The sequence below is a fragment of the Cognatishimia sp. 1_MG-2023 genome, assembly GCF_030548175.1.
Taxonomy (GTDB): Bacteria; Pseudomonadota; Alphaproteobacteria; order Rhodobacterales; family Rhodobacteraceae; genus Cognatishimia.
Window position 1 is genome coordinate 1 of record NZ_JAUORX010000011.1, and the last position, 56,364, is coordinate 56,364.

A 56,364-nucleotide genomic window follows, 5' to 3' on the forward strand; every position below is an offset into this window, starting at 1 on the left:
CCGACATCACAAAACGCGAATAACGTCTTTGTCGATCCCCAACATATAACCGCGCCGGGCGACGTTCTTTACAAGCAACTCACTGACAATCTGATTGCCCAGACTATCACGCAATCGCTTAATCCGCGTTGCGCCAGCCGCTTCTTCGCAATCTGCTTCCAGCTTGCCTGAAATCATGGCCTCAATCGCTACACCTGACAAAACGTCATCATCCATACGGGCCTCAGCCAGAACTGACATCGTTTCCATCGCCGCATCTGTCAGCTTGAAACCCATGTCATTCAGATAGACCTTCTTTTCATCGCGACTGATCAGCAATGAATTCACCTGAATGCCGGATCGTTCAATCTGTGCCATGCGGCGGTTCATCGTGATCAGCATCACCAAAAACACCAATGCCGCGATCATCATGCCGGTCGCAAAGATCAGCAGCACAAAAATCACCATCCGGTAACTGGATAAAATCTCAGCAAAGGACGTGCCCGACTGCGCCAAAATCTCCAACAGCTTTAGATCGGCTTGCCGGGTCAGATCATCATTCTCAACGAACAACTGCTCCACACGAGCATTAAACGCATTCGCGTCTGGCAGCGTGAACAACAACAACGCCCCCGCGCCCAGCAAAATGGCCACGATGGCGATAATCCCAAGCGTGACCACACGGCTGCCAATTTGGCGCGCTTCAATAGCGGAGGTAGAATTGTCCAGCATCAGCTTTCCTTTGGTCGAGACCAGATGAATCAAAGACTGACAGAACATTCAGCAAAACCCAACCACCTGACCGTAGTCGCGGCGTCAATTCGCCTTGGGCATTGGATTTGCTGCATTCGCCCTGAACCTGCGCAACACCGTAGTGCAAGCGTAAGGGGTCATTCTGTTTGGCTTTGTAATCTGCATAGCAATCTTGCGCCATGGCCGCTGTAGCAAACGACAACGCAAGTGCGGAAAGCGATATGATGAGTGCGTTTTTCATAAGGCCACTCTGATGTGATCGACTTAGATATTCAATAACAACAGGGCTTTCCGGCGTTGATATTCGATAACAATGGGCCGTTATTGCCTGACTTTCGGGGCTGGGGGCAAGCTGATCTCATCAACTCGCTCTTCACTGCGAACCCACAGAATCGCTTGCACCCGAAAGAAAGGCATACCCCATGTCCCGTAAATTCATCGCATCCATCTTGATCGCGGCAGTCACCGTTACTGGGCTGTCCCTCTCGGCAGCGCCAGCCAAAGCTGGCAATGACGATTTGGCTAAATTGCTCTTTGGCGCTACCGCGCTGGTGATCATTGGCAAGGCGGTCTCTGATCGCAATCGTCATTCAACAGCACCTGCTGAAACCACTCGCCACGATGATTATCGTCGAGAAGAGGAACGTCGTAAGCGCCGCGAAGCGCGCCGTAACTTTAGACAACTACCTGCCTCATGTTTGCGTCAGCACCGCACGCGCGACGGTCGTGTCCGCATGATGAGCACGTATTGCTTAGAACGTAACTACAACCACGTCAGCCGTTTGCCGCATGATTGCAAAATTCGTGTCCGCACAAGCGATGGTCCGCGTCGTGGTTACCAGATGCGCTGCTTGCGCGACCGTGGGTTCAAACTGGCATCTAACTAACAGTTGAGCACAGGGGCAGCACCCGCATCCCCAAGCTGCCCTGAAAAACCGGCGCCAGGCAACTGGCGCCGGTTTTTTCTTGCGACCCAGTCAAATCTGCGCTTTCACCATCGGATGACCCAGCCTGATTACACACTCGAAGAATCGGCGCTCCTACGCGGGGCAACCTTAATCTGTGGCGTTGACGAAGTCGGGCGTGGGCCATTGGCAGGCCCGGTCATGGCGGCCGCTGTGATCTTGGATCCAAACAACATCCCAGCGGGCCTGAACGATTCTAAAAAGCTCACTGCCAAACGGCGTGAGCTGCTCTACGATCAGATACTTGCTGCCGCCATAGTGGGGGTCGGCGAGGCATCGGTGCAGGAAATTGACGAGATCAACATCTTACAGGCCAGCCACCTTGCTATGGTGCGCGCCGTTCAAAACCTGTCCCAGCAGCCAGATTACGCTCTGATTGACGGGAACCTTCTGCCCAAAGATCTAAGTGTGCCAGCCGAAGCTGTGATTAAGGGTGACGCAAAAAGTGTTTCTATTTCAGCGGCTTCGATTGTGGCAAAAACAAGGCGCGATCGCCTCATGTTGTCATTGGCGCAACAGTTCCCGGGATATGGGTGGGAAAAAAACCAAGGCTACCCAACGCAGCAACATCGCGATTCTATCCACAAGCTGGGGATAACCCCACACCATAGACGTTCGTTTAAGCCAATACACAACATCTTGTATCAAGCTAAAAACCTAACATCTTGATTCAAAAAGGAATTGACCTCGATTCCAGTTTAGTCGATCCTGTGGATAACCATAGAGCACACAAGTGCCGGTTAAATAGAGCGCAAAAGCGCCGAGCATACTGAGGCAGTAAAAATGACGAATAAACCAAAGAAAAAGGGCTCGACAGAGCTCCCTCTAAACACGATTCTTGCTGGTGACTGCATCGAAATGATGAACAGTTTGCCTGAGGAATCCGTTGACCTGATCTTTGCGGATCCCCCCTATAACCTACAGCTCAAGGGTGATCTTCACCGCCCAGACAATTCCAAAGTCGATGCTGTGGATGATGAGTGGGACCAGTTCTCGTCTTTTGCAGCCTATGACAAATTCACACGCGAATGGCTAAAGGCGGCGCGCCGTTTGCTAAAGCCAAATGGCGCAATCTGGATGATCGGCAGCTACCACAACGTATTCCGTATGGGCGCCGAGCTTCAGAACCAAGGTTTCTGGATTTTGAACGATGTGGTTTGGCGCAAGTCGAACCCAATGCCAAACTTCCGTGGCAAGCGCTTCACCAACGCACATGAAACAATGATTTGGGCCTCTAAGTCAGAAGGCAGCAAATACACATTCAACTATGAAGCTTTGAAAGCGTTGAACGAAGGCGTTCAAATGCGCAGCGATTGGGTTCTGCCAATCTGCACCGGCCACGAGCGTCTGAAGAACGACGAAGGCACCAAAGCACACCCAACGCAAAAGCCAGAATCCCTGCTGCATCGCGTGTTGATCGGCTCAACCAATCCAGGTGACGTTGTTCTGGATCCATTCTTTGGTACAGGCACAACCGGCGCCGTCGCGAAAATGCTTGGGCGTGAGTTCATCGGCATCGAGCGCGAGGAAGAATACCGCAAAGTGGCTGAAAAACGCATTGCTGGTATCAAGAAATACGACCGCGAAGCTCTCGAAGTGTCCACATCAAAGCGGGCGCAACCACGCGTCCCTTTCGGTCAACTCGTCGAGCGCGGCATGCTGCGTCCCGGCACCGAACTGTCGTCTATGAACGGCCGTTACAAAGCCAAGGTTCGCGCAGATGGCACGCTGGTCGGCAAAGATGTAAAAGGCTCAATCCACCAGGTTGGCGCCGCCTATGAAGGCGCACCAAGCTGTAACGGTTGGACATATTGGACGTATAAGAAAGAGGGCAAACAAGTGCCGATCGATCTGCTGCGCCAAGAAATCCGCGCCGAGATGGAAACACGCCCGAACTAAGTACTCAGTTTCACAAGAATACCTTGGGTCTGCCATTCGTCGCAGACCTAATACCGAGGTACCGCCGGTGCCTGTGGACTGACTACACATGGCACCTTGACTTGCCCCGCCTTTGGCGGGGCTTTTTTTTGGCATGGGTGGGGGCGCTGCCCCCGTCTTTGAAACAGGTTTCAAAGACTCCCCCGAGGTATTTTAGGTCAAGAAAAAACTAGCGGGGTTTTGGATTGAGCGCCTTGTTATAGGGGTGCCAGTCTTCGATCTCTGGATAGTAGGTTTTCCGCCAAGCCCGCACACGCGGGTTCATAAAGCGGCGCCAAATTGGCGGTACCATCGCCGCCATGGTCATGACTGGATAGCCATATGGTAACTGTGGCGCTTCGCTTTCGTCATAGTTTTGCAGCAGCGGAAAACGGCGGTCGGGTTTGTAGTGGTGATCCGAGTGGCGCTGTAGATTGATCAGTAACCAATTGGTCGCCTTATGTGCTGCATTCCAGCTGTGATGCGGTTTGACGTGTTCGTATTTACCGTCACCCAAATGCGCGCGGGTCAGGCCATAATGTTCGACATAGTTCACAAGCTCCAACTGCCAAATCGCAACACCAGCTTGCAGCAGAAACAATCCAACGCCAGCCCAGCTACCAATCAGGGCGGCCAAAAGCAGCATGAAACCCTGCAGGAGCCAATACCGAAAGAATGGGTTCTTGCGGTCTGTCCACAGCCGGTCTTTGCGCGCGAGTAGAGACTGTTCCGCCCGAAACGCGCTTAATAGAGACTGTTTTAGAACCCGTGGAAAGAACCGATGGAACCCTTCGTTATAGCGCGCTGTCACCGGATCGCGCGGCGTGCCGACATAACGATGATGCACCAACAGATGTTCGCTGCGGAAATGCGAATAAAGCACCATTGCGAGTAGAATATCGCCAAACCACCGTTCCAGATTATTGCGTTGATGCATCAGTTCATGGCTGAAGTTGATACCAACCGTGCCGGTAATCACGCCAACGCCAAAGAACAAAACAATCCGTTCGGTACGCCCCAAATGCTCTGCGTCTAGCACATAAGCCATCAGCCCAAACAATGTGACAAACTGCAAGGCAGGCCAAACCAGCGTGACCAGTCGATACCAAAACAGCGCATCATCTGGCGTTTGTGGATCGTTATTCGCCAGGTTCAGCCCGGCTGCCGCATCCAAAATGGAAAACAAATACCAAGCGACCAATGGTGCGCTGATCACCCACCATCCGCCTTGGATTGCACTGAACCAAATCAGTGGCACCAATAGCAATGGCAACCAATAGGGCAGGGCGTTTCTAAGATTGGCCACTTGTGTGGTCTCTGACATGGCGAGGCTCCGATTTGCTCGATCGCGCGCGTTTGCCCGCATAATGGGCGGCACAGCGCAAAGGATCAATCCGCGTCGCTGCCTTTCGTAAGGTCAAAGGCTTTTCGCATCACAGTCGGCAGGTCAGAAGGCCGGAAATCATCGACCTCTTTGAACTCACCCACCTTGGGCGCGCGATCCATTGGCACCAATGCGGTCATGACTTTCAGACGCAAATGAAAATGGGTGAACGTATGGCGGGCCTCTGTGTTCAGCGTTTTCCACTCGGCTTTAATGGGCATGTCATGATGGGGGGGATCATCCTCTACCCATTCCGAACCAGGCCAACCCAGCATGCCACCCAGCAGACCCTTGTCAGGGCGTGTTTCCAACAAAAACGCCCCATCCACGCGCCGCGCGATATAGGCCGTACCGTATCGAATCGGCTTTGGCTTCTTCGGTGTTTTTTTCGGCAATTCCGCAGCCGTGCCTGCCAGTCGCGCTTTGCATGGCGCACGCCACGGGCAAATCCCACAGGCTGGATTTTTCGGGGTGCATATCGTAGCACCCAAATCCATCACCGCCTGCGCATAGTCGCCGGGCCGTTCGCTAGGCGTCAACGCTGCAGCGCGTTCTGTCAGCTCTGGCTTTGCCGTGGGTAGTGGCGTGTGAATGTCAAACAGCCGTGACATCACACGCTCGACGTTCCCATCCACCACAACGGACGCTTGATCATAGGCAATCGCGCTAACCGCACCCGCCGTATAGGGGCCAACACCCGGTAATTTCAGCAATTCATCATAGGTGCCGGGAAATTCACCGTCGCATTCATCCACAACATACCGCGCGCATTTCAATAGGTTACGCGCGCGTGCGTAATAGCCAAGACCGGCCCATGCGCCCATCACATCTGCATCTTCAGCTGCGGCTAGATCGCTCACAGTTGGCCAGCGCTTTGTAAACCTCAGGAAATAATCTTTTACCGCCGCAACCGTTGTTTGCTGCAACATGATCTCTGACATCCAAATGCGGTAAGGGTCCGGCATGACACCAGCGGCTCGATCCGCGGGCCCAATGCGCCATGGCATCTTGCGCGCATGCACATCATACCATTCCAGCAAATCAAAGGCTTTCGGCTGGTCACGCAAGTGTTATATCCTTTAAGCTAATCTGGCACTGGTCACGGCGCTGTCTCACTCTAAGATAACGTCGAACGAAAGGATGCAAGGCCCCTCATGCGCAGACCGTCCTATAAAGGCTTTCAACGCACGTCCACCCTGTTGCGCGACAAGATTCGCAAGGCAGGCGAGACGCGTGGCTTTGCCGTGACGCGCGTGTTGACCCATTGGGCAGAAATCGTTGGCCAAGAAACTGCGGCCATCTGCAAGCCCGTTGATGTGAAATATGGCCGCCAAGGCTTTGGCGCGACATTGACGATCCTGACCACGGGTGCGCAGGCCCCCATGCTTGAAATGCAAAAAGAACGACTGCGGGAAAAAGTGAACGCGGCCTATGGCTATAATGCCATTACCAAGATGCGGATCACTCAAACCGCCCCGACCGGATTTGCCGAGGGACAGGCGCAATTTGCCCCAGCGCCCAAGGCAGCCAAACCGCCACCTGATCCAAAAGTTCAAAAAGAAGCGCACACCATGGCAGCCCCTGTCCAAGATGACGGACTTCGCCAAGCGCTGGAACAGCTGGCCAATAACGTTTTATCCAAATCTAAGAACTGAGGAAGGTTTCAGAAATGAACCGTATTATTCCAATTATCATCGCGATTGTGATCGGTGTCGCCGGCGGCGCATATTACCTGTCACAAAGCGGTGGCAATTCCGCGACGGCGCAAACCACAATCGACACGCCACAGGCCAGCGATGTTGATACATCCGGTATTCAAGACATGATCCTTGGCGATGCAGACGCGCCGATCACAGTCATTGAATATGCTTCGTTCACCTGCCCACATTGCGCTAGCTTTCACGCGACCACCTATCCAAAGCTAAAGGCTGATTACATCGACACCGGCAAAGTTAAATTCGTCTTCCGCGAAGTTTACTTTGATCGCTTCGGCCTTTGGGCATCTTTGATCGCACGTTGCGGTGGCCAAGAGCGTTTCTTTGGCATCACCGACCTTCTGTTCAAAGGCCAATCTGATTGGTCCCGCGCAGGTGATCCAGTCGCGATTGCTGATTCCATCCGTAAGGTTGGTCGTTTGGCTGGCCTCGGTGACGAGCAGCTACAGTCCTGCTTGCAAAACGAAGACGAAGCAAAGGCGTTGGTGGCTTGGTACCAAAACAATGCAGCCAAAGATAACGTAACCGGCACGCCGTCTTTCGTAATCAACGGCGAAAAATTCAGCAACATGAGCTACGCTGACTTCAAGAAAACACTCGACGGCATGCTTTAAGCAAACCTCGATTTCCAAGGAAAACGCCCGCCCTAACCGGTGGGCGTTTTGCGTTTTAGCTATGCCCCTAACAACCGATCCAAGACCGCATCAACCGCAGTCCAATCCTCGATCTCTAGTCGCACGGGCAGGGTTAGAACGCGCTGCCGATAGGTCTTGGGCAGGCGCACAGCGTCTTTCTCTGTTGTGACCAACTGGGCGCCAAGTCGCTGCGCATCCGCATCCAATCGCGCCAATAAGCTTTTGCTAAGGGGTTGGTGATCATCCAGCGCATGAGTTTGCAGCAATGTCGCGCCAAGCTCACGCAATGTGTTGAAAAACTTCTCTGGATACCCGATCCCGGCAAAGGCCAAAAACGGCGTGTCTTCCCAATCCATACCGGTCTGCAAAGGCGACACATGGCCAGTTACATGCGGTAAACCGATCACAGGTCCCCAAACCTCCGAAAACCGCTTTTGCGCAGGGTTAGAGCCTATTGAAAGCACCAAATCAGCCCGCGCAAGCCCCGCCTCAACGGGTTCCCGCAGTGGTCCAGCTGGGATGCAACGACCATTCCCAAACCCACGCTGTGCGTCCACCACAATGATCGAGGCATCTTTGACCAACGACGGATTCTGAAACCCATCATCCATCAAGATAATCTTTGCCCCCGCATCCTGCGCAGCCTTCGCACCAGCCGCACGATCCTTAGAAACCCACGTCGGCGCAAAGGCCGCCAGCAACAGTGGCTCGTCGCCTACCTCATCCGCTGAATGCGTACGCTCGTTAACCTGCACAGGTCCGTCTAGTGATCCGCCATACCCACGCGATACAACATGCGCTGTCACACCGCGCGCTTGAAGCCGTTGAAGTACCGCAATTGCAGTCGGCGTTTTTCCCGTACCACCAGCATTCAAATTGCCAATGCACAGCACAGGCACATCCGCTTTAAATCCATCTCCCTTGGCCACACGTCGCGCCGTCGCGCCGGCGTAAATTGCACCCAAAGGCGCCAACAATCGCGCCTTCCAACTTGGCCGATCCGCAGGGGTGTTCCAATAATCCGGCGCGCGCATCACTTGGCGTCCTTCTGGTCTAGGGTCTCGTTGATCTGTTCTAGGATATGATCCGTGACCATGGCACCTTCGGAAACAGTTTCCCATCCAGCATGAACCATTTTCGCAACCTTATCCGGCGCCATCAGGCTGGCCAGGGCCGCAGATAAAGACTCCACATCCTTCACAATCCGCGCCGCACCCGCCCGTGCTAGCCGCGAATACGCCTGAAGATGCTGCCGAACTCCCGGCCCATATAAGACTGCAGACCCCAAAGCCGCAGGTTCAAACGGGTTCCGCCCGCCATGCCCGCTGACCAACGAACTGCCCAGTAGTGTGATTGGCGCCACGCGGTAAAACAAACCCAACTCTTCGGCGTTTTCTGCCAACAGGATTTGCGTCCGCTCCTCTGGCATCTCGGCATCATCCCAATGGCTGACGCGCCATTTCTGTGCCTCGCATTCCGTACGAATGGCTGCGGCCTGTTCAGGTCGATCAGGCACAATCATCAACAGCAACCGTGGCGACAGCCTCATTGTCGCCCGCTGAGCCGTTAATACGATATTCAATTCTTCTGGCTGAATGCGCGCGGCCAACCAAACAGGCCGCGCCGTTAAGCTATCACTCAGGTCATCCAGATCACTTTCCGAGCAATTCAGCGCTGGGCTATCTTCCAATAGTGGCCCGCTGTCTTCAACCTGCGCCTCCATGCCCAACATCCGCCGCAAGCGAAACCCACTCGCCGAGTCGTGCGCGTAAATCTTGGTAAAAAGCTGCAACGTTGGCTTCAGCGAATCCGGCAGCCACCGCCAATTGCGATGCTCAAGATCGAGCTCATCAGCGTCGATCAAAAACGAAGGGATACCGCGCTCATGTGCACCACTGATCAACGCAGGCCGCACTGCAGGGCCTTTCCATAACAGCACATCAGGTTCCCAGTGATGAAAGAAACGGCTGACATCCGCGGGGTTCTCGCTTGGCAATTCGACAAATTGCACACAGTCAGGCACCCCCAAGGGGCGCTCTTTTACGGCTGACACTGTCAGAATGACATGCCCGTCGTCACGTTGTGTCGCCAGCTTTCTACCCAGCTGCACCATAGCAATGGCATCACTCGCCACAGCGCAATGCACCCAGATCAATGTTCCATCCGGGCGCAGCCGATCCGGTTGTTGCCAATGCGACGACTCGCGCCGTGCAAAGGCCAGATAGGCGGTCAGGGAAAGCGATGGAGCCATAAAGTGTGCGCGCTTTGATCCGGGCCGACAATCGGCGTTAAAGGTCTTGGCAAATTAGGCGCATCGCCCCCTAGCGACAAGGGACATAACGCCCCTTTGGTTGACCTCCTTTGCCGGATCGGGCAACCATTTCGCTAAAGTCTGCCTTGAAAGCCACTTGATGAAACCTTTTCTGATTTTACAACTGCGCCCGGAAGCCGAGGCAAGTGACAATGAATTCCAAGCGATATTAAGCAAATCCGGTCTGACCGAGGCGGAAACCCATCGCTTGCAGTTGAACAAAGACGATATTCCAGCGGAACTCTCTCTGGACGATTATGCCGGTGTGATCGTCGGTGGTGGCCCCGGCTGCGTCAGCGATGCCCCAGAGGATAAATCCGAAGTCGAAGCCAAGATCGAAACCGAAATTCTTAGCCTTCTTCCAGAAATCACAAAACGTGATTTTCCGTTTATGGGCTGCTGCTATGGCATCGGCGTTTTGGGGCACCACCTTGGCCGCGTGGTAAACAAAGATAACTACGGCGAAGCTGCAGGCACCGCTGATTGCCGACTGACAGAGGCCGGCAAATCAGACCCTGTTCTTGCGGGAATGCCCGACCAATTCGACGCCTTTGTTGGCCACAAAGAAGCCATGCAACGCCTACCCGAAGGCTGCACGCATCTGGTCGAATCCCCCACCTGCCCATTCCAAATGATCCGCTTTGGTCAGAACGTTTATGCGACTCAATTCCACCCCGAAGCAGACGCAGCCGGGTTTGAAGTGCGCATCGGGGTCTACAAAAACAAAGGGTATTTTCCACCAGAAGAAGCGGACGCTTTAATCGCTATGTGCCATGCAGCGGATGTGCACGCACCAGAAAAGATTTTGCGCAATTTCGTGGACGTTTACCGCGGTTGATCCCGCGCGGATGCGGGGCTTTGCCCCTCAAACTCCCCAAAGTATTTAGACCAAGAAAAAACTAATAGACCAGCGCGTCCGAGATGCTTTGGTGCAGGGTGGCATTGGCGCCAATCATGCCTGCCAAGCGGGGGTCTTTGTTGTTAAAGACTAAGGGCGCGCCATGACGGTCTGATGTGATCGCGCCAGCTTCTTGAAGGATCAAATCACCTGCTGCCACGTCCCATTCCCAAGTGGGTCTGAAGGTGAACATCGCGTCAAACTTTCCTTCGGCCACCAATGACAAGCGGTATGCAAGCGAGGGGCGGTGATTGCGTTTCACATCCGGAAGCGCGTGCCAGTTTTTCGCATCCATCGCTGGTTTAGTTGCCAGTATATCTGCGCCGGTCAGATCTGGTCGGCGCCCAACAGCGATTACATCCCCGTTCAAATGCGCCCCTTGCCCAAGCTCGGCTGTATAAAGTTTGTCTCGCAATGGCAGGTAAACAACGGCCGCCGTCACTTTACCCTTTTCAGCAATCGCCAGTGAATGTGCCCAGGTTGAATCGCCCGCAATGAAACTGCGAGTGCCATCAATGGGGTCGATGATAAACACGCGCTCGTCGTTCAGGCGTGCATCATCCTGCGGCGATTCTTCGGACAGCCATCCATAGTCAGGCCGCGCCGCGCGCAGCTCTGCGTCAAGCATCCGGTTCACCGCCAGATCAGCCTCGGTCACGGGGCCTGCGCCATCCGCCTTGTCCCAGACCTCTGGGTTTTTACCAGCAAAGCCACAGGCAATTCGGCCCGCTTCTTGGGCGGCGTCAATCAGTAGGGAAAGGTCACTGCCCGGCAAGGGTCATTCCTTCGACCAACAGCGACGGCACGACGCGGGTCAGATGGGCACGCGCGTCGTTGGCTGGCACAATGCTGCGCAACATGTCACGCAGGTTGCCCGCAATTGTACATTCATTCACCGCATGGGTGATCTCGCCATTTTCGACCCAAAGACCAGCCGCACCGCGCGAATAGTCGCCGTTGTTCGGGTTGATGGTGGACCCAATCATAGAGGTCACAATCAGGCCAGTGCCCATATCGCGGATCAGATCAGCGCGGCTTTTGTCGCCCTGCGTCAGCGCGATGTTCCATGTACTTGGTGACGGCGGGCCACCCACACCACGTGCCGCGTTACCAGTGCTTTCAAGGCCCAGTTTGCGCGCATTGGCTAAATCCAGCGTCCAACTGGTCAGCACGCCGTTATCAACAATCGCCCGCTTTTGCGTTGGCAAACCTTCGGCATCAAACGGACGCGAGCCAGAGGCGCGCGCGCGATGTGGGTCTTCGATGATCGACAGATCGGTTGGCAAAACTTCTTGTTCCAAAGCATCCAGCAACCACGATGAGCCACGTGCAATCGCTGCCCCATTGATCGCACCCAAAAGGTGCCCAATCAAAGAGCTGGAAATCCGTTCATCAAACAATACCGGAAAGGCGCCGGTTGGTGGCTGTTTCGCATCGCGACGCGCCAAGGCGCGTTCCGCAGCGCTGCGACCAATGTCTTTTGCATCGCGTAGGTCCGCTTGGAAAATGCGGCTATCGCCGTCGTAATCCCGCTCCATATCAGCGCCGGTGCCCGCAATCGCGACACAGGATAGCCCGCGATCCGTACGGGCATAACCGCCAGAAAATCCGTTGCTAGCTGCCAAATGCACCTGCGTGGCACCATAGCCCGCAGAGGTTGCTTGAACCTGCGAAATCCCGTCTACAGCCAGTGCACTTGCCTCAGCTTCTGCTGCATCGGCTTGTAACTCTTCGGGGGCAGGTTCCGCAGAAGGATCACACAGCTCTAGCGCATCAATGTCCCAAGATTGCACCAGCTGATCCGCGCGTGCCAAACCGATATGGGGGTCTTCGGGTGCTTCTTTTGCCATGGCAACAGCACGTTCAGCCATCATCGCAATCGTCGCATCGCTGATATCAGACGCAGACACATTCGCCTGTCGTTGGCCTATGAAAACCCGCAGGCCAATATCGGTTCCTTCGGAGCGTTCCGCATGTTCCAGCGCGCCGCCGCGTACATCAATTGAAACCGAGGTGCCCTGCACCGCCATCGCATCGGCGCCATCGGCCCCGGCTTTTTGCGCTGCGTCCAGCAATTGCTGGGTCAGCTCTTGCAAAGTTTTGCTCATCCTGCCTCCGCGGAGTTGTTCTCTTCAGGTAGACCGGGATGCCCCGCAAGGCAAGCCTATCCCCAATAAAATAGGCCGCCCAGAGTGTGTCTGGGCGGCCTGCATTTCACGCATTTTGCGTTATTTGATGCGCTGACCGTTTGCCAGAACGTGACCGTCTTCGTTCACTTCGATGGTCGAGTTCAGCTCGTCCTCGGCTGGACCAGGGGTCGTGAACAGACCCATCATCATCCGCGCGCCCATCGCGTCTTGTTCTTGAACGATGCCCATTTGGATCAGCTTATCCAGCAGGCCATTGCCGCCCAACAGACGAAAGTTCGCCTCGCCCAATGGGCGCGGCATGCCATCAAAGCTTTGGGTGTCGGTATTGTCGAAGGTGAAATCACCTTTACCAGTCAGCTCCGCGCCACCAATTTCAATCACCAGATCGCTTAGGGTTAATGCTGTCAACTCACCCGGAAACTCGTCAGAATCTTCGATGGTTGGGTCCATCAGGTCCATCAACAGACGGGTTTTGCCTTCTAGGTCAAAGCTTAGCGTCGCTGGATCACGAGGCAAAACTGCCGTTGGATCAAAGATGCTCCACAACAAATCAGGCACAGCCAAACCGCCCAGCGTCAGGCCAAAGGCAAAGTCCTGCTCTTCATCTGCAGCCATCAATGGCATCAACAGTTCATAACCCGCTTCGGCCATTTCGAAAGAAACCGGGAACGGAATATCGCTACCTGCAACGTTTACAGTGATGTCAGAACCGCCACCTGCATATGCAAAACCAGCCTCGTCCATCGCCATTTCCAGCTCGCCAGAACCAGCAGAGGTTTCGACGTTAAAGGCATCGCCATCCGCAGTGCCTTTTAGCTGCATCTGCGAACCACCTTGGGAAAACGTACCAGTGAAGCCAAAGCCCGCTTTGAACAGCGCGGTTGGATCTTCAACGTCATAGTCTGATGGAACGACGGCCTCGCCCTCAAAGCTTAGGTTATCAACCGAACCCGTCGCGACAACATCTGCGCTTTCTGCTTCGTCAACGACACGCAGCTCATATGTGACCTGATCAGCGCTAAACTTTTGCGCCACATCGCGCATATCGCCAACTTTCATCGTCGACTGACCAATCACGTTGTTGATGACCATTTCAAATGTCAGCTCGTCTGGCGCGTCGCCATCCACAACAAATTCGGTCAAAGCCATTTTTAGGCTTGCAGCAGTATAGCTATAGGCCAGATCGTCAGGGTCACCCGAAACGATGGTCGACATGCCGGTCATGTCCAACGCGACAGTTGCGTTCAGCGCTTCGCCTTCCGCAGGGTCGACATCAATTTTCAGCGTCGATGTGGATGGCATACCAACAGCAACAGAGCCATCACCTTGATCGGTAAAACTCATTTCCGGCATGGACATGACAAAGGTGCCTTCGTCTTCCGGCAAGTCCCAAACCATGGACAAGTTCGTAATGGTTAATGTGTCACCAGAACGGCTTTCATCACCCGTCACCACATAACCAAAATCGGTCATATAGGTCCGCCAGTCATTCCAGACGTCTTGGCCAGTAACATCTGCCATCGCGGCAGAAGATGTAAATGCGCAGGCCAACGCTGTGGCCCCAGTTAATTGAGTCCAACGAGACATAACGAACCCTTCCCAAATAAAATTCCCTAATAACTTCGGGTCTTGCATGCCGATGGTCAAGGGGCAAGGGCTGGACCAGAAGCCTCTGGATGGCTACCAATTGGATCAAATCGCAAATGAGGGCCCGCGAATGTCTAATATGCAAGGAAAGACCGTTCTAATCACCGGCGCTAGCCGCGGCATCGGTGCCAGTGCCGCGCGGGTTTTCGCCGATGCAGGTGCAAATGTTGCTTTGGTCGCGCGCAGCGAAGACGCCATCGCCGACCTGACCGCTGAACTTGGCAAAAACGCCATCGCGATTCCATGCGATGTGAGTCGCTATTGGGAGGTCGAAAAGGCAGTGCAAGCTTGCGTTGAGACCTTTGGCGGTATCGACGTGCTGGTGAACAACGCGGGCGTAATTGAACCTGTCTCGCATTTGTCAGACGCTGACCCAGAGGCATGGGGCCACGTGATCGACATTAATTTAAAGGGCGTATTCAACGGGATGCGCGCCGCCATGCCAGTGATGATCGATAATGGCGGTGGCACGCTTTTGACCATCGGCTCAGGTGCTGCCCATGGTCCGGTCGAAGGATGGAGCCATTATTGCAGCTCCAAAGCCGCCGCATTGATGCTGACCCGGATGGCAGACAAAGAAGCCGCCGACAAAGGCATCCGTGCCATCAGCCTGTCCCCCGGAACCGTCGCCACGCAAATGCAACGCGAAATCAAAGCCAGCGGCGTGAACCCCGTCAGCCAGTTGGATTGGGAGGTGCACATCCCACCAGAATGGCCTGCGAAAACCCTGCTGTGGATGTGTGGTGCTGACGCGGATGAATTCCTTGGCAGTGAAATATCACTCCGCGATGAAACAATCCGAAAGAAAGTGGGCCTGATTTGATCCAACTAAGCAAAGAGCCAACAGGCCTCTGGATCGTTACCATCAATCGCCCGGAAAAGGCCAACTCCCTGACCGAGGCCATGCTGACCGAGCTGGCCGACATCATGGAAACGGCCCAAGACGCTCGTGCTGTGATCATCACAGGCAACGGTAAAGTCTTTTCCGCAGGCGCTGATCTGGACGAGGCCCGCGCGGGCCTCGCAACCAGCCCAGTGTGGGAGCGCCTTTCCGGCGCGGTCGCTGCTTTACCCGGCTTGACCATCGCAGCACTGAACGGCACCTTGGCCGGGGGCGCAAACGGCATGGCACTGGCCTGCGACATCCGCATTGCAGTGCCAACCGCCAAGTTCTTTTATCCTGTTATGAAGCTTGGGTTTCTCCCGCAACCTTCAGACCCCAAACGCATGGCTGCACTGATCGGACCCGCCCGCACCAAACTGGTGCTGATGGGGGGCCAAAAGCTGACGGCAGAAGAGGCATTTAACTTTGGCCTAATCGACCGCATCGTTGATCCTGCGGAGTTGATGGAAACCGCAAGAGTGCTTGTCGCAGATACGCTAGGGGCCAAACCAGAGATCGTGACCGGTATTAAAGCGCTTTGTACCTAAAGAATGGGGGCTTTGCCCCCAAACCCCCAAGGTATTTGGATCAAGAAAAATGGCATGCTAGGGCTGAGGCAACCTTGCGGAAATTCCCATCGTTTTTCTTGAGCTTTCTGTCATGAACAGGCAATAGATTAAGGCGCAGCGCACAGGGGCAGGGCATGGAACAACAACCAGAAATCATTCAACAGGCACTGGGCTTTGCCCAACAAGGCTGGGACATTGCAGAAGGCTGGCTACTTAGTCCTGCTGCCTGGTCCCAATTTGCCATATTGGTTGTCGCGTTTTTGATTGCCTTATGGGTTACGCGTAAACTGCGACCCATCCTGACTAAGCTGCTGACGCCAGCCGAAGACCAAAACGGCTATCTGGCACAAGCTCGCCGCTTTGTGTTGCAGTTCGTACCACTTTTGTTGCCGCTGATTGCCTACGGGCTGACCGGCGTTGGTGAAAACGTCACGCGCAGTGTGTTTGGCTCTGGCGCTGTGATCGCCTTTGGCAATCGGTTGATCCTGTTCTTGGCCGTCCGAATTCTGGTCAAAGAAGTCATCCAAGACAGTTTCCTTAAGGTTCTTGGCAAATACATCCTAATCCCTGTCGCCGCACTGCATGCGCTGGGCCTTTTGGCGCTTGTCACGGCCAAGCTTGACGCAACTGTTGTGCCCTTGGGCAACCTTAGCTTTTCACTGCTGTTCCTCGTGCGCTTTGCCATCGTAGGCGGCGCGATCTTCTGGTTGGGGCGCTGGTCAAACGCCCAATCGACAGCCTTAATCCAAAGCCAAAAAGAAATGCGCCCAGCCATGCGAGAGCTGGCCACCAAAGCTGCTGAAATCGCGATATTTGGCATCGCCTTTTTGCTGTTGATGAACATCATGGGCATCTCGCTGACCTCGCTTGCGGTCTTGGGTGGTGCAATTGGTGTCGGCCTTGGTTTTGGTCTGCAAAAGATCGCCTCGAACTTTATTTCGGGCGTTATCCTGTTGCTCGAAGGGCAGGCAACCGTTGGCGATTATGTCGAACTGGATGGCGGCGAAGCAGGCACCATCGTGAAAATGACCGCCCGTGCCGCCATCCTTGAAACCTTTGATGGCCGCTGGATCGTGGTCCCGAATGAGGATTTCATCACCACTCGCGTCGTGAATTATTCTGACAGCGGATCGGCCAACCGCTACGAAGCCCCGTTTTCAGTGAGCTATGACACCGACATCAACAAAATCCCCGCAATCATCGAAGCCGCTGTCGCCAAGTTGGACTTCGTGCTAGAGGACCCAGACGGCCCCGATTGCGAATTGCGCGGCTTCGGCGATTCCGGCGTCGATTTCGCAGTGGAATTCTGGGTCAACGGGATCGACGACGGTAAGAACAAATTCACGCCCAAGGTGCTGTTCGCCATTTGGAACGCGCTCAAAGACAACAACATTGAAATCCCCTATCCGCATCGCATGGTCGAGCTGAAGGGCGAATTGGTAACGCGTTCAGAATGAAAACAGCACTTATTATCGGCGGCGGTCCCGCAGGGCTGATGGCAGCAGATGTCTTGTCAGCAGCAGGGCGCAAAGTTGTCGTCGCCGATGCCAAACCAACGGTTGCCCGCAAATTCTTGATGGCGGGGAAGTCTGGCTTGAACCTAACCAAGGACGAGGCCCCTGAACCCTTTTTGGCGGCCTACACCGAAGCGCGTCCAGCCATAGAGCCGATGCTTGCAGCCTTTGGCCCAGCCGAGGTCACAGCATGGGCGCAAAGCCACGGCCAAGAGACCTTTACCGGCTCTACCGGTCGCGTGTTTCCTAAATCCATGAAGGCCTCACCGCTATTGCGCAGTTGGTTGGCCCGCCTTGCAACCCAAGGCGTCGACATCAAAACACGTCACCATTGGGTCGGCACAAAAGACGGCTATGTCTTTGATACACCCGACGGTCAAGTCACCCTAACAGCAGACTGCTGCGTCCTTGCTTGCGGTGGCGCAAGCTGGGCGCGTTTGGGATCAGATGGCGCGTGGGTCGATCACGTCGACGCCCCGGTCACGCCGTTCCAGCCTGCGAACATGGGTTTTCTCGTGGATTGGTCACCGCATATGGCCAAACATTTCGGCCAACCCGTCAAAGGCGTTGCCCTGCACGCTGGTTCAGAAAAAGGCCGTGGCGAGTTCATCATTTCCGCGCAAGGCATCGAAGGCGGCGGCATCTATGCGCTGTCCCGCGCCATGCGCGAAGGCGCCACGCTTTCCGTGGACCTACTTCCTGATCTAGATGTGGACACCATTCGCAAACGGCTTGCGAAACCACGCGGGAAAATGAGCCAATCGAATTTCCTACGCAAAGCGCTGAAACTCGATCCCGCGAAACAGGCGCTGCTGATGGAATTTGGTCGCCCGCTTCCGGACGACCTTGCACCTTTGCTCAAATCCCTTCCGATCCCACACAATGGCCCGCGCCCATTGGACCAGGCGATCTCGACCGCTGGCGGCTTGCAGTTTGATGCGCTGACCGACGGTCTGATGATCAAATCCCACCCCGGTATTTTTGCCGCTGGTGAAATGCTGGATTGGGAGGCCCCAACCGGCGGCTACCTGATCACTGCATGCCTTGCGACAGGTCGATGGGCCGGGCAACACGCAGCAAAATATCTCGCGTCCTGACAGAGATTGTCAGTGGGGCATGCTACGTGATCCCCAGTGATTTAGTTTGAAAGGATGATTTATGTCTGCGACCGGAGGGTGCCTTTGCGGCGCCGTGACCTACACCGTTTCCGATAAGCCGACCAAGACCGGTGCCTGCCACTGCGAGATGTGCCGCAGGTGGTCTGGCGGTGTTTATATGGCCATCCACTACAAAGAGGACGAGGTCACGATCAAAGGTGGCGAGCATATCAGCCGCTACAAAAGCTCTGACTGGGCAGAGCGGTGTTTCTGCAATATCTGCGGCAGCAATCTGTTTTACCACGTGACATTGGATGGGCCGTATAAGGGCAATCATCACATTGGGTTTGGCACGCTGGATGACCCCAAAGGTATCCCGCTGACCAGCGAAATTTACGTTGATAAACGACCGGACGGATATGCGTTTGCAGGTGAGTTAGAGACGATGACAGAGGCAGAAGTCATCGCGCTATTCGGATCGCCGGAATAGACGCAGTCGTCGGATTTTTTTGAGTATTTTTGGAAAGATGAAGAGGGGGCCAAGCGCCCCTTTTTTAACGTCGGGCGAGCATTGCCAAACGAAGAAGCGCGCGTTCGACCAAAGCCATCGCAGGCGCGTTTTGCCCGGCACTCCGCAATTGCAGATCGGTGTCTGTCAGGATTGTAAGCGCTTGTTCTAGCTTTGCCGCACCCCAACCCTGTGCTTGGCGCAACATCCGGTCACGGCGCGGGCCAAAGATTGGCGGGCGCATGCGTGAAATACCTTGGGCCGCCCCACCGGGATCAGAGGCCGCCGTGTAAAGCGCCCGAAAATGGCGTGTCGCACCGATGCATAGCCCGACAGGCTGCGTGCCTTGGGCCTGTAATTTCACCATAATGGGACCAATCTGGCCTGCATGCCCTTCGGCCACAATGTTCAACACATCGTCCAACGCCGCCTCGGTCGAGGTTGGCGCGCAGGCAATCACATCCTCAGATGTCGTGGGCGACGCATCCCCATGTTTGTATAGCGATAGCTTTTCGATGGTTTGGCGAAAGTCACCGGGGTCGAGTTCTTTGGACAGGTTGGTCAGGTCAGTCATCGCCTCGCGGTCAACCTGTGTCAGACCTGCTTTGTTCAGCTCGGCCTCAATCTCTTCACGGCTGGGCGGGTCATTGTAAATCGCAGCGGCATAGGCGCTGTCATGCCCTTCAAAGGCTTTGCGAATCTTAGATGAGGCTTTCAACTGCCCCGCAGAGACGACCAATTGGGCATCCCCCGGCGCCCAATCTTGCAAGGCTGCCAAAATCGCAGGCGCCGCTGTGTCATTAGCATCCTCGACAAAAGCCACCCGCGGACCGGGGAAGAACGACACCGCCTTTAGCGCGTCAATCAACTGTGCAGGATCTTTGCGCAGGCTGGCCCCGGGAATACGGGTCAGGCGCATTTCCTCTTCGCCTTGCGGTCCGATCAAGGCCGCAATCACTTCTTGCCGCTTCAACGCAATCCGCATCGCATCCGGCCCATAGATCAAGATCCCTGTGCGGGCCGGATCGGGCTTGGCGAAATAGCGGTTGGCGTCGCGCGGCGATAGCTTCATGCGGGCAAAGTGTCCGCTTTGGCGACAAGGCGTAGGGTGATTTGATCGGCAAGAATGGTCATCAACCGCTCCCGCGCATCACGTTCCGCCGCCAATTGCGCAACGGTTGAACCGGTTGTGGAATAACCGGTAAAGCTATCGACCTTACCGCTGATCAACACTTCTTTGCTGTCCAGATCACGCAACGCATAGGTCGCCTCGCCAATCACTTCGATCCGCGTGGTGCGGTTGTCACGGGTCAGCGCGACACCTTCTTCGCGTGTTTCCAAAGCAACGGACAAGCCATAGCGCGCCTGATCTGCACGGCCCAAGCGGTGCTCTAACTGACGAGTCAGCACAAAACCATCGCTGGTGTTCGGTTCATCCACCAAAACTGTGCCCCGCAATTGGCGCGCGGCGCTGTCTGGCCCGTACACCGGGGTAAAGCCGCAGCCCGCCATCACCAGCGGGCCAGCAGCCAAAGTTAAAAACGTACGACGGTTAAATGACGACATTTACAATCCGACCAGGGACAACAATCAATTTTTTGGGTTGGGCCCCATCCAACGCCTTGGTCACAGCATCATGCGCCAGAACGATTTTTTCAATCTCTTCCTTTGGCAAATCTGCAGCAACATTGATTTCCCCACGGCGTTTGCCGTTGATTTGGATCGGCAAGGTCACTGACGCTTCAACCAACATGGCCTCGTCGGCCACAGGCCAAGGCGCGTCCACAATCAGACCCTCGCCACCCAGCAATTGCCAGATGTCTTCGGCCAAGTGTGGCGTCATAGGGGACATCAATTGCGCCAGAACCTTCGCCGCCTCGCGCTTGGTGTCCGCACCCGCCTTGGACTTCGCCAAGGTGTTGGTGAAACCGTACAGCTTTGCGATGGAGGCGTTAAAGCCAAAGCTTTCCACACCCAAAGTCACATCGCGGATCGCTTTGTGCGTTTCGCGCAGCAGGTCTTCGTCGCCTTTGCCCTCACCGGTCGCCGCCGCAGCCTCTGCCGCAATGCGGTAAACGCGGGTTAGGTGCTTATACGCTGCCTCGGCACCGGATGCTGTCCATTCCACATCCCGCTCTGGAGGGGAATCAGACAACACGAACCAACGCGCCGTATCCGCGCCATAGGCCGAAATAATCGCCAGCGGATCAACAACGTTGTTCTTAGACTTCGACATTTTCGCCGACGGGATCACTTTGATCTTTTCGCCGGTTTCTTTGACGACAGTCTCGCCATCGCGCTCTTCGACTTCGTTCGGATAGTGGTAAACCGCCCGGCCATTGTCATCCGTCCGCTCTGCGTTCTTGTAAATCGCATGTGTCACCATGCCCTGTGTGAACAGCGCATCAAACGGCTCTTTGGATTTGTCCGGCAAATGCCCCGTGATGTTCATCGCCCGCGCAAAGAAGCGCGAATACAGCAGGTGCAAGATCGCGTGTTCAATCCCGCCGATATACTGATCGACGTTCATCCAGTATTCAGCATCCGCCATATCGGTTGGCGTGTCAGCACGCGGCGCCGTAAAGCGCGCGAAATACCATGACGAATCCACAAAGGTATCCATCGTGTCAGTTTCACGCTGCGCAGGCTTGCCACAAGACGGGCAAGAACAATCACGCCACGTTGGATGACGGTCCAGCGGATTGCCCGGAACAGAAAAATCAATCGGCTTGCCGCCCTCATCATAAGGCAACTCAACCGGCAGGTTCTCTTTCTTTTCAGGTACCACGCCGCAGTCATCACAATGCACAACCGGAATCGGGCAACCCCAATACCGCTGACGGGAAAGCCCCCAGTCACGCAGACGATACTTGGTCACGCCTTCGCCCCAGCCAGCAGCTTCAGCCGCATCAACCGATGCATTCACCGCGTCTTCGCCAGTGGTCTCGCCATCAACGCCAAAGCCTTTGACGTAACGCACCATGTCCGTTTTGCCCGGAACATATGCACCTTTGACGGCATCGCCGTTCACCGGTTCAAACACCGGGACAATCGGCAGCTCGTACTTTGTTGCGAATTCGAAATCACGATCATCATGCGCCGGGCAGGCGAAAATCGCACCCGTGCCGTAATCCATCAGGATAAAGTTCGCGATCCAAACCGGCAGTTCCCAATCGGGGTTCAGCGGATGCTTGACCTTGATGCCTGTGTCAAAGCCCAGCTTCTCAGCGGTTTCAATCGCTTCTTCTGTCGTGCCACCCTTGCGGCATTCAGCCACAAAGGCCGCCACATCAGGGTTTTCCGCTTCCAACTGCTTCGCAATCGGGTGATCCGGTGAAATACCGACGAAAGACGCGCCATGCAGCGTATCCGGGCGAGTGGTATAAACCTCAATCGCCTCTTCGCCATCCACACGCTCGAAACCAAACTGCAAACCACGTGACTTGCCGATCCAGTTTTCCTGCATCAGGCGCACTTTCGCAGGCCAGTTTTCCAGATCATCCAAAGACGCCAACAGCTCTTCGGACATATCCGAGATTTTAAAGAACCACTGCGTCAGCTCACGACGTTCCACCAACGCACCAGAGCGCCAGCCACGTCCGCCTTCGACCTGCTCGTTCGCCAGAACGGTCATATCAACCGGGTCCCAGTTCACGACCGCGTTCTTGCGGTACACCAGACCCTTGTCCAGCATATCCAAGAACAGCGCCTGCTGCTGGCCGTAATATTCCACATCACATGTCGCAAACATGCGCGACCAATCCAACGACAAGCCCAATGGCTTCATTTGCTCGACCATCGTGTCGATGTTGGAATAGGTCCAATCCTTCGGGTGACCGCCCGACGCCATCGCCGCGTTTTCCGCAGGCATGCCGAATGCATCAAACCCCATTGGGTGCAAAACGTTGTGGCCCGTAGACATCTTATAACGGGCAATCACGTCACCCATTGTATAGTTGCGCACGTGGCCCATGTGCAGCTTGCCCGACGGATACGGGAACATTTCCAACACGTAATACTTTGGCTTGTTCGGGTCTCGAACAGCCTTGAACGTATCAGCCTTATCCCAGGCCTCTTGCCACTTCGCTTCGATTTCCGCGGGGGTATAGCGCGTCATGCGGGAAATCCCTTTCAATTCTATATCTCACCCATCCAAGGGCACAGTCGCAGAGGTGATAGGCCGCACAGGCCCCGTGGTCCAGTGCTGCTTGAAAAAAATGCGGTTTCCTGCGGGATTCAGACCAGTCTATAACCAAAGCAATCCATTTTCAGGCAGGCCTAAATGAATATTCTTTTCATTCACCAAAACTTTCCGGGGCAATATAAAAACCTCGCCCCCGCTTTGGCGGCACAGGGGCACAAATGCGTTGCCCTGACATTACGTGTCAAAGAGCCGACCAATTGGCGCGGCGTTCGTGTCTTGCCCTACGCCATTAAACGCGACCAACAAAGCGCTCATCCATGGCTGCGTGACCTCGACACCAAGGTGATCCGGGGCGAAGCCTGCATGATGGCCGCTCGTGACCTAAAGGCACGCGGCTTTTCCCCTGACGTGATTGTGGCCCACCCCGGTTGGGGTGAGGCTATGTTCCTACGCGATGTTTGGCCCGAGGCGCGGATCGGCCTCTATTACGAACTCTTTTATGAAGAAGAGGCCGGGGATGTCGGCTTTGATCCCGAGTTCCCAAAATCCGGTGGCCAAAACGACGCCATGCGTCTGCGCATGAAAAACCTTAACAACGCGCTGCACTTCCCACTTGGCGATATGGGCCTTAGCCCCACGCAATATCAGGCCAGCACCTTCCCGCAGAAATACCAAGACCGCATCAGCGTCATTCACGACGGCATCGACACCGCCCAAGCCGCGCCGAATCCCAAGGCCTCGCTCAAAGTTGGCGACGATACCCTGACGCGCGACGACGAAGTCATCACCTTCGTAAACCGCAACCTAGAACCCTATCGCGGCTACCACATCTTTATGCGCGCCCTGCCGCGCCTCCTAAAAACCCGCCCCAATGCCCGCGTCCTAATTGTCGGCGGCGATGGCCAATCCTACGGCCCCGCCCCAACCAACGGCAAAACGTGGAAGCAAACCTACATCGACGAGGTGCGCGGCCAAATCTCGACCCCCAACTGGGATCGCGTGCATTTCTTGGGTAAGATTCCCTACGACCAATTCCTGTCCCTGCTGCAAATCTCTCGCGCACACGTCTACCTGACCTACCCCTTCGTTCTCAGCTGGTCCCTGCTAGAGGCCATGAGCTGCGGCGCCAGCATCATCGCCAGCGACACCGCCCCCGTCCGCGAAGTCATCACCCACAACCAAACCGGCCGCCTCGTGGATTTCTTCGACAAAGACGCGCTTGTCGATCAAGTTAACGATGTCCTTAACGACGCCGACGCCCGCCATTCCATGGGCCAAAACGCCCGCGAATTGATCAAATCTGATTATGATTTGAAAACGGTCTGTCTGCCCAAGCAACTGGATTGGGTGAATCGGCTGTACAACGCCAAGGCTGGCGGGACAGAGATTTAGGTCCGCGATCGGATCAAAGATGGGTTTTACGGTGGTCCCGTCTGGAACAAGGACACGGAACCCATCGTTATGCCCATGATTGCATATTGCGAAGCGGAATTAACCGAAACGACCCCGGGGTTTGAAACATTTCACGGGCAAAGCTCACTTTAATTACTCATTATTTAGGTAAGTTATTTGAAACAGTTATTTGCACTCATCACATCCCTCGCGCTCTTGGCGCTCCCATTTCAAACAACGGCACAAGAAAGCGGCCCGTTCATCAACCTGCTAAAATGCCTCAACGATACGCCCTATTCAAAAAACGCGGAGTATCGAAGCGATGCCATGGCGACCTGCGTTCAGCCCATTCTCGAACAATGTCTCAAGCTTGATTACAAAACAGTCACCCCAGAAATCGCACGCGCGGGATATTCATGCCTGTCTAACATGTCTTCTGAATTGCAAAGTCAGATGCACAATGACCTGCACGCCAAGTTCCCAGACAAAAAATCGATGGCCCACCAGTTGCGCAAATTGCCCATGGATCACGGCCTGGCAACAGCAGAGCTAGGGTGCGAATACGTCCGGACCTTTGCAAACCTCCGATTCAAACCTTGGCTAAATGACGTGGCGCCAGAGGATTCCTATCCCTCAGATGTCGCAAAAGCGCATTGCTTGCTGCAAGAGCACGCAGAGCTTTATTGGTACATTTTCGTGCATGATCACATGGAATAACGGTCTAAACACTCCCGGTCTTCTCAATCACCAACACCCGAGCCATTATTAACGTGCCACTTATACGGCGCATCCGTCCAGGACCGAGTCGCTCGCCTGGAAAACAACGGAACCAATTTCATGTACCACGCAGCAACCTAATCCAAAGCTGCATCTCACACGTCGTACTGCGCCATATGCCCAAGCCCTAAGAATCAAAAAGGGCCCCGCAAAGGGCCCATCAATCTCAGCAATGTATCAGGCCTTAGAAGCGCCCGTCACGAATCCGCAGCTGACGCGCCCGTGCCAGAATGGCGTCCTCGACCGCTCGCACCGTGCTACCAGACACCGCCCGACCACCACGCGTTTGCAACGCAACGTGCAAAGACCGCGCATCCAAAGATGGATCACGCACCAAAACAGTTGCACGATAAGACTGCCCACCATTCGGCGGTGTACCAAATCCGGTCACAATCACGCCAGAGAAAGGATCAACAGATTCGACTGGCAAGAAATCCAAAATCTCCAAAGACGCCGCCCAAATGTACTTATTCACCTTAACGGTGACGTCACTGTTATCTTTCTTAAAGATATCCCAAATCGTCGTTTCCCGTTCCTGAACAGGAACCGCCCGGTTGGTGGCATCAGCGCTCGAGGTATTTGTGCCGTAACTATCCGCATCGCCACCACCGCGACGCAAACTACCACATGAAACCAGCGCGCTCAGCGCAACCGTGGCAATCGCCAGTTTAGCAAAGGATGTGAATGTCATGGTCCTGCCCAATCTGCTCAGTTCTGTAACGTCCTATCCAAGCAAAAGGCCTAGAGCAAGGATTTTCCCTATTCTGTATATATGGGCGTACGGGGGGCGCAACCGCATGACTATGCCGAGAGTGGGGCATTGGTGCACCGCAAGTGTGACAAACATGCATCAACTTAATCGCACATTCAGGGGGCCATGTTTCCGAAGCTTGCAATGTGACCCCGAAAAGAGAGAAACACTCATTCATACCCACTCCGGATTCTCCGGCTGGGGCAGAAATTTGGAAATCCGAGGGAAACACAATGAAAAATGTTCTTCTTGCTTCTACCGCGCTGGTTCTGACCGCCGGTATCGCATCCGCAGACATCGCCGTAACTGGTGAAGCGAACATGGGTCTGAAGTACAACGGTACTACAACTACTGTTCACAACGAAATCGACTTCAACATTGTTGGCACAGGCGAAACTGACGGCGGCGTTGCATTCGGTGCATCTGTTGACCTAGACGCGTCTTCTGACAACTCTGCAAACAATGCTGCTGGCGCAACTAGCGACATTGCTGATCCAGAAGTATTCGTATCTTACAACGGTCTGAAATTGACTGTTGGTGACATCGGTGAAGCAAACGACCGTGGTGGTGTTGCTGATCTAGGTTACGACGGTATCGGTGTCGATAACGTTGCAGAAATCAACGCTTACGGTTCCCACGATGTTCGTGTAGACTATGCATTTGGTGATATCGCTGTTGCAGCATCTGTTGACTCTTCCAACAATGACTGGGCAATCGGCGCATCTGCTTCTTTCGACGCATTCTCCGTTGACCTTGGTTACGGTGAAACTGCTGGTGCAGAGCAAGTAAACCTGACTTTGGGTTACTCTGCTGGCGCATTTGGTGCGAAAGTATTCTACGCAGACAACGCGACTGCTGACTCTCTGGGCCTAGAAGGTTCTTACACAACTGGTGACGTTACTGTTACTGCAGTATACGCTGAGTCCGGCGCATCTGAAGGTTACGGCATCGGTGTTGCATACGACCTCGGCGGCGCGACTCTTGCGGGTGGCATTGGCGAAGTTAACAACACAACTGTTGCTGACCTAGGTATCTCCTTCTCCTTCTAATTCTTAGAAGCAGAAGTACCTAATTTAGGGCAGGTCCTCGGACCTGCCCTTTTCTTTTGCCCGCTTTTGGTGTTCTGTGCCCGCCAAAGGCAAATTAGAGGCAATCCAGATGTCGCTATCTGAAATTCAGGCACGTATTCACAAAGCAGAAACCAACGCTGGCCGTGACCAAGGCAGCACTCAGCTGATCGCTGTGTCCAAGGTGCAGCCCAACGAGCGCGTGCAAGAGGTTCTTGAGCAAGGCCACACTCTGTTTGGTGAAAACAAAGTCCAGGAAGTTGCAGGCAAATGGCCTGCCTTCCGTGAGACGTTCCCGGACACACAGGTTCATCTGCTCGGCCCGTTGCAAACCAACAAAGCCCGCCAAGCGATGGAGTTGTTTCAAGCCATCCATTCCCTAGACCGTCCAAAGCTCGCCAATACAATTGCCCGCCTCGCCCAAGAGTTGGGTCATTGCCCCGATCTTTTCATTCAGGTGAACACCGGTGAAGAAGAGCAAAAGGCCGGCGTCCTTCCGGCAGAGGCAGATAGCTTCATCGCTGAATGCCGTGCGCTTGATCTGCCCATCGTTGGCCTGATGTGCATTCCGCCTGCCGATGAAGAGGCCAGTCTTCATTTCTCACTCTTACGCAAAATCGCCGCGCGGAATGATGTCGCTGGATTGTCGATGGGGATGAGTGGTGATTTCGAAAAAGCTGTCGCCCTAGGTGCTACCCATGTTCGGGTTGGCTCTGCCATTTTTGGCGCACGCGATTACGGCTAAATCGAATCGTACGTTTGGTGGCTTGAAACGTACGAATTTCCACATTTATAAGCGGTAAACCAACCGGCCGTTGCGTCTAAAAGCTTGGCACAATTACGCGTGTTCCGATGGAAATACGCTCTGCAATCCAACGCAGATGATCACGCCGGAACGCGATGCAGCCCTCTGTCGGATAACCCTTACGCCGGTATTGATGCAGAAAAATGGCTGACCCTTTGCCAGCAGTCGCATTTGGCCAATTCCAATCTGTAATGAAAACAAGATCATACAGCGGATCGGCTCGACGGAGGCACTCGTGACTAGGCCCATAAGGCGCGCGTACTAGATTGTTGTACTGCGGATCATCGCTGGCATCGGACCATAGATCATTGATCCCGATAGGGCGCGCCCAAGGCTGTGGCGCGGTCATGCGATCTGGGCGATAAAACATGCCAACAATTCGATGCGTTCCAACCGGAGTCGCACCGTCACCTTCTTGTTTTAAAACAGAAATTCCGCCCTTCCCAATGGTGCACGGAAACCGGCGACCGGCAAACCGTACCCCCGTTGGAGTCAAAATCAGATCGTTCACAGCAAATGCCCTGACTTCGAAGCTTTCGTCGCAAGATAGGCTTCGTTATGACGATTCTTGCCAACCTTAAGCTCCACACGCTCTGCGACCGAAACCCCGGTGTCTTCCATCATTTTGATTTTCTTCGGGTTGTTCGTCAGAAGGCGAACAGAAGAAAATCCAAGCTTTTTCAGGATATTAGCCCCAATTCGAAAGTCGCGTTCGTCATCTTCGAACCCTAGGCGATGGTTGGCTTCAACGGTATCAAACCCCTGATCCTGCAACGAATAGGCCCGCATTTTATTGGCAAGTCCAATCCCGCGCCCCTCTTGATTGAGGTATAGCAAAACCCCTTCGCCTTCATCACCCATCTGCGCCAATGCGCCATTCAACTGCGGACCGCAATCGCATTTCAACGAACCCAAAACATCACCGGTAAAACAGGCTGAATGCAGTCGCGCCAAAACGGGCTTGTCCCGAGAAGGTCGTCCAATTTCAATGGCATAGTGCTCTTCGTTGCCATCCTCGGGGCGGAAAATATGTAACCTTCCAGCCTCGGCCGCAGTCATTGGTAGCCGTGCGTGAATCACCGAATTCATCGGGCTAGAAGCAAGAAAATGCGGCTCTGCCACGCTCTTGGGGATCACCGTCAAACCGTAATTCATCGCAAATTCACCGGCGTTTTCAAGCAAAGTGATCACAACAGCTGGCAAAAGCTGCGCCGATTTCACGATGTCCAATGCCAAACGGTGTAATGAAACATCTCCACCGCGGAATGTTTTGAAAGGCCCCTTGAACGGCATTTTTAGATCATCTGCCGGGTCAGCAACACATCTGACCCAATCTGTTGTTGCATCCTTTGGTAGAATGATCCGCGCCAAATCTTGATCATAAGCGCGGGCTTTTAACGTCTCTGCACGCCGTGCCGTGACGACAAGACCAACCGGCTGCCCAAGCATCTGAACATCCATAAGTCGCTCGTTTTCAAGCGTTTCTGCGGATAAAACCAAAAAGGCTTTTCCGGCGTCTGTCAGCACAATTGGAACGCCCATGCGCAAATCTGCGCGGGCGCGGGCCAGTCGTTCAATGATATTCGGAGCGAAACTCATGCAGGCCTCTTGTTGGTTTGGCCCGTCAGATGTAGCGATTTTTGAAAGATTGTGAAACATTTCCACACGCATTTACACGACGGCGTGAAATTATTGCAGCATACCTTGAGAAACTGCCCAAGAGCGCGCAACTCTTTGGAAACACAATACGGAGACCCTCAATGGGACAGCTCAAGAAAATTCTACTCGTCGACGATGATGACGATCTGCGCGAAGCTCTGTCAGAGCAATTGGTGATGACCGAAGATTTTGATGTCTTTGAGGCCGCAAACGGCACCGAAGCTATGGGTCGTGTCAAGGAGGGTCTATATGACCTCGTAATCCTTGATGTAGGATTGCCAGACACTGACGGCCGCGAGCTTTGCCGCCTGATGCGCAAGCAGGGTGTTAAGAGCCCTATCTTGATGCTGACAGGCCATGACACAGACGCTGATACCATTCTTGGTTTGGATGCCGGCGCGAATGACTACGTGTCTAAGCCATTTAAATTCCCGGTTCTTTTGGCGCGCATTCGCGCACAATTGCGTCAGCACGAACAAAGCGAAGACGCTGTATTCACCCTAGGGCCGTATACGTTCAAACCCGCAATGAAGGTTCTTGTAACCGAGGATGATCGCAAAATCCGTCTGACGGAAAAAGAAACCAACATTCTAAAGTTCCTCTACCGCAGCACAGATGGTGTCGTGGCACGTGATGTTTTGTTGCACGAAGTCTGGGGCTACAACGCGGGCGTAACCACCCACACGTTGGAAACACACATCTACCGATTGCGTCAAAAAATCGAGCCTGATCCAAGCAATGCTCGTCTTTTGGTTACGGAATCTGGCGGATATCGTTTGGTTGCCTAACAACTCATGGGTGAGTTCCCCCTGCAACAGGTGCATTTGAAACTTTTTTGGATCAGTTGACTTGGCAGGGCTCACCATGACACCCATGTAGGTAAGACAAGAGTTCCCGCGCATATCCGGGTTATGGTATGTACCTCCCTGTTGGACTGGTCCGGACAAACGTCCGGACCTTTTTTTTATGCGTAATTTCGATTGAGGTGGCATGTTGGCCGGCCTTTGATTAGGTTGGCACAAATCGTGAACTTTCGGAGCGCGCCATGTCTTTTACACTTGCCACTTGGAATATTAACTCTGTGCGTCTGCGCGAACCAATTGTTTTAAAACTGTTGGAAGAAGAAGCGCCTGATGTCCTTTGTTTGCAGGAATGTAAAAGCCCGGTTGAGTTGATCCCAACCGAAGGCTTTGAGGCCCTTGGATACCGCTATATGGTTGCACGTGGCCAAAAGGGCTACAACGGTGTGGCGATCCTGTCGAAAATCCCAATGGTTGAATCCAGCGCACAGGATTTTGCGAACCTAGGCCATGCTCGCCATATCGCGGGGACCTTGGAAAACGGTGTGACCGTCCACAATTTTTATGTGCCTGCGGGTGGCGATGTTCCTGATCGTGAGAAGAACGAAAAATTCGGTCAGAAGTTGGATTACCTAACAGACATGCGCGATTGGTTCCGTGCGGAGAAACCACAGAAATCAATTCTAGTAGGCGATTTGAACATCGCACCGCGTGAAGATGACGTGTGGGACCACAAAAAGCTTTTGAAAATTGTGAGTCATACGCCCATCGAAGTGGAGCATCTTGCAGAAACGCAAGAGGCTGGTGATTGGGTCGATGTGACGCGCAAAGATATACCAGACGGAAAGCTGTACAGCTGGTGGAGCTACCGCGCCAAAGATTGGGACGCAGCCGACAAAGGACGCCGTCTGGATCACGTTTGGGCGACATCTGATATTGCATCCTCTGGCCACTCCAGTCGCGTTCTGCGGGATGTGCGAGGCTGGGAAAAACCTAGCGACCATGCTCCCGTATTTGCAACGTTTGATATCTAGGGGCTCTGCCCCTCGGCCCTTGGCCTCACCCCGGAGTATTTTTGCAAAGGTGAAAAGCGTGACTGGCTTGACCTTGGCATGCACGATGGAAAGGGCCATATAGAGGCCAAGTAGATATTTAGGGAATGAACCATGCTTGAATTGGGACAAGGCGCCGAAGCGCCAGCGACTGATCTTATCAAAGATGTGTCCGAAGCGACGTTCATGCAGGACGTTGTCGACGCCTCGATGCAGGCACCTGTCATCGTAGATTTCTGGGCGCCATGGTGCGGCCCATGTAAAACGCTAGGCCCTGCGCTAGAAGCAGCTGTGACCAAGGCCAAGGGCGCTGTCACAATGGCTAAGGTCAATGTGGATGAGAACCAGGCGATTGCGGGTCAGTTGCGCGTGCAATCTATTCCGACCGTGTTTGCGTTTTATCAGGGCCAGCCAATTGATGGGTTTCAAGGTGCAGTCCCGCCGAGTGAAATCGAAGATTTTGTAAAGCGCGTTGCTGAAAAAGCAGGTGTTGAAGCAGACGGCGGTTTGGGTGAAGCGCTTGAAACCGCAGAAGAGATGCTGACACAGGGTGCCGCAGAAGATGCGGCGCAGGTTTTTGCAGCAATCCTTGAAGAAGATCCAATGAGCGCATTGGCCTTTTCTGGTTTGGCGCGGTCCCATATTGCACTGGGTGATTTGGATCAGGCGGAAGCCATTCTGAACGGTGTACCTGCAGAGATCTCCGAAGCGTCAGAGATTGAATCCGTGCGGGCGCAAATTGATTTGGCGAAACAAGCTGAAAGCGCAGGACCGGTCACAGAATTGCGCGCAGTTGTCGATGGCAATCCAGATGATCATCAAGCGCGGTTTGACCTAGCTTTAGCTTTGGTTGCTGCTGATGATCAGGAAGCAGCGGTTAATGAATTGCTTGAACTGTTCCGTCGTGATCGCGAGTGGAATGACGGTGCTGCTAAGGCGCAATTGTTCACAATTTTCGACGCGTTGACGCCGCAAGATCCGGTGGTTTTGAACGGTCGTCGTCGTTTGAGCTCAATGATATTTGCCTAAAGCTGAATAAGCGCTAGAGTTTAGGGCATGTTTAAAGCCGCTGATCTGCCAGACTTGCTGCCGGTATTTCCCTTGCCAGGTGCTTTGTTGCTGCCGCGCGCACGGTTGCCGCTGCACATCTTTGAGCCGCGCTACCTCGCGCTGTTCGAAGATGCACTGAAATCGCGTGAACGGATGATCGGTATGGTGCAGCCCGTGCCAAATTCGGTAGGCGCTGATCCTCAATTGCATCAGGTCGGATGCGCAGGGCGCGTGACACAATTCGCTGAAACAGAAGATGGCCGCTACATGGTCACGTTGACCGGGGTGTCCCGGTTTGCGATTGAACAAGAGGTCCAGGGATTTCAACCTTATCGTCGGTGTCGGCCCGAGTGGCCGCCGTTTCATTGCGATCTAGGCGCGTTTGAACATGATCCGGAATTTGATCGTAAAACGTTCCTAATTCTGTTGGAGCGTTTCTTTGACGCGCAGTCTTTGTCGACCGATTGGGAATCATTGAAAGATGCGGATGATGAGTTGTTGATCAACTCTTTATCCATGCTGTTGGACTTTCAAGTCGAAGATAAACAGGCGCTTCTTGAAGCGCCGACGCTTACGAAACGCCGTGAAATACTGGCGACATTAATGGAATATTCGCTGTTGGGCGGAGATGCAGAGGATCGGATGCAATGAACACGAAGCCGAAATTTGACCGCAAAATGCTTGAGTCATTGATTTGCCCGCAATCTCAGGGCCCGTTGGAATATGATGCGGACAAGCAAGAATTGATCTCGCGTGGTGCACATCTTGCGTTCCCAATCCGCAATGGCATTCCGATCATGTTGATAGATGAAGCCCGCGAGTTGGCTTAAGCCTTAGCGCATCAAGTTAGGTAGATCACCGGTTAGACCGGCTGCTTCGCGCATGAACCTGCGGCGCAGTCCCGGCACCTGATTGACCAATCCAAGCCCTAGATCACGGCCTATCCGCAGCAACGGATTGTCGTTGGAAAAGAGCTTATTCGTGAGGTCTGTTGTGGCCACTAAGGATTGCGTGTCAAAGCGGCGCCATTGCTCATAGCGTTCTAGGACTAGGATAGAGGCGATGTCTTCGCCGCGTTGTTTTGCCTCGGTCAGGACTTGAACCAATGCACCAACATCGCGCAGGCCGGCGTTTAGACCTTGGCCCGCAATGGGGTGTAAACCGTGTGCCGCATCGCCAACGAGCGCCACGCGCTCTGAAACAAAACGATCTGCGACTGTTAGGCCAAGCGGATAAGTGAACCGCGCGCCAGCAAGTGAAATTTCCCCAAGGAAGTCGCCAAATCGTGGGCGAAGGACGGCTAGGTAATCTTTGTCGCTCAGCGCATGAATGGCTTTGGCGTTATCGTCTGTTTCAGTCCAAACGATAGAGCTGCGATTGCCCGGCAGTGGCAAAATCGCCAATGGACCGGGGGGCATAAAGAACTGATGCGCAATACCGTTGTGCGGTAAGGCGTGCTCAATCGCGCAGACAAGTGCGGTTTGGCCGTATTCCCAACCCGTACGACGAATGCCTGCGCGTTTACCAACGCCCGTTTTGCGTCCATCACAACCAACCAAGAGCTTTGCAGTAATTGTGCGTCCTGATGCCAGTGTTGCGATTACTCCTGCTGGTGTGATCTCTTGATCGACAACGCTATCTTCGTTGATCTGGGTGATGTTCGGCTCTGACTGCACGGCTTTTAAGAAGGCGCGGTACAGAAAACGATCCTCGACCATAAAACCCATGGGGCCTTCTTCGAGTTCGGTGTGATCAAAGTGCAAAAAGAACGGCGATGGACCTTCGCCAGCGCGGCCATCGGTGACTTTGATGTCCAGCATCGGTTGGCTGTCTTTGGCGACATCTGCCCAAACGCCGATGGCATTCAGCAACCGTTTTGATGCAAGCGCTAACGCATATCCGCGCCCGTCAAAATTGCTGTCGGCACGCGCGCGCTCTGATCGATTGTCTACCATCGTTACGCGAAAGCCCGCTTGGGCTAAGCCAAGAGCCAGGGCAGGGCCGTTTAGGCCACCACCGGCAATCAAAATATCGCAATCATAGTCCATACTTCTCAATATGCTGCATGCTTCGGGATTGTCCATGCGCCGTAGGGCCGCTACCGTTCACAAAAGACATTTTCGGAGCGAGCGATGTTTGATTGGCTAAAAATGAGTGCCGCGAAATTAGGGCAGGGGATCGGAGAAGGTGCAATTGATCCCGTTGCGCTGACCCAAGCGTTTTTAGGAGCAATTGATAGTCACGAGCATCGCGATAAGATTTATTCGCAGGTGACCCATGATCGCGCTATGGCCGAAGCAGAAGCCGCTGCCGAACGCGCGCGTGCTGGGCAGCGATTGTCCGCTTTAGACGGGGTGCCCATCAGCTGGAAAGACCTATTTGATAGTGCGGGCACGGTAACAGAGGCCGGCTCTGCTTTGCTAAAAGGCCGTGTTCCAAACAAGGACGCGAAAGTGCTTGAGAACGCAACAAAGCTAGGTTTGGTGTGCTTGGGAAAAACCCACATGTCCGAGCTCGCGTTTTCAGGTCTCGGATTTAATCCCGTTACAGCGACGCCGCCTTGTGTGAACGATGCTGGGGCGGTTCCCGGTGGTTCTTCGTCTGGGGCAGCGTCCTCGGTCGCGTTTGATTTGGCCGCTGTCGGAATTGGGTCGGATACAGGCGGATCGGTGCGTATTCCGGCGGCCTGGAATGACTTGGTTGGGTTGAAAACGACTTGGGGCCGTATTCAAAGTGATGGTGTTGTACCGCTATGTCCACGATTTGATACTGTCGGACCAATCTGTCGAACCGTCGAAGATGCGGCGCTGAGTTTGGCAGTTCTTGAAGGTGGGGCTGTTCCTGATCTGCAAGGTGCATCGCTTAGGGGCATGCAGTTTGCGATTTTGGAAACGTCCGCGATGGAAAGCGTGCGTGATGAGCCGCTAAAGGCGTTTGAAACAGCAGTGCAGCGGATAAAAGACGCGGGCGGGCACGTCACTAAAATCACAGCGCCAGAAGTTGCGCGGGCCATGTCGATGAGTGCGGTTCTGTTTACCTCCGAAGCTTATGGCGTTTGGCAGGAAGAAATTGAATCAAATCCGGATGTGATGTTCGCGGAAATTCTTGCGCGATTTAGGTCGGGGGCACAGTTTTCTGGCCCGCAGTACGTCGCCGCTTGGCGCGAACTGAAAGCATTGCGAGAGCGTTGGAATCAGCGTGTCGCAGGGTTTGACGCCGTTATTTGCCCGACAGCTCCGATCTTGCCGCCGAATTTAGCGCGGTTGCAGCATGACAAGGAATATTACGTCGAAGAAAACCTATTGGCTTTGCGCAATACGAGGATCGGAAATTTGATGGGGCTTTGTGGCATTACATTGCCTACGGGCGTTCCAAGCTGTGGATTGATGCTGTTTGGACAACCATTCCAAGAGGAACGTCTTCTTCGTATTGCTGCTGCCGCTGAGCGGGTTTTGACCTAATCGACTTGGCGTAAATGCCACAACCTTCGGGAAACTCCGGGTTTTTCTGGACGCCGCTGGTTCATTTGGTTAATTTATCCACAAACGGGGCGCAAATGATCCCGACAAACTGAGGCAGTATTGGATGTTCCCCGAGCGGTTTTCGAACCTTCCGGCTTATGCGTTTCCGCGCCTGCGGAGCCTTCTCGACTCTCACGAGCCGGGTGGTGATGTCGTTCACATGACGATCGGTGAACCGAAACACGAGTTTCCTCAGTGGGTTAGCCAAATTATCGCAGATAATGCGGCAGGTTTTAATCGTTACCCCCCGAATGACGGTACGCCCGAACTACAGCAAGCGATTGCGAGTTGGATTGATCGTCGGTTTGGTGCAAAGGTCGATGCTGCGACGCAGGTCATGGCTTTGAATGGTACTCGTGAGGGCCTGTACAATGCGGCCATGGCGCTGTGCCCAGAGACGAAGAATGGCCAGAAACCAATCGTTTTGACGCCTAATCCATTCTACCAAGTCTATATGATCGCGGCGATTTCTGTGGCGGCAGAGCCGTATTTCTGCCCAGCGACTGCGGAAAACGGTTTTATGCCGGATTATTCCCTATTGCCCGAAGATGTGCTGAAACGCGTGGCCGTGGCTTATGTGTGCTCGCCGTCGAACCCACAAGGCGCCATAGCGAGCCGGGCTTACCTGGAAAAATTGATTTCATTAGCCGAGACGTATGATTTCAAGATTTTTGCGGACGAGTGTTATTCAGAAATTTACCGTGACGCGAAACCAGATGGTGCTTTGCGTGTTGCGCAAGACATGGGCGCAGACCCAGAGCGCGTTCTGATTTTCCATTCGTTGAGCAAGCGTAGCAACTTGCCAGGCTTGCGGTCCGGCTTTGTGGCTGGCGGTCCAGAAAGCCTAAAACGGATCAAGCAACTACGTGCTTACTCTGGTGCTCCGCTTCCTTTACCGTTGCAACGCGCTTCGGAAAAGGTGTGGGATGATGAGGCCCATGTTGAAGAAAACCGTCGGCTCTATGCCGAAAAATTTGATGTAGCGGATCAGGTCTTTGCTGACCTTCCTGGCTACCAAAGCCCACAGGCGGGCTTTTTCTTATGGCTCCCTGTAGAAAACGGGGAAACTGCGGCTTTGAAACTTTGGAAAGAGACGGGCGTTCGTGTATTGCCCGGGGCTTACCTGAGCAAAGACGTCAACGGGGAGAACCCCGGGAAACCATATATTCGGGTCGCACTTGTGGCTCCAAAAAACGACGTAACAGCAGCGCTGAAGACAATTCGCGCCTGCCTGTTCGCATAAGTATCGAGGGTTAAAGATGGCATATCAGGCACGTGGACGAGATCCGCTTCTGGACAGCAACACACAGGCCGCCTTGGAAAAGCGCGGCAAAGAGTTGATTGGCATTGCCTTGATCTTGGTCGGGTTGATGGCCTCGGCGATGATTGCTTCTTATACCCCGGATGACCCAAATTGGATGTCAGCTACGGATGCGCCAGTGCAAAACTGGATGGGCCGTTTTGGCGCATCTGTTTCTGCACCGTTGTTTATGATTATTGGCTGGAGCAGCTGGGGCGTTGCGCTGGTCGCATTGGCGTGGGGCCTGCGGTTTGCTTTACATCGTGGCGAAGAGCGCGCCATGAGCCGCGCCATTTTCGCACCTATCGTTTTGGCGCTTGGCGCAGTCTATGCCGCCACATTGGTCCCAAATGACAGCTGGACCCACAGCTTTGGGCTGGGTGGCTTGTTTGGCGACACCATTTTAGGCGCAGTTTTGACGATCCTACCAGTTGGCGCTGTCCTTGGCCTCAAGCTGATGTCGTTCCTGATGGGATTGGGCGTTCTGGCGTTGATCTTATTTGTCATGGGTTTCACGAAACCAGAATTGTCTTTCGTTGGCCGGTTCCTGATGGTTGGCGTGATCATGACCTACGCCAATTTGATGACTTTGCTTGGACGCGGCGCGTCCGGCGCAGTTTCTGCGGCGCAAACCGTTCAAGCCCGCCGCAACGAACGCCGTACACAGGCGGCATCCGTGGCGGATCAATGGGCAGATGACCCAGTTGTCGAGGATGTGCCAGCATATCAGCAAGCCTATGCGCAGCCGGAGCCTGTTTTAGAAGAGGCACCTAAGCCAAGCCTATTGGCGCGTGTTCCTAACCTGATCAAGCGTTCAGAGCCTATGCCGGAGCCAGAGTTGGTTGAACCAATGCTGGAATCCGAAGTGCGTGATATGCCGGGTGACGATCGTATCAAAGCTAAGATTGCAGACGTGATTAAAAGCCGTGTGCGTAGCAATAAACCTGTTTATGCGCCTGACCTTGCACCAGTCACCAAAGGATTGGGTCGCGGTCCAGAGCCTTTGGTTTTGCAGCCGCATGCAGATACCCAGTTGCCTCCGGAACCACCGTTGACAGCGAGCATGGCGCAGCCTGCGGCACCGGTTGCTGTTGAGGCGCCTTATGTTGAACAGCCTTACGCAGAAGAGCCAGAGATGATGGCACCATATGTTGAGGCTGAAGAAGAAATTATCGAAGCACCGGTTGTTCCTATTCAGCGCAGAGCGCAGCAAATCCCTACGCCTGAGCCACGCAAGGTTGTGCAGCACCCACCACGCAAAGCGGTGCAGCCATCCGCACGCGCAAAGGCCGAAGCGCAGCCACAGTTGGCTTTCGAAGAGCGCTCTAGCAGCTTTGAATTGCCACCTCTGAGCCTTTTGAACAGCGCAGAAAATATCGAACGCTATGTTCTGAGCGATGAAGCACTCGAAGAAAATGCGCGGATGCTCGAAGCTGTGCTAGATGACTACGGTGTAAAAGGTGAAATCGTTTCGGTTCGCCCCGGCCCAGTTGTTACCATGTACGAGCTGGAGCCTGCGCCAGGCTTGAAAGCAAGCCGTGTTATTGGTCTGTCAGACGATATTGCGCGTTCTATGTCTGCATTGTCAGCACGTGTTTCTACGGTTCCGGGCCGCTCGGTCATTGGTATTGAACTGCCTAACGAGAAACGTGAAATGGTGGCATTCCGCGAAATCCTGTCATCGCGCGAATATGACACTGGCAACGGAAAATTACCGCTGGCATTGGGAAAAGACATCGGTGGCGATCCAGTTGTCGCGAACTTGGCCAAGATGCCTCACCTGTTGATTGCGGGTACCACGGGTTCCGGTAAATCGGTTGCGATCAACACAATGATCTTGTCGTTGTTGTATAAGCTGACACCAGAGGAATGCCGGTTGATCATGATCGACCCTAAAATGCTGGAACTTTCCGTTTATGACGGTATCCCACACCTCCTGTCCCCTGTTGTGACCGACCCCAAAAAGGCGGTTGTGGCTTTGAAATGGACCGTTGGCGAGATGGAAGATCGCTATCGTAAGATGTCCAAAATGGGCGTGCGGAACATTGATGGCTACAACAGTCGTGTCGAAGATGCGCTGAAAAAGAACGAGACCTTTAGCCGGACTGTTCAAACTGGATTTGATGACGAGACTGGCGAACCGGTCTTTGAAACAGAGGAGATCGTACCAGAGAAAATGCCATACATCGTCGTCGTTGTAGACGAGATGGCCGATCTGATGATGGTGGCAGGTAAAGAAATCGAAGCCTGCATTCAGCGTCTTGCACAGATGGCGCGTGCGTCTGGTATTCACTTGATCATGGCGACACAGCGTCCGTCCGTTGACGTTATCACCGGTACGATCAAGGCGAACTTCCCAACTCGGATTTCGTTCCAAGTGACCTCGAAAATTGATAGCCGCACCATTCTTGGTGAGATGGGGGCTGAGCAGCTTCTTGGCATGGGTGACATGTTGTACATGGCGGGTGGTTCTAAAATCACGCGTTGCCATGGTCCGTTTGTCAGCGACGAAGAAGTCGAAGAAATCGTGAACCATCTTAAGAGCTTTGGCGAACCTGAATACATCGGCGGCGTTGTCGAAGGACCGAAGGACGATAAGGCGGATAATATTGATGCTGTTCTTGGCCTTGGTGGCAACACAAATGGCGAAGACGCATTGTATGATCAGGCCGTCGCCATCGTGATCAAAGATCGAAAATGTTCGACCTCTTATATTCAGCGGAAGCTTTCCATCGGGTACAATAAAGCCGCGAAATTGGTGGAGCAGATGGAAGATGAGGGTGTCGTGTCTTCTGCGAACCATGTTGGTAAGCGTGAAATTCTAATTCCAGAACAATAATCTGAGCGGTTTTAGGCCGAAACACGAAATTCTAAAAAGGGGCGGGCTGTATCCGCCCTTTTTTGTACCTAAGTTAAAGATATGAAACACATGCGATTTCTAATGGTTCCTGCCCTTTGGGTAGCGATGACCGCCCCAGCGTTTGCTGAAAAGCTCTCGTTGGATGCAATTTCGGCGTATCTCAATGATCTTGGTTCTGCCGAGGCGAGCTTTACGCAGATTAACGATGACAATTCCATCTCAACTGGCAAGCTCTTGATTAAGCGGCCAGGCCGAGCGCGATTTGAATATGACCCGCCCGAAGCAGCGCTGGTGATGGCTGGTAGTGGCCAGGTCGCCATCTTTGATAAGAAATCGAATGAGCCGCCAGAATCCTACCCGTTACGGCGTACACCGCTTTGGGTGATCTTAGAGCGGAACGTGAATTTAAAGCAGCGCGATATGGTTGTTGGGCACAGCTACGATGGCACCGCGACAACCGTTACAGCCCAAGATCCCAAGAACCCAGAATATGGCTCAATTCAAATGCATTTCACGGGCAATCCGGTACAGTTGCGACAATGGGTGATCAACGATGGGAATGGTGGAACAACAACAGTTGTTCTTGGAGAATTGAAGCGAGATGTGAAACTTGCGAACTCTTTGTTCAACATCGAGCGGCTCAAAGTTCTCAGAGCTCCAAATGATGACAACTAATAAAGGGGCCAATCAGGCCCCTTTATCATTGGCTTATCACCGAAAACGGCGGCAGCTTGCGAGTTGCCTTTGATAGCGAGAGGCGCGTGACGCGACCTCGCCAGACACTCTGACCAACCAGGCTTTGTTTTTATATGTGCCGCGGGAATAACCTGTGTGACCTTCGTGGTAGGCCAAATACTGATTACGTGCGTCGTGCAGGGAGATGCCATTCCGATCGCGCGTTTGATTCATGTACCATCCCATAAAATCAGTGGCGTCAAAAATATCATCGCGATCCGCGCTCCAACGACCGGTTGCTTTTTGATAGCCCTTCCATGTCGCGTCCAACGCTTGAGCATAGCCATAGGCGCTGCTTTGGCGGCCCATTGGCAAGACACCCAATACATATTTGTGCGGTGTGCGAGCATTGGCGATGAATTTGCTCTCTTGGTAAATTGTCGCCATTTGAACGTGGGCAGGAACGCCCCAGCGACGTTCAGTTGCCTTAAATGCACGGGCGAACTTTGGACGCTGGCTGAGAATGGAGCACGCGTCATCTAAATTTCTAGGCGCCGAATTATCCCCTCCGCCGCAAGCTGCGACCAAGACTAGAAGGATTAGGGCGCGAAAGTGTCTGCTCATTGGCCTCTCGCTTTTTGTTTGAATTCTTTTTTTAAATTATACCCTGATCTGTGAAAATTTGAAATCACAATCCAGAGGTGAGGGGTTTACACAGCAAGCTTTTGCTAAGGCGATTGATTTTCACTGTTACAGTCAAGTTCACAGACTGTTTCCCAGAATGTGGCCCCAAAAAATGGACAAATAACCCTTGAACGCAGTACGCTCCAACGGTAGGGGCTGCAATCTATGAACACGACGCGCGCAAAATATTACCTTGGCCAAGTGGTCCGCCACCGCAAGCATCCGTTTCGTGGTGTTGTCTTTGATGTGGACCCGGAATTCTCAAATACCGAAGAATGGTATGATGCGATTCCCGAGGAAAGCCGCCCGGTTAAGGACCAGCCATTTTATCATCTTTTGGCTGAGAATGACCAAAGCTACTATGTGGCCTACGTCTCCGAACAAAACCTGATCGCTGACTACTCAGGCGAGCCTGTCGATCATCCAGACATCAGTGACCTGTTTGGCCCGTTCGAAGACGGCAGCTATCCTCTGCACTTCAATATGAATTGATGCGCGGGGCTTAGTAGCCCAACGCACATCCATCTTTGCGCGGATCAGACGCGCCTTCGAACACGCCACTTTCATGCATCAGAACTGCCTGCGCGCCACCAATCGGTGTTTCGGGCATGGTGATTTTGTGGCCAAGGTCCGCGAGCTGTTGAACAACGTCAGGCGTATATCCTTTTTCGACAGCAAGCATGCCCTTTTCCGCGAAAGAACGCGGTGCATCTATTGCGGTTTGCGGGTCCATTCCGAAATCCAGCAAGTTGGTGATCAGACGCGCGTGTCCCGTTGATTGATACTGACCGCCCATTACGCCAAAGGGCATGATGGGTTTGCCCTTTTGCGCCAGAATGCCTGGAATGATGGTGTGCATTGGCCGCTTGCCACCGGCGAGTTCATTGGGATGCCCTGCATCGAGCGTAAAGCCAGCACCGCGGTTCTGGAAAAGAATACCGTATTTATCTGTAGCGATCCCGGACCCGAATGTGTGGAAAATCGAATAGATCAAAGAAACCGACATGCCGTCGCGATCAACAACGGTGATGTAAACGGTGTCTTTGTGGACTGATTCCGAAAGGCTGGTTGCCGACGGCATCGCGCGCTTTGGATCAATCAGCGCCGCTAGGTTGCGCGCCGTATCCATTGAAAGCATGTAGTTTTGTCGAGACATATGATCAGGATCGGCCATAAATCGGTTGCGCGTATCATAGGCCAATTTCGTAGCCTCGGCTTCTATATGCGCCCGCTCTGCTCCGAACGGATCCATTTCTGCGATGTCAAACTGGGCCAGAATGTTGAGCAATAAAATTGCCGTTGCACCTTGGCCGTTGGGCGGATGCTCGAACAATTCGTGATCATGGTATTCGCCGTGGATCGGCCGCGTTTCGTCGGCCCGCGCATTCGCAAAATCATCTGCCGTGTGAAGACCGCCCAGTGCATTCAATGTGCTAAGCATGTCTTCCATAACGTCGCCAGCATAGAACCCGTCGCGACCAAGTCTCGCGACCTTGCGTAACACTTCGGCTTGACCAGGCGCGCGGAATAGCTCTCCGGTAACGAAAGGCTTATCGCCCTTTAAATAGTAATTGCGCGCGGCGGCGCCTTGCAATGCATCAGCACCAGATTGCCAATCAAACGCAACGCGTGGTGCGACGGGAATGCCGTCTTCTGCATAGCGAATGGCTGGTTCAAGCAGCGCGTCCAAACCTAACCGGCCCCAGCGGTCAGACAATTGGCAAAAGGCATCTATCGCAGCAGGAATCGTAACGGCAGCTGGGCTGTTCAATGGCACGGTACTGTGACCCTGTGCACGCAACGCATTTGCTGTCGCAGCAGCGGGTGCTTTCCCCGAACCGTTCATTGCATGAATGTCGTCTGTTCCTGCTGGCGAAAAGAGAACAAAACAGTCACCGCCAATTCCTGTCATTTGTGGCTCACAAATGCCAAGAACAAGGGCACCAGCGATCGCGGCATCCATTGCTGTGCCGCCACGCTTTAATAGATCAATCGCAACTTGTGCGGCCAATGGGTGAGAGGTTGCACACATGCCATTTTGCGCGAACACAGCTGATCGACCGGGTTTGTGAAAGTCTCGCATAGTGCCCCCCAATTAATGCGATTTGAGAAAACCTATGCGTGAATTGATGATTTGCCAAATACTCTATGAGGGTTTGATCCTAGAAATCGTAAATCTTACGTGATTTATCGAGCCATTTCTTTGATACCGCAGATCATTTGCAAGCGTATGAACGAGCGACCAACCCCAACCACCCTCTGGTAAGCTGCATCTAGGACCATGGGTTTCTGGTGGAATACCCTCTGGTAAGCGTCCCAAGGGCATTTCTAAACCGTTGTCTTTGATGTGAAACGACAACTCATTTTTTTTGATTTCACAGCTTAACTCAAACCAACCGGAGCCTTCAATCAGTGCGTGCTCTACAATGTTATTGAGCACTTCGGTCACGACTATTTCGATTGATGACAGTGTGACATCATCCACGGCTCTCTGCTTGAGGGTAGCGCGAACGTGCTCCATCGCATCGCGGACGCTAAACAACGTAGCGTCATTTTTAGAGCGGTAAAACACTCGTTCCTCCAACGGTGCTCCGGCGCGATTGCGCATTTTACACCCCCCGGGCTGTTGAGCGCTTAAGCATCAATGGCCTCATCCAGCGATGCGTGAATTGTAAAGATCGTGTCCATGCGCGTCAGGTGGAATACTTTTTCGACGGCACCTGTAAGGCCGGATAACTCAAAGGATCGTTCGGAGTCCAACTGCTTCATTGATCCCACAATTGCCCCTAAGCCACTGGAATCGACAAACTTTACGTTGATCATATTAAGGACGACGCGCGGTGATGGCAGTTCTGTCGCTTGGCGAATGGCCTCCTTGAATTGCAAAGCAACCGCGGCGTCTATCCGTTCGTCCAGTACGGTGACGACAAGGGTTTCCCCAAGAATTTCTTTGGATAACTGCATATGAGCGCCTCTGGTTTCGGGTTGAGCCGCTACGCTAAACTGAGAATCTTACTATTCTCTAACCTTGATCCGTAGAAATACGGTCATCTTTCAAACTTGTTTCACGGTGTGTACATCTTGGAGCATCAATGATCGGTTTTGGATTTAAAACCGATGCAAGAAAAACAAAGGGAAGAGTACTATGAAATCCGTTGTAATTGCTGGTGCAGCTCGGACGCCAATGGGCGGATTCCAAGGAGACTTTGACGGTATCGAAGCCGTCACTCTTGGCGGTGTCGCAATTCGTGCTGCTTTAAAAGACGCTGGAACTGAAACGGCTGATGAAGTGTTGATGGGCTGTGTTCTACCAGCCGGCCAAGGGCAGGCACCCGCGCGGCAAGCCGGTTTTGCTGGAGGGCTTGGCGAAGAGGTCCCAGCCACCACGCTGAATAAAATGTGTGGCTCGGGCATGAAAGCAGCCATGATGAGCTTTGATCAAATCGCGCTGGGTCATGCTGATGTATTGATCGCTGGTGGCATGGAAAGCATGAGCAACGCGCCATATCTGTTGCCCAAGATGCGTGGCGGAGCACGCATTGGTCATCAGCAAGTTGTCGATCATATGTTCCTTGATGGCCTCGAAGATGCCTATGACAAGGGTCGTCTGATGGGTACTTTTGCCGAAGATTGTGCAGAGGCATTTCAATTTACCCGCGAGGCGCAGGATGAGTACGCGCTGAAATCACTGTCTAATGCATTAGAGGCCGAAGCGACTGGCGCATTTGACGGTGAAATTTTCCCAGTGACGGTAAATACGCGCAAAGGTGAACTGACCTTTTCAAAAGACGAACAGCCTTCAAAAGCGCGCCCTGAAAAAATCCCGCAGCTTAAACCCGCATTCCGCAAGGATGGCACAGTAACGGCCGCAAACTCATCCTCGATTTCAGATGGCGCAGCTGCGCTTGTCGTTGCAAGCGAAGATGCAGCAAAAGAGCGTGGATTGAAAATTCGCGCCCGGATTATGGGGCATGCTTCACATGCACATGCGCCTTCATTGTTTCCTACAGCGCCGGTTCCAGCGGCCCAAAAACTTTTGAAGTCTTTGGGATGGTCAACGGAAGATGTTGATTTATGGGAAGTGAACGAAGCCTTTGCCGTTGTTCCAATGGCGTTCATGCATGAAATGGGTCTTTCGCGTGACAAAGTGAATGTGAACGGTGGGGCCTGTGCGCTAGGTCACCCAATCGGGGCGTCAGGCGCTCGGATCATTGTGACGCTGTTGAATGCACTAGAGAAACGTGGCCTAAAACGTGGTGTGGCCGCGATTTGCATCGGTGGTGGCGAAGGCACGGCAATAGCGATAGAATTGGCCTAAGCGGATGGAATTGACCTTCGGGGCGATTGGCGACAATAAGCAATTGTCCTGAAGGAGAAGTCCATGCGCGTTAACTACTCTGATCTGTCGAACACTGTTCTAGCTCTGACATCTGGTGAAACGGATGTGATTTCTTTGATGGCGACGATAGCGTGCGAAGTGCATCACTCTGATGATCGCTTTGACTGGACGGGGTTTTATCGCGTTGTTGCGCCTGCGTTGCTTAAAATTGGCCCGTATCAGGGTGGGCATGGCTGCCTTGTTATCCCTTTTACTCGCGGAGTTTGTGGCGCTGCGGCACGCACGCGTGAGGTGCAATTGGTTGCTGACGTTGATGCGTTCGAGGGTCACATCGCTTGCTCCACAACAACAAAGTCCGAAGTCGTCATTCCAGTCGTGAATGGCAATGGGGATCTGTTGGGCGTCTTTGATATTGATAGCAATCAGCCCAAAGCGTTTACTCAAGAAGATGCAGATAAATTGTCAGCGATTCTGGCTGATGCATTTCGAGACGCTTCGGCTGTGTTTTAATTCCGACCACTGTTTTTCGGCAAATGTCGTGATTGCGCCAATCTCTGATTGATTTGCGCAGCTGTGCCTTGGCGTGTGAAAAAATGCTTTGAAATTTCACTGACTCAGTTCAGTATGAAATAAATTAGCATTTTTTCACGGAGAGCGAGATGCTTCATACATCACCATCGCAGCCGAAAACGCTTGGGGCCGATCTGCGAGCACTACGCAAAGCGCGCGGGCTAACTCTTGCAGACACCGCGGCGCTGCTGGAGCGCTCGGTTGGGTGGCTTAGCCAAGTAGAACGTGACAAGTCCGAACCGTCGATCTCTGACCTTCGCAATATCGCGCAATGTTTGGGTGTACCTCTTTCGATGCTGTTTGGTCACGATAGTGTGCCCGCAATTGAGCAAGGCTACATCGTTCGGTCAGCCACCCGTCGTCCCATGGGGTCAAATGATGAAGGGTTGATAGAAGAGCTTCTGTCCCCTGACCTAACCGACGACTTTGAGATGGTTCATTCAACGTTTCAGCCACATTCGCGTCTGCGCAATCTGATCTCACGGCCAACGCAAGAGGTGGGTTACCTGATGTCAGGATCTTTGGATCTAACGATAGGCAATCGGACTTTCACCGCGACCAAAGGCGATAGTTTTCGAATTAGAGGAGAGTCCTACCGTTGGGCCAATCCTTATGACGAACCGGCTGTCGCAATCTGGGTGATTGCTCCGCCGGTGTACTAACTCGCTGATCCCCGGAAACGCATAATCGTTGAGGTAAGCGCGACGATTTCAAACTGACGACAGTCTCGATCTATTCAAAATAGGGTACCGAAAATGGCAAACTTTCCGACAACTGCGCGCGTGGTCATCATTGGTGGCGGTGCTATCGGTGTTTCGACGTTGTACCATCTCGCCAAATCCGGCTGGACCGATTGCGTGCTGCTTGAAAAGAACGAACTCACGGCCGGATCAACCTGGCACGCCGCAGGGAACTGCCCGAACTTTTCAGCATCTTGGGCCGTGATGAATATGCAGCGGTATTCGTTGGAGATGTATCGCACCTTAGCGGATGATGTCGATTATCCAATGAACTACCACGTGACCGGCGCATTGCGATTGGGCCATACCAAAGAGCGTATGCAAGAGTTTGAGCGCGTGGCATCAATGGCACGGCACCAAGGGCTTGAGATGGATATGCTCAGTCCAACAGAGGCCCTAGAATACTATCCCTTTATGGAGACGCACGACCTACAGGGCGTACTTTGGGATCCGTTAGACGGTGACATTGACCCAGCTCAGTTGACCCAAGCGATGGCCAAAGGCGCGCGTTCGCTCGGAGCAAACATTCAACGCTTCTGTCCTGCGACTGGTGTCAGCCGTGAAGACGACGAATGGATCGTTCACACAGATAAGGGTGATATAAGATGTGAGTTCGTGGTGAACTGCGGCGGGTATTACGCCAAGCGGATTGGTGAATGGTTTAAACCATTCGGCGGGCGCGATGTTCCAATGACTGTGATGTCTCATCAGTATTTTTTGACAGAAGAAATTCCGGAAATTGAAGAGTGGACAAAGGAGTCTGGACGAAAGCTACCGATGATCCGCGACGTTGATAGCTCATACTACCTGCGCCAAGATAAACACGGGTTAAACCTTGGCCCCTACGAACGAAATTGTAAGGCGCACTGGATAACGTCTCAAGATCCGATGCCCGAAGACTTTTCGTTCCAACTGTTCCCAGACGATCTTGATCGACTGGAATGGTACATCGAAGACGCGATGGAACGGGTTCCGGTGCTGGGAACACAAGGCGTTGGGCGCGTGATCAATGGGCCAATCCCTTATGCACCTGACGGTCTGCCTTTGATGGGTCCAATGCCCGGTGTGAAAAACGCATTCGAAGCGCATAGCTTTACTTTTGGCATCGTTCAGGCTGGTGGCGCAGGAAAAGTGATGGCGGAATGGATCACCGAAGGTGAAACCGAATGGGACATGTGGGCAGTGGACAGTCGCCGCTACACCGAACATGCGGATTTCGATTTTAGTTTGAACAAGGCATTGGAAACCTACGGCCATGAATACGCGATGCATTTCCCACATCACGAATGGCCAGCGGCGCGGGATAAAAAGCTCTCGGAAAATCACGAACGCCTCTTGGCAGATGGCGCTCAGATGGGGGCATACAACGGATGGGAACGCGCGAATTGGTTCGCCAAGCCCGGGGACGATGTAACTGAAGTTGCGACAGAAACCTGGGATCGAAACGGCCCATGGGCCATTCGGGTGAAAGAAGAAGTTGAAGCCGTACGTGACGGCGTCGGTGTGATCGACATGTGCGGTTTTTCTCGGTTTGAATTGTCTGGCGCTGGCGCGGCTGAATGGTTGCGTTCGCAAGTCGCAGGAGCGTTGCCGAAATCCGGCCGTATGAACCTCGTGTATTTTACCGATACCAAAGGTCGGATCGTGACCGAGATGTCCTGTATCCGCCATGGCGAAGATCAGTTTGTATTGATGACAGCTGCTGTTGCGCAATGGCACGACTATGAACTTCTATGGCGCAGCTTGCCTGATGGCCTCTCTCTAGTGGACCGTTCCAAAGATCAAACGACGATGCTGGTTACCGGCCCAAAGTCGCGCGAGCTGTTTGCGGCCATCTCGGATGCCGATTTATCTATGGGTTGGTTAACGCATCAGCACACGCAAATCGCAGGATGCGAATGTGCCTTGGCGCGGGTGTCGTTCGCCGGGGAACTTGGTTGGGAAGTGCATTGCGATACACATCATGCGAAAGCGATCTATGAGGCAATACGCAACGCTGGCGCGACGCCATTCGGTATGTACGCGCTAGATTCCATGCGGATTGAAAAAGGGTATCGCACATGGAAAGGCGACTTATCGTCGGATTATACCATGCTGCAAGCAGGTCTAGGTCGGTTCGTGAAGTTGGAAAAACCGCAGGAGTTTTCTGGCAAAGTAGCATTGATAAATGAGACAAAAACAGGCTCTAATAAGGCCTTTGTTACACTTATCGTAGAGGCCGGTGATTCAGACGCGCCCTATATGTCGTCAATCTGGAAGGATGGCGAAATTGTTGGGGAAACCACTTCTGGCAACTTTGGATACCGCGTGAACAAATCTATCGCGCTGGCAATTGTGCGTGCTGACTTGGCGATCGAAGGCACCAAGCTAGACGTTGAGATTTTTGGTCAAAAGTTTCCGGCTATTGTGCAAAAGGATGGTCCGCTCTGGGATCCAGATAACAGCCGCATCCGCGCATGACAGCGCCGCGTGACATCATACGTTTCGACATCATTATCGCCGACGGCTTTGTACTAACAGAGCTGGCGGCAGTGACAGACACCTTGCGTCTTGCCAATCGCGTCAGCGCGGTGCCACCATTTTCGTGGGAATACGTATCTATCAAAGGCGGCCTTAAATCATCGAGTAGCGATGCTTTTGTAACGACCCACCCTATACAGGACCGGCCAGATGCCGATTACATGTTCGCCTTGGGCAACTCGGATCAGGACTGTCCCGACTTGGCGTTGCAGAGTGTGATTGCAAAATACCTGCACCGCCATGCAAACGTGTATTTATTGGCAGAGGCAGCAAGCCGTTACATCAAAGACAGCGACTCTGATTTGTTAGTGCGCACCACCCATTGGGAAAACTCAGAGCTTATGAGTGAGCGCGGTAAACACGTCCACACGTCGAATTCTATTGCCGCACAAGATGGAAAGCTCGTGACCTGTGCCGGGATGGGTGCAACAGTAGATGTGATGCTGTCAGTGATTGGTGCCCACGTGCCCCAAGCGACGAAGTTGGCTGTGGCCAATATTCTGTTGCATGACACAATCCGGGACTTTGCAACGTCCCAGCCTTTTTTAGGTGCTAAGGGCGCAGGGACGGGTGATCAGGAGTTAGATCATTGCATTGAAATCATGCAAGCTAATATTGAAGACCCTCTACCAATTGGCGAGTTGGTGGGTGTTTTAAATGTATCGAACCGTTCGCTCGAACGGAAGTTTCAGACGATGCTAAACACTACCCCCAACCGATTTTACCGTGAATTGCGACTAACGAAGGCAAACAACTTGCTTTTGAATACGACGCTAAGTGTACGCGATGTCGGTTTGGCCTGCGGCTTCAGTAATGGATTTTCCGGCCTGTACAAAAGCTACTATGGGATCACGCCCTTTGCATTGCGCAAGCAACGACGCGCCGCGCAATCTTGATGTGATTTCCGTCAGATTTGTCGCATTTCACACATTTTTATTTCGAACCTTGTGACAAGTTACGCGGGTGATCAAAAGGGGACCAGCTATGAACGACATTCCAACTAAGGCCCGCGTGGTGATTATCGGCGGCGGTGTGATCGGTTGTTCCGTAGCCTATCATCTGGCCAAGAAAGGTTGGAAAGACATTGTCTTGCTTGAACGTAAACAGCTTACTTCTGGTACAACGTGGCATGCCGCTGGCCTGATCGCTCAACTACGCGCGACCAAAAATATGACCAAGCTCGCGAAGTATTCGCAGGAGCTTTATGGTGAATTAGAGTCTGAAACAGGCGTTTCGACAGGGTTTAAGCGCTGTGGCTCCATCACCGTTGCACTGACAGAAGAACGCAAAGAAGAGATTTACCGTCAAGCTGCAATGGCGCGCGCATTTGGCGTTGAGGTCGAAGAGATTTCGAATGAACGTGTTCAGGAACTGTATCCCCATCTCAACTTAGATGGCGTGAAGGGGGCGGTGTATTTACGCAAAGACGGTCAAGGTGATCCTGCCAATATCGCTTTAGCCTTGGCAAAAGGTGCCCGGCTGAACGGTGCTTTGATCAAAGAGCGCATTAAGGTGACCGGGCTACGCAAAGAAGACCGTAAAGTTGTTGGCGTGGACTGGCAATCAGACGATGGTTCGCAAACGGGTCACATCGCTTGTGACATGGTGGTGAACTGCGCGGGCATGTGGGGCCAAGAGGTTGGTAAAATGGCGGGCGCAAACGTGCCGCTTCAAGCCTGCGAACACTTTTACATAGTAACCGAAAACATCGAGGGGCTTACACAACTACCGGTTCTGCGGGTTCCAGATGAATATGCCTATTACAAAGAAGATGCGGGCAAAATCTTGTTGGGCGCCTTTGAGCCCGTCGCCAAACCTTGGGCGATGGATGGCATTCCAGAAGACTTTGAATTTGACCAGCTCCAAGAGGATTTCGATCATTTCGAACCTATCCTAGAAATGGCGGTGGATCGTGTTCCACTACTGGCAGAAGCAGGCATTCATACATTTTTCAATGGCCCAGAATCCTTTACACCTGATGATGCCTACCATCTGGGCCTTGCGCCAGAGTTGGATAATTTTTGGGTCGCGGCAGGTTTTAACTCTATCGGTATTCAATCTGCGGGCGGTGCGGGGATGGCCTTGGCCGAGTGGATGGATGGCGGCGAAAAGCCATTCGACTTAGGTGATGTCGATATTTCGCGGATGCAACCCTTTCAGGGGAACAAGCGATACCTTTTCGAGAGGTCGAAGGAAACGCTTGGTCTGTTGTTCAAAGATCATTTCCCGTTCAAGCAAAAAGAAACGGCGCGCGGTGTGCGACGCTCTCCTCTGCATCACCACCTGTTAGAGCGTGGCGCTGTCATGGGCGAGTTTGCGGGTTGGGAACGCGCCAATTGGATTGCGAAACCGGGGCAGTCTCGCGAATACGAATACACTTGGAAACGCCAGAATTGGTTTGAAAATTCTGCCAATGAACATCGGGCCGTGCGTGAAAATGTGGGCCTGTATGACATGAGTTCTTTCGGCAAAATCCGGGTCGAGGGCCCGGATGCCGAGGCGTTCATGAACTATATCGGCGGCGGGAACTTTTCCGTCGCGAATGGTAAAATCACTTACACGCAGTTTCTTAATCGCAATGGCGGTATCGAGGCGGATGTAACGGTGACACGGCTGTCTGAAACGACCTACTTGGTCGTCACACCTGCCGCGACATGCCTAGCAGACCATACGTGGATGCGTCGCCATGTGGGTGAGTTCCGCGTAGTCATAACTGATGTCACTGCTGGCGAGGCTGTGATGGCTGTCATGGGTCCAAATGCGCGGGCCTTGTTGCAGAAAGTGTCGCCTAACGACTTCTCAAATGAAGTGAACCCTTTCGGCACAGCCCAAGAGATTGAGATAGGCATGGGCCTCGCCCGTGCGCATCGGGTCACTTATGTCGGGGAACTGGGTTGGGAGATTTATGCATCTTCTGACATGGCAGGCCACGTCTTTGAAACCTTGTGGGAAGCTGGCCAAGATATGGACCTACAGCTGTGCGGCCTGCACATGATGGATAGTCTGCGGATCGAGAAGGGCTATCGCCACTTTGGGCATGACATCACTTGCGAGGATCACGTGATCGACGCCGGCTTAGGCTTTGCTGTCAAAACAGATAAGCCAGATTTCATCGGTAAAGAGGCTGTGCTGAAGCGTAAGGAAACCGGTCCGCAAAACCGATTGCTGCAATTCCGACTGACTGATCCAGAGCCGCTGCTATATCACAACGAACCAATTCTCAGAGACGGCGAAATTGTCGGATTCCTGTCGTCTGGTGCCTATGGGCATACACTCGGCGGCGCTATGGGGCTTGGGTATGTGCCCTGTTCTGGGGAAAGCGCCACCGAGGTTTTGGCCTCGACCTATGAGATTGACGTTATGGGGATGCGGATCAAAGCAGAGGCGTCAATTCGCCCGATGTATGATCCCACGTCGTCTCGGGTCAAAGCCTAACCACGCATGGGACCTTCGGGGCGGTAACGATCCATGACGCTATCTAGCATGTCATTGGTGATGGTCGGGTTTTCGGCCTGAAGGCACGGCAAAAGGACCGCTTTGTTCATTCTCTGGCGCTCGCCACTAGGCGCGTGATTGCGTGCGGGCTGCACGTCACTAAAGCAAGTGACAAAGACCTGTTCGGGAATGTTCAGGTCCGCCGCAATTTTGTCGGTTGGCCGTTCTCCACGCTGCAAGGTTTCGGATGTTGCAACAGTCGCCAAAGACAGGCCGCCGAATAGGATGATTGCGGTGTAAGGAATTAACTTCATTTTGCTCGCTCCGTTTGTGTTTCAAAAGGTAATACGAAGCCATCACAAGTTTCCGTCGCAGCTATCACGAAAAATCATGATTTCGCGTGCTGTTAGTTATGCAAAGTCTCTGACATATATGGCTCAACAGGAGGCATATTTGATGGTCCAAACGTCACCAAAATTGGTAGAGTTAGATACACCGCGTGGGTTGATGTTCGCAATCACGGCCTATGTTTCATGGGGCTTTCTGCCGCTGTACATGAAGGTGCTATCGCATGTGCCAGCTGCAGAAGTCGTCGCGCATCGGGTGATTTGGTCTATTCCAGTTGCTGGCGCTGTTTTGATCGTATTGCGCAGAACGCAGGCCCTACAAGAAGCGTTTCGAAATCCACGCATGTTGATGATGGCGTGCCTTACCGCGAGCTTAGTGTCGATCAATTCGGGCACTTATGTGTATACCATCGCCAATGATCGCGCAGCGGATGCAGCGTTGGGATATTACATTAACCCGTTATTCTCGATGTTTCTTGGAATAGTCCTGTTGGGCGAGCGTCCGACACGGGCACAAATGGTGTCAATCGGATTGGCTGCAATCGCAGTTGTCGTGCTGATCGTTGAGTCACCTAGCCCACCTTGGGTTCCTTTGATTTTGACGGGGAGTTGGGGGTTCTATGCGTATTTCAAGAAATCACTACCAATCGGACCAAACCAAGGTTTCTTACTAGAATTACTCATCCTCTCCGTACCAGCCGCCGCATATCTGGCTTACCTTTCCGGCACAGGTCAAAACAGCTTTACGAATTCACCATCGAACGCGTGGCTATTGATCGGCTGCGGCGTGGTCACAGCGATCCCGCTTATGATTTACGCGAACGGAGCCAAACTGATCCGCCTATCAACCGCAGGCATTCTTCAATACATCGCACCAAGTTTGATTTTTCTCATTGCGATCTTTGTCTTTGACGAAAAGCTTGATCATAGCCGCATGATTGCGTTTCCGATGATTTGGCTGGCCTTGGTCATCTACTCAGTCTCAATGTTTCGAGAGATGCGAAAGCGCTAAGCTTGTTCTAATCGGTGCAAATCGCTATGCCCGCCTTATGAGCCAGATCACCCCATACGACCCTCCGCAGGACCCGCTTGAGATATTGCACGAAGACAGTGACATCATTGTCTTGAACAAGCCCTCTGGCTTGCTCTCTGTGCCTGGACGGGGCGACCATATGGCGGACTGTTTGCTCAGTCGTGTTCAGGCAGCTTTTCCCGATGCATTATTAGTGCATCGCTTGGACCGTGATACCTCGGGCATCATTGTTTTTGCAATGACGCCTCATGCCCAACGCAATCTGTCGATGCAGTTTGAAAAGCGGACGACTAAAAAGACCTATGTGGCACGCGTAAATGGAACTGTGGCCGAGAAAACCGGTACAGTCGATTTTCCACTGATTGTGGATTGGCCAAACCGCCCCCTGCAAAAGGTCTGCCACGAAACCGGCAAGGCGGCCGTTACAGACTGGCGCGTTTTGCGCTATGATGACGGCGAGACGCGCGTTCGCCTAACGCCAAAAACGGGCCGCAGCCACCAGCTACGTGTTCACATGCTCGCATTGGGCCATGTGATGCTAGGTGATCCCCTTTATGCCACCGGGGAAGCCCTGAACCATCCTCGGTTGATGCTGCACTCAGAAGAGCTGCGCATCAAGCACCCGGAAAGCGGTAAGGGCATCAGCTTTCGGGCCAAAGCGCCGTTTTGAACAATGCGTTTGCAAAAGCGCACCTTGACCTTACGCGCAATGGCGTCAATCTGTGGCGTATAACGAAGATGGCTTGCCATATTGGAGGATTACATGGGTATTCGCATTAACGACGTTGTTCCAGATTTTACCGCAGAGACAGATCAGGGCACAATTTCATTCCACGATTGGATCGGCGACAGCTGGGCGATTTTGTTCTCACACCCAAAAGATTTTACACCAGTTTGCACCACCGAATTTTCTGCGGTTGCTCAATTGGCAGACGAATGGGCCGCACGTGGCACCAAAGTGATTGGTGTCTCTGTAGATGGTGTCGAAGAGCATAAGGGTTGGAAGAAAGATATCGAATCCTATGGCAATGCTCCGGCACAATTTCCAATTATCGCTGACGGCGGTCTAGAGGTCTCTAAGCTATTCGACATGCTCCCAGCCGAAGCGTACCTGCCTGATGGTCGAACACCAGCGGACAGTGCCACAGTGCGTTCCGTATTCATTATTGGACCGGACAAGCAACTCAAGCTGTCGATGACTTACCCAATGACAGTAGGCCGGAACTTCGCCGAAATCCTACGCGCGCTGGACGGCTTGCAAATGTCAGGCAAAGGCGTCGCAACACCAGCCAATTGGGTTCCGGGCGAAGACGTGATCATTCCACCAACCGTCAGCAACGAAGACGCAAAGGCAAAGTTTGGCGAGTTCGAAACGATCTTTCCTTACCTGCGTAAGACTAAAGCGCCTGAGTGATATGTCTTTTGAAGTGGGAGCAACGTTTTGCTCCCATTTATTTGGGGTTCGTTCTCTTTTGATTTATCTTTGCTATTTTAGAACAACTTAAACCGTTTTTTCTTGGGGGTTTGAGACAAAATTTCTACATAGCGGGCGTAGTCATGTGAGCCTTTGATGACGCCTTTCGAAACTTCGACGAATAGTGAGATAGCCTCGCTGCGACGCGCTTCAAAAAGGTGGAAAAACTCATCATCTCCATAAAAGGTTCCCACGCCAAAGATCCCTTGGTCCGCTAATCCCCATTTTGGATGAATCGCGAATTTCGGAAAAACCATTTGCACGGGGATGTTGGATACAACCGCCATGTTTGTCAGTATCTGTGCAACATCAACGACTTTGTTTTTGATGAGCTCCGGAGACCCGAATTCGCGGTACATGTTGCTGGAAACTGCCATAAACATGGGCCCCGCATAAAGCTTCGACTTGTCGATATGATTTGCAACCTGAGCGAGCCCAGCAAGG

Annotated in this window: 56 protein-coding genes (1 of these 56 only partly in view); 34 read left to right on the forward strand and 22 right to left on the reverse strand. The window is 53.3% G+C overall.

Features of this window, described 5'->3' with window-relative positions:
- Positions 1-6: 6 nt before the first annotated feature.
- Both Q4544_RS14340 and Q4544_RS14345 read right to left on the reverse strand, forming a co-directional pair.
- Entirely contained in the window at positions 7-711 is a 705-nt protein-coding gene (locus tag Q4544_RS14340) for a hypothetical protein (RefSeq protein ID WP_303507412.1), read from the reverse strand.
- Positions 683-973, reverse strand: coding sequence for a hypothetical protein (locus tag Q4544_RS14345; protein ID WP_303507413.1), 291 nt, complete (start codon positions 971-973; stop codon positions 683-685). The genes Q4544_RS14340 and Q4544_RS14345 overlap by 29 nt, the downstream gene beginning before the upstream one ends.
- 181 nt (positions 974-1,154) lie before the next feature.
- Between Q4544_RS14345 and Q4544_RS14350 the strand changes: the two genes are divergently transcribed.
- The 3 genes from Q4544_RS14350 to Q4544_RS14360 all read left to right on the forward strand — a co-directional run bounded on the left by Q4544_RS14350 (position 1,155) and on the right by Q4544_RS14360 (position 3,596).
- A complete protein-coding gene (locus Q4544_RS14350) occupies positions 1,155-1,619 on the forward strand; it encodes a hypothetical protein (protein WP_303507414.1) in 465 nt (154 codons plus the stop codon).
- A 114-nt stretch (positions 1,620-1,733) separates the two neighbouring features.
- Positions 1,734-2,366: a ribonuclease HII gene (locus Q4544_RS14355; RefSeq protein ID WP_303507416.1), complete on the forward strand. Its 633-nt coding sequence runs from the start codon at positions 1,734-1,736 to the stop codon at positions 2,364-2,366.
- 114 nt (positions 2,367-2,480) lie between these two features.
- Positions 2,481-3,596: a site-specific DNA-methyltransferase gene (locus tag Q4544_RS14360; protein WP_303507418.1), complete on the forward strand. Its 1,116-nt coding sequence runs from the start codon at positions 2,481-2,483 to the stop codon at positions 3,594-3,596.
- A gap of 208 nt (positions 3,597-3,804) precedes the next feature.
- Here Q4544_RS14360 and Q4544_RS14365 read toward each other — a convergent pair whose 3' ends face one another.
- Complete coding sequence (locus Q4544_RS14365; RefSeq protein ID WP_303507420.1) at positions 3,805-4,938, reverse strand: alkane 1-monooxygenase; 1,134 nt, start codon at positions 4,936-4,938, stop codon at positions 3,805-3,807.
- Positions 4,939-5,003: 65 nt separating this feature from the next.
- Positions 5,004-6,065 carry an A/G-specific adenine glycosylase gene (gene mutY / locus Q4544_RS14370; RefSeq protein ID WP_303507422.1) on the reverse strand — a complete coding sequence of 354 codons (1,062 nt, stop codon included), beginning with the start codon at positions 6,063-6,065 and terminating at the stop codon, positions 5,004-5,006.
- Between the two features lie 87 nt (positions 6,066-6,152).
- Here mutY and Q4544_RS14375 point away from each other — a divergent pair, with 87 nt between their 5' ends.
- Positions 6,153-6,653, forward strand: coding sequence for a DUF721 domain-containing protein (locus Q4544_RS14375; protein WP_303507424.1), 501 nt, complete (start codon positions 6,153-6,155; stop codon positions 6,651-6,653).
- A 14-nt stretch (positions 6,654-6,667) separates the two neighbouring features.
- Entirely contained in the window at positions 6,668-7,327 is a 660-nt protein-coding gene (locus Q4544_RS14380) for a DsbA family protein (protein ID WP_303507425.1), read from the forward strand.
- Positions 7,328-7,386: 59 nt separating this feature from the next.
- On the opposite strand, the gene lpxK is transcribed toward Q4544_RS14380, so the two are convergent.
- The gene (gene lpxK, locus Q4544_RS14385; protein ID WP_303507426.1) at positions 7,387-8,382 is read right to left on the reverse strand and encodes a tetraacyldisaccharide 4'-kinase; all 996 of its coding nucleotides are present in this window, start codon (positions 8,380-8,382) and stop codon (positions 7,387-7,389) included.
- Positions 8,382-9,599: a 3-deoxy-D-manno-octulosonic acid transferase gene (locus Q4544_RS14390; protein WP_303507427.1), complete on the reverse strand. Its 1,218-nt coding sequence runs from the start codon at positions 9,597-9,599 to the stop codon at positions 8,382-8,384. Before Q4544_RS14390 ends, lpxK begins: the two co-directional genes overlap by 1 nt.
- A 160-nt stretch (positions 9,600-9,759) precedes the next feature.
- Here Q4544_RS14390 and Q4544_RS14395 point away from each other — a divergent pair, with 160 nt between their 5' ends.
- The gene (locus Q4544_RS14395; protein ID WP_303507428.1) at positions 9,760-10,497 is read left to right on the forward strand and encodes a glutamine amidotransferase; all 738 of its coding nucleotides are present in this window, start codon (positions 9,760-9,762) and stop codon (positions 10,495-10,497) included.
- Between the two features lie 61 nt (positions 10,498-10,558).
- Here the strand turns inward: Q4544_RS14395 and Q4544_RS14400 are convergent, their stop codons facing one another.
- From Q4544_RS14400 to Q4544_RS14410, 3 genes are all read right to left on the reverse strand, one after another.
- Positions 10,559-11,332, reverse strand: a complete 774-nt coding sequence (locus Q4544_RS14400) for a 3'(2'),5'-bisphosphate nucleotidase CysQ (protein WP_303507430.1) — start codon at positions 11,330-11,332, stop codon at positions 10,559-10,561.
- Positions 11,319-12,665 (reverse strand): TldD/PmbA family protein, encoded by a 1,347-nt coding sequence (locus tag Q4544_RS14405; RefSeq protein WP_303507431.1) that lies wholly within the window; start codon positions 12,663-12,665, stop codon positions 11,319-11,321. Before Q4544_RS14405 ends, Q4544_RS14400 begins: the two co-directional genes overlap by 14 nt.
- Positions 12,666-12,785: 120 nt before the next feature.
- Complete coding sequence (locus Q4544_RS14410) at positions 12,786-14,294, reverse strand: DUF2125 domain-containing protein (protein ID WP_303507432.1); 1,509 nt, start codon at positions 14,292-14,294, stop codon at positions 12,786-12,788.
- Positions 14,295-14,424: 130 nt separating this feature from the next.
- On the opposite strand from Q4544_RS14410, the gene Q4544_RS14415 reads away from it, so the two are divergent.
- The 5 genes from Q4544_RS14415 (at position 14,425) to Q4544_RS14435 (ending at position 18,907) form a co-directional block, all read left to right on the forward strand.
- Positions 14,425-15,177, forward strand: coding sequence for an SDR family oxidoreductase (locus Q4544_RS14415; RefSeq protein WP_303507433.1), 753 nt, complete (start codon positions 14,425-14,427; stop codon positions 15,175-15,177).
- Entirely contained in the window at positions 15,174-15,785 is a 612-nt protein-coding gene (locus Q4544_RS14420) for an enoyl-CoA hydratase/isomerase family protein (protein WP_303507434.1), read from the forward strand. The genes Q4544_RS14415 and Q4544_RS14420 overlap by 4 nt, the downstream gene beginning before the upstream one ends.
- Before the next feature lie 155 nt (positions 15,786-15,940).
- On the forward strand, positions 15,941-17,263 hold the full coding sequence (locus Q4544_RS14425) for a mechanosensitive ion channel family protein (protein WP_303507435.1): 1,323 nt from the start codon (positions 15,941-15,943) through the stop codon (positions 17,261-17,263).
- A complete protein-coding gene (locus Q4544_RS14430; RefSeq protein ID WP_303507436.1) occupies positions 17,260-18,417 on the forward strand; it encodes a TIGR03862 family flavoprotein in 1,158 nt (385 codons plus the stop codon). The genes Q4544_RS14425 and Q4544_RS14430 overlap by 4 nt, the downstream gene beginning before the upstream one ends.
- A gap of 61 nt (positions 18,418-18,478) precedes the next feature.
- Positions 18,479-18,907: a GFA family protein gene (locus tag Q4544_RS14435; protein ID WP_303507437.1), complete on the forward strand. Its 429-nt coding sequence runs from the start codon at positions 18,479-18,481 to the stop codon at positions 18,905-18,907.
- A 64-nt stretch (positions 18,908-18,971) separates the two neighbouring features.
- Here Q4544_RS14435 and holA read toward each other — a convergent pair whose 3' ends face one another.
- The 3 genes from holA to leuS are packed head-to-tail and all read right to left on the reverse strand — an operon-like array spanning position 18,972 to position 23,042.
- The gene (gene holA / locus Q4544_RS14440) at positions 18,972-19,997 is read right to left on the reverse strand and encodes a DNA polymerase III subunit delta (protein ID WP_303507438.1); all 1,026 of its coding nucleotides are present in this window, start codon (positions 19,995-19,997) and stop codon (positions 18,972-18,974) included.
- Positions 19,994-20,491 carry an LPS assembly lipoprotein LptE gene (gene lptE, locus Q4544_RS14445; protein WP_303507439.1) on the reverse strand — a complete coding sequence of 166 codons (498 nt, stop codon included), beginning with the start codon at positions 20,489-20,491 and terminating at the stop codon, positions 19,994-19,996. The genes holA and lptE overlap by 4 nt, the downstream gene beginning before the upstream one ends.
- Entirely contained in the window at positions 20,478-23,042 is a 2,565-nt protein-coding gene (gene leuS, locus Q4544_RS14450) for a leucine--tRNA ligase (RefSeq protein ID WP_303507440.1), read from the reverse strand. Before leuS ends, lptE begins: the two co-directional genes overlap by 14 nt.
- Before the next feature lie 165 nt (positions 23,043-23,207).
- Here leuS and Q4544_RS14455 point away from each other — a divergent pair, with 165 nt between their 5' ends.
- Together Q4544_RS14455 and Q4544_RS14460 are read left to right on the forward strand one after the other, a co-directional pair.
- Complete coding sequence (locus Q4544_RS14455) at positions 23,208-24,461, forward strand: glycosyltransferase family 4 protein (protein ID WP_303507441.1); 1,254 nt, start codon at positions 23,208-23,210, stop codon at positions 24,459-24,461.
- Positions 24,462-24,638: 177 nt separating this feature from the next.
- Positions 24,639-25,178 carry a hypothetical protein gene (locus tag Q4544_RS14460; RefSeq protein WP_303507443.1) on the forward strand — a complete coding sequence of 180 codons (540 nt, stop codon included), beginning with the start codon at positions 24,639-24,641 and terminating at the stop codon, positions 25,176-25,178.
- A 244-nt stretch (positions 25,179-25,422) separates the two neighbouring features.
- Here Q4544_RS14460 and Q4544_RS14465 read toward each other — a convergent pair whose 3' ends face one another.
- Entirely contained in the window at positions 25,423-25,929 is a 507-nt protein-coding gene (locus Q4544_RS14465; protein ID WP_303507445.1) for a DUF3576 domain-containing protein, read from the reverse strand.
- A 293-nt stretch (positions 25,930-26,222) separates the two neighbouring features.
- Between Q4544_RS14465 and Q4544_RS14470 the strand changes: the two genes are divergently transcribed.
- Entirely contained in the window at positions 26,223-27,038 is an 816-nt protein-coding gene (locus Q4544_RS14470; protein ID WP_303507446.1) for a porin, read from the forward strand.
- A gap of 109 nt (positions 27,039-27,147) precedes the next feature.
- The gene (locus Q4544_RS14475) at positions 27,148-27,801 is read left to right on the forward strand and encodes a YggS family pyridoxal phosphate-dependent enzyme (protein WP_303507448.1); all 654 of its coding nucleotides are present in this window, start codon (positions 27,148-27,150) and stop codon (positions 27,799-27,801) included.
- A 76-nt stretch (positions 27,802-27,877) separates the two neighbouring features.
- Here Q4544_RS14475 and Q4544_RS14480 read toward each other — a convergent pair whose 3' ends face one another.
- A complete protein-coding gene (locus tag Q4544_RS14480) occupies positions 27,878-28,372 on the reverse strand; it encodes a L,D-transpeptidase (RefSeq protein ID WP_303507450.1) in 495 nt (164 codons plus the stop codon).
- Positions 28,369-29,460, reverse strand: coding sequence for a GTP cyclohydrolase II (gene ribA, locus Q4544_RS14485; RefSeq protein ID WP_303507452.1), 1,092 nt, complete (start codon positions 29,458-29,460; stop codon positions 28,369-28,371). The genes Q4544_RS14480 and ribA overlap by 4 nt, the downstream gene beginning before the upstream one ends.
- Positions 29,461-29,621: 161 nt before the next feature.
- Between ribA and Q4544_RS14490 the strand changes: the two genes are divergently transcribed.
- From Q4544_RS14490 to Q4544_RS14510, 5 genes are all read left to right on the forward strand, one after another.
- Entirely contained in the window at positions 29,622-30,308 is a 687-nt protein-coding gene (locus tag Q4544_RS14490; RefSeq protein WP_303507454.1) for a response regulator transcription factor, read from the forward strand.
- 257 nt (positions 30,309-30,565) lie between these two features.
- Positions 30,566-31,354, forward strand: a complete 789-nt coding sequence (locus Q4544_RS14495; protein ID WP_303507456.1) for an exodeoxyribonuclease III — start codon at positions 30,566-30,568, stop codon at positions 31,352-31,354.
- Positions 31,355-31,486: 132 nt separating this feature from the next.
- Positions 31,487-32,401: a thioredoxin gene (gene trxA / locus Q4544_RS14500; RefSeq protein WP_303507458.1), complete on the forward strand. Its 915-nt coding sequence runs from the start codon at positions 31,487-31,489 to the stop codon at positions 32,399-32,401.
- 27 nt (positions 32,402-32,428) lie between these two features.
- Entirely contained in the window at positions 32,429-33,073 is a 645-nt protein-coding gene (locus tag Q4544_RS14505) for an LON peptidase substrate-binding domain-containing protein (RefSeq protein WP_303507459.1), read from the forward strand.
- A complete protein-coding gene (locus Q4544_RS14510) occupies positions 33,070-33,252 on the forward strand; it encodes a Trm112 family protein (RefSeq protein ID WP_303507460.1) in 183 nt (60 codons plus the stop codon). The genes Q4544_RS14505 and Q4544_RS14510 overlap by 4 nt, the downstream gene beginning before the upstream one ends.
- Before the next feature lie 3 nt (positions 33,253-33,255).
- Here Q4544_RS14510 and Q4544_RS14515 read toward each other — a convergent pair whose 3' ends face one another.
- Positions 33,256-34,506 (reverse strand): UbiH/UbiF/VisC/COQ6 family ubiquinone biosynthesis hydroxylase, encoded by a 1,251-nt coding sequence (locus Q4544_RS14515; RefSeq protein WP_303507461.1) that lies wholly within the window; start codon positions 34,504-34,506, stop codon positions 33,256-33,258.
- Positions 34,507-34,554: 48 nt separating this feature from the next.
- Between Q4544_RS14515 and Q4544_RS14520 the strand changes: the two genes are divergently transcribed.
- The 4 genes from Q4544_RS14520 (at position 34,555) to Q4544_RS14535 (ending at position 40,778) form a co-directional block, all read left to right on the forward strand.
- A complete protein-coding gene (locus tag Q4544_RS14520) occupies positions 34,555-35,883 on the forward strand; it encodes an amidase (protein ID WP_303507462.1) in 1,329 nt (442 codons plus the stop codon).
- Positions 35,884-36,007: 124 nt separating this feature from the next.
- On the forward strand, positions 36,008-37,186 hold the full coding sequence (locus tag Q4544_RS14525) for an aminotransferase class I/II-fold pyridoxal phosphate-dependent enzyme (protein WP_303507463.1): 1,179 nt from the start codon (positions 36,008-36,010) through the stop codon (positions 37,184-37,186).
- Positions 37,187-37,202: 16 nt separating this feature from the next.
- Positions 37,203-40,082, forward strand: a complete 2,880-nt coding sequence (locus Q4544_RS14530; RefSeq protein ID WP_303507465.1) for a DNA translocase FtsK — start codon at positions 37,203-37,205, stop codon at positions 40,080-40,082.
- Between the two features lie 90 nt (positions 40,083-40,172).
- Positions 40,173-40,778, forward strand: a complete 606-nt coding sequence (locus tag Q4544_RS14535; RefSeq protein WP_407063052.1) for a LolA family protein — start codon at positions 40,173-40,175, stop codon at positions 40,776-40,778.
- Between the two features lie 36 nt (positions 40,779-40,814).
- Here Q4544_RS14535 and Q4544_RS14540 read toward each other — a convergent pair whose 3' ends face one another.
- Complete coding sequence (locus Q4544_RS14540; protein ID WP_303507469.1) at positions 40,815-41,402, reverse strand: transglycosylase SLT domain-containing protein; 588 nt, start codon at positions 41,400-41,402, stop codon at positions 40,815-40,817.
- Positions 41,403-41,627: 225 nt separating this feature from the next.
- Between Q4544_RS14540 and hspQ the strand changes: the two genes are divergently transcribed.
- Positions 41,628-41,954: a heat shock protein HspQ gene (hspQ, locus tag Q4544_RS14545; RefSeq protein WP_303507471.1), complete on the forward strand. Its 327-nt coding sequence runs from the start codon at positions 41,628-41,630 to the stop codon at positions 41,952-41,954.
- A 10-nt stretch (positions 41,955-41,964) separates the two neighbouring features.
- Here the strand turns inward: hspQ and ggt are convergent, their stop codons facing one another.
- The 3 genes from ggt to Q4544_RS14560 form a co-directional block, all read right to left on the reverse strand.
- Positions 41,965-43,545 carry a gamma-glutamyltransferase gene (ggt, locus tag Q4544_RS14550; protein WP_303507472.1) on the reverse strand — a complete coding sequence of 527 codons (1,581 nt, stop codon included), beginning with the start codon at positions 43,543-43,545 and terminating at the stop codon, positions 41,965-41,967.
- 63 nt (positions 43,546-43,608) lie between these two features.
- Positions 43,609-44,070 carry an ATP-binding protein gene (locus Q4544_RS14555; RefSeq protein WP_303507474.1) on the reverse strand — a complete coding sequence of 154 codons (462 nt, stop codon included), beginning with the start codon at positions 44,068-44,070 and terminating at the stop codon, positions 43,609-43,611.
- 26 nt (positions 44,071-44,096) lie between these two features.
- On the reverse strand, positions 44,097-44,426 hold the full coding sequence (locus tag Q4544_RS14560; protein WP_303507476.1) for an STAS domain-containing protein: 330 nt from the start codon (positions 44,424-44,426) through the stop codon (positions 44,097-44,099).
- 181 nt (positions 44,427-44,607) lie between these two features.
- Here Q4544_RS14560 and Q4544_RS14565 point away from each other — a divergent pair, with 181 nt between their 5' ends.
- The 6 genes from Q4544_RS14565 to Q4544_RS14590 all read left to right on the forward strand — a co-directional run bounded on the left by Q4544_RS14565 (position 44,608) and on the right by Q4544_RS14590 (position 53,066).
- Positions 44,608-45,780, forward strand: coding sequence for an acetyl-CoA C-acyltransferase (locus Q4544_RS14565; RefSeq protein WP_303507478.1), 1,173 nt, complete (start codon positions 44,608-44,610; stop codon positions 45,778-45,780).
- Between the two features lie 63 nt (positions 45,781-45,843).
- Positions 45,844-46,311, forward strand: coding sequence for a GAF domain-containing protein (locus tag Q4544_RS14570; protein WP_303507480.1), 468 nt, complete (start codon positions 45,844-45,846; stop codon positions 46,309-46,311).
- Positions 46,312-46,460: 149 nt separating this feature from the next.
- A complete protein-coding gene (locus Q4544_RS14575) occupies positions 46,461-47,033 on the forward strand; it encodes a helix-turn-helix domain-containing protein (protein WP_303507482.1) in 573 nt (190 codons plus the stop codon).
- 93 nt (positions 47,034-47,126) lie between these two features.
- Positions 47,127-49,571 (forward strand): FAD-dependent oxidoreductase, encoded by a 2,445-nt coding sequence (locus Q4544_RS14580; RefSeq protein ID WP_303507483.1) that lies wholly within the window; start codon positions 47,127-47,129, stop codon positions 49,569-49,571.
- The gene (locus tag Q4544_RS14585) at positions 49,568-50,527 is read left to right on the forward strand and encodes a GlxA family transcriptional regulator (protein ID WP_303507485.1); all 960 of its coding nucleotides are present in this window, start codon (positions 49,568-49,570) and stop codon (positions 50,525-50,527) included. The genes Q4544_RS14580 and Q4544_RS14585 overlap by 4 nt, the downstream gene beginning before the upstream one ends.
- A gap of 88 nt (positions 50,528-50,615) precedes the next feature.
- Positions 50,616-53,066, forward strand: a complete 2,451-nt coding sequence (locus Q4544_RS14590; RefSeq protein ID WP_303507487.1) for an FAD-dependent oxidoreductase — start codon at positions 50,616-50,618, stop codon at positions 53,064-53,066.
- Here Q4544_RS14590 and Q4544_RS14595 read toward each other — a convergent pair.
- Entirely contained in the window at positions 53,063-53,380 is a 318-nt protein-coding gene (locus Q4544_RS14595; RefSeq protein WP_303507489.1) for a hypothetical protein, read from the reverse strand. The two genes, Q4544_RS14590 and Q4544_RS14595, sit on opposite strands and share 4 nt — an antisense overlap.
- A 142-nt stretch (positions 53,381-53,522) precedes the next feature.
- On the opposite strand from Q4544_RS14595, the gene rarD reads away from it, so the two are divergent.
- From rarD to Q4544_RS14610, 3 genes are all read left to right on the forward strand, one after another.
- A complete protein-coding gene (gene rarD / locus Q4544_RS14600; RefSeq protein WP_303507490.1) occupies positions 53,523-54,425 on the forward strand; it encodes an EamA family transporter RarD in 903 nt (300 codons plus the stop codon).
- Between the two features lie 37 nt (positions 54,426-54,462).
- Entirely contained in the window at positions 54,463-55,116 is a 654-nt protein-coding gene (locus Q4544_RS14605) for an RluA family pseudouridine synthase (RefSeq protein ID WP_303507491.1), read from the forward strand.
- Positions 55,117-55,209: 93 nt separating this feature from the next.
- Positions 55,210-55,860, forward strand: a complete 651-nt coding sequence (locus Q4544_RS14610) for a peroxiredoxin (RefSeq protein ID WP_303507493.1) — start codon at positions 55,210-55,212, stop codon at positions 55,858-55,860.
- A gap of 77 nt (positions 55,861-55,937) precedes the next feature.
- On the opposite strand, the gene Q4544_RS14615 is transcribed toward Q4544_RS14610, so the two are convergent.
- Positions 55,938-56,364 carry the 3' portion of a hypothetical protein gene (locus Q4544_RS14615; protein ID WP_303507495.1) on the reverse strand. Its footprint extends 254 nt past the window's final position, so 427 of the gene's 681 nt are visible here — the last part of the coding sequence; its start codon lies beyond the right edge, outside the window — the gene reads right to left on this strand; its stop codon occupies positions 55,938-55,940.

Excerpts from the sequence above, each read along its gene's own strand:
- Q4544_RS14340 (WP_303507412.1), bottom strand. The coding sequence starts at position 711 with ATGCTGGACAATTCTACCTCCGCTATTGAAGCGCGCCAAATTGGCAGC.
- Q4544_RS14345 (WP_303507413.1), bottom strand. The coding sequence starts at position 973 with ATGAAAAACGCACTCATCATATCGCTTTCCGCACTTGCGTTGTCGTTT.
- Q4544_RS14350 (WP_303507414.1), top strand. The coding sequence starts at position 1,155 with ATGTCCCGTAAATTCATCGCATCCATCTTGATCGCGGCAGTCACCGTT.
- Q4544_RS14355 (WP_303507416.1), top strand. The coding sequence starts at position 1,734 with ATGACCCAGCCTGATTACACACTCGAAGAATCGGCGCTCCTACGCGGG.
- Q4544_RS14360 (WP_303507418.1), top strand. The coding sequence starts at position 2,481 with ATGACGAATAAACCAAAGAAAAAGGGCTCGACAGAGCTCCCTCTAAAC.
- Q4544_RS14365 (WP_303507420.1), bottom strand. The coding sequence starts at position 4,938 with ATGTCAGAGACCACACAAGTGGCCAATCTTAGAAACGCCCTGCCCTAT.
- Q4544_RS14375 (WP_303507424.1), top strand. The coding sequence starts at position 6,153 with ATGCGCAGACCGTCCTATAAAGGCTTTCAACGCACGTCCACCCTGTTG.
- Q4544_RS14380 (WP_303507425.1), top strand. The coding sequence starts at position 6,668 with ATGAACCGTATTATTCCAATTATCATCGCGATTGTGATCGGTGTCGCC.
- lpxK (WP_303507426.1), bottom strand. The coding sequence starts at position 8,382 with ATGCGCGCGCCGGATTATTGGAACACCCCTGCGGATCGGCCAAGTTGG.
- Q4544_RS14390 (WP_303507427.1), bottom strand. The coding sequence starts at position 9,599 with ATGGCTCCATCGCTTTCCCTGACCGCCTATCTGGCCTTTGCACGGCGC.
- Q4544_RS14395 (WP_303507428.1), top strand. The coding sequence starts at position 9,760 with ATGAAACCTTTTCTGATTTTACAACTGCGCCCGGAAGCCGAGGCAAGT.
- Q4544_RS14405 (WP_303507431.1), bottom strand. The coding sequence starts at position 12,665 with ATGAGCAAAACTTTGCAAGAGCTGACCCAGCAATTGCTGGACGCAGCG.
- Q4544_RS14410 (WP_303507432.1), bottom strand. The coding sequence starts at position 14,294 with ATGTCTCGTTGGACTCAATTAACTGGGGCCACAGCGTTGGCCTGCGCA.
- Q4544_RS14415 (WP_303507433.1), top strand. The coding sequence starts at position 14,425 with ATGTCTAATATGCAAGGAAAGACCGTTCTAATCACCGGCGCTAGCCGC.
- Q4544_RS14425 (WP_303507435.1), top strand. The coding sequence starts at position 15,941 with ATGGAACAACAACCAGAAATCATTCAACAGGCACTGGGCTTTGCCCAA.
- Q4544_RS14430 (WP_303507436.1), top strand. The coding sequence starts at position 17,260 with ATGAAAACAGCACTTATTATCGGCGGCGGTCCCGCAGGGCTGATGGCA.
- Q4544_RS14435 (WP_303507437.1), top strand. The coding sequence starts at position 18,479 with ATGTCTGCGACCGGAGGGTGCCTTTGCGGCGCCGTGACCTACACCGTT.
- holA (WP_303507438.1), bottom strand. The coding sequence starts at position 19,997 with ATGAAGCTATCGCCGCGCGACGCCAACCGCTATTTCGCCAAGCCCGAT.
- lptE (WP_303507439.1), bottom strand. The coding sequence starts at position 20,491 with ATGTCGTCATTTAACCGTCGTACGTTTTTAACTTTGGCTGCTGGCCCG.
- leuS (WP_303507440.1), bottom strand. The coding sequence starts at position 23,042 with ATGACGCGCTATACCCCCGCGGAAATCGAAGCGAAGTGGCAAGAGGCC.
- Q4544_RS14455 (WP_303507441.1), top strand. The coding sequence starts at position 23,208 with ATGAATATTCTTTTCATTCACCAAAACTTTCCGGGGCAATATAAAAAC.
- Q4544_RS14465 (WP_303507445.1), bottom strand. The coding sequence starts at position 25,929 with ATGACATTCACATCCTTTGCTAAACTGGCGATTGCCACGGTTGCGCTG.
- Q4544_RS14470 (WP_303507446.1), top strand. The coding sequence starts at position 26,223 with ATGAAAAATGTTCTTCTTGCTTCTACCGCGCTGGTTCTGACCGCCGGT.
- Q4544_RS14475 (WP_303507448.1), top strand. The coding sequence starts at position 27,148 with ATGTCGCTATCTGAAATTCAGGCACGTATTCACAAAGCAGAAACCAAC.
- ribA (WP_303507452.1), bottom strand. The coding sequence starts at position 29,460 with ATGAGTTTCGCTCCGAATATCATTGAACGACTGGCCCGCGCCCGCGCA.
- Q4544_RS14490 (WP_303507454.1), top strand. The coding sequence starts at position 29,622 with ATGGGACAGCTCAAGAAAATTCTACTCGTCGACGATGATGACGATCTG.
- Q4544_RS14495 (WP_303507456.1), top strand. The coding sequence starts at position 30,566 with ATGTCTTTTACACTTGCCACTTGGAATATTAACTCTGTGCGTCTGCGC.
- trxA (WP_303507458.1), top strand. The coding sequence starts at position 31,487 with ATGCTTGAATTGGGACAAGGCGCCGAAGCGCCAGCGACTGATCTTATC.
- Q4544_RS14505 (WP_303507459.1), top strand. The coding sequence starts at position 32,429 with ATGTTTAAAGCCGCTGATCTGCCAGACTTGCTGCCGGTATTTCCCTTG.
- Q4544_RS14510 (WP_303507460.1), top strand. The coding sequence starts at position 33,070 with ATGAACACGAAGCCGAAATTTGACCGCAAAATGCTTGAGTCATTGATT.
- Q4544_RS14515 (WP_303507461.1), bottom strand. The coding sequence starts at position 34,506 with ATGGACAATCCCGAAGCATGCAGCATATTGAGAAGTATGGACTATGAT.
- Q4544_RS14520 (WP_303507462.1), top strand. The coding sequence starts at position 34,555 with ATGTTTGATTGGCTAAAAATGAGTGCCGCGAAATTAGGGCAGGGGATC.
- Q4544_RS14525 (WP_303507463.1), top strand. The coding sequence starts at position 36,008 with ATGTTCCCCGAGCGGTTTTCGAACCTTCCGGCTTATGCGTTTCCGCGC.
- Q4544_RS14530 (WP_303507465.1), top strand. The coding sequence starts at position 37,203 with ATGGCATATCAGGCACGTGGACGAGATCCGCTTCTGGACAGCAACACA.
- Q4544_RS14535 (WP_407063052.1), top strand. The coding sequence starts at position 40,173 with ATGCGATTTCTAATGGTTCCTGCCCTTTGGGTAGCGATGACCGCCCCA.
- Q4544_RS14540 (WP_303507469.1), bottom strand. The coding sequence starts at position 41,402 with ATGAGCAGACACTTTCGCGCCCTAATCCTTCTAGTCTTGGTCGCAGCT.
- hspQ (WP_303507471.1), top strand. The coding sequence starts at position 41,628 with ATGAACACGACGCGCGCAAAATATTACCTTGGCCAAGTGGTCCGCCAC.
- ggt (WP_303507472.1), bottom strand. The coding sequence starts at position 43,545 with ATGCGAGACTTTCACAAACCCGGTCGATCAGCTGTGTTCGCGCAAAAT.
- Q4544_RS14555 (WP_303507474.1), bottom strand. The coding sequence starts at position 44,070 with ATGCGCAATCGCGCCGGAGCACCGTTGGAGGAACGAGTGTTTTACCGC.
- Q4544_RS14560 (WP_303507476.1), bottom strand. The coding sequence starts at position 44,426 with ATGCAGTTATCCAAAGAAATTCTTGGGGAAACCCTTGTCGTCACCGTA.
- Q4544_RS14565 (WP_303507478.1), top strand. The coding sequence starts at position 44,608 with ATGAAATCCGTTGTAATTGCTGGTGCAGCTCGGACGCCAATGGGCGGA.
- Q4544_RS14570 (WP_303507480.1), top strand. The coding sequence starts at position 45,844 with ATGCGCGTTAACTACTCTGATCTGTCGAACACTGTTCTAGCTCTGACA.
- Q4544_RS14575 (WP_303507482.1), top strand. The coding sequence starts at position 46,461 with ATGCTTCATACATCACCATCGCAGCCGAAAACGCTTGGGGCCGATCTG.
- Q4544_RS14580 (WP_303507483.1), top strand. The coding sequence starts at position 47,127 with ATGGCAAACTTTCCGACAACTGCGCGCGTGGTCATCATTGGTGGCGGT.
- Q4544_RS14585 (WP_303507485.1), top strand. The coding sequence starts at position 49,568 with ATGACAGCGCCGCGTGACATCATACGTTTCGACATCATTATCGCCGAC.
- Q4544_RS14590 (WP_303507487.1), top strand. The coding sequence starts at position 50,616 with ATGAACGACATTCCAACTAAGGCCCGCGTGGTGATTATCGGCGGCGGT.
- Q4544_RS14595 (WP_303507489.1), bottom strand. The coding sequence starts at position 53,380 with ATGAAGTTAATTCCTTACACCGCAATCATCCTATTCGGCGGCCTGTCT.
- rarD (WP_303507490.1), top strand. The coding sequence starts at position 53,523 with ATGGTCCAAACGTCACCAAAATTGGTAGAGTTAGATACACCGCGTGGG.
- Q4544_RS14605 (WP_303507491.1), top strand. The coding sequence starts at position 54,463 with ATGAGCCAGATCACCCCATACGACCCTCCGCAGGACCCGCTTGAGATA.
- Q4544_RS14610 (WP_303507493.1), top strand. The coding sequence starts at position 55,210 with ATGGGTATTCGCATTAACGACGTTGTTCCAGATTTTACCGCAGAGACA.